The sequence below is a fragment of the Micromonospora sp. NRRL B-16802 genome, from assembly GCF_001279555.1.
Lineage (GTDB): Bacteria > Actinomycetota > Actinomycetes > Mycobacteriales > Micromonosporaceae > Micromonospora > Micromonospora profundi.
In genome coordinates, this window is record NZ_LGEB01000057.1 from 1 (window position 1) to 57,671 (window position 57,671).

General features: G+C 70.6%; 43 protein-coding genes and 2 tRNA genes (1 of these 45 running past the window's edge). 18 read left to right on the plus strand and 27 right to left on the minus strand.

What is annotated here, in order from left to right:
* From ADK66_RS14235 to ADK66_RS14270, 8 genes are all read right to left on the minus strand, one after another.
* The coding region (locus ADK66_RS14235) for a non-ribosomal peptide synthetase (RefSeq protein ID WP_157552471.1) at positions 1-10,440 on the minus strand (10,440 nt) is incomplete at its 3' end.
* Positions 10,437-15,434 carry a non-ribosomal peptide synthetase gene (locus ADK66_RS14240; protein WP_053655526.1) on the minus strand — a complete coding sequence of 1,666 codons (4,998 nt, stop codon included), beginning with the start codon at positions 15,432-15,434 and terminating at the stop codon, positions 10,437-10,439. The genes ADK66_RS14235 and ADK66_RS14240, both read right to left, overlap by 4 nt.
* 47 nt (positions 15,435-15,481) lie before the next feature.
* On the minus strand, positions 15,482-15,688 hold the full coding sequence (locus ADK66_RS14245; RefSeq protein WP_053655527.1) for an MbtH family NRPS accessory protein: 207 nt from the start codon (positions 15,686-15,688) through the stop codon (positions 15,482-15,484).
* A gap of 17 nt (positions 15,689-15,705) precedes the next feature.
* Entirely contained in the window at positions 15,706-16,719 is a 1,014-nt protein-coding gene (sbnB, locus tag ADK66_RS14250; RefSeq protein WP_053655528.1) for a 2,3-diaminopropionate biosynthesis protein SbnB, read from the minus strand.
* Positions 16,713-17,681 carry a 2,3-diaminopropionate biosynthesis protein SbnA gene (gene sbnA / locus ADK66_RS14255; protein WP_369814795.1) on the minus strand — a complete coding sequence of 323 codons (969 nt, stop codon included), beginning with the start codon at positions 17,679-17,681 and terminating at the stop codon, positions 16,713-16,715. Before sbnA ends, sbnB begins: the two co-directional genes overlap by 7 nt.
* A 211-nt stretch (positions 17,682-17,892) precedes the next feature.
* Positions 17,893-19,248 (minus strand): condensation domain-containing protein, encoded by a 1,356-nt coding sequence (locus tag ADK66_RS14260; protein ID WP_053655530.1) that lies wholly within the window; start codon positions 19,246-19,248, stop codon positions 17,893-17,895.
* The gene (locus ADK66_RS14265; RefSeq protein ID WP_053655531.1) at positions 19,245-19,499 is read right to left on the minus strand and encodes an acyl carrier protein; all 255 of its coding nucleotides are present in this window, start codon (positions 19,497-19,499) and stop codon (positions 19,245-19,247) included. Before ADK66_RS14265 ends, ADK66_RS14260 begins: the two co-directional genes overlap by 4 nt.
* A gap of 43 nt (positions 19,500-19,542) precedes the next feature.
* Positions 19,543-20,499: a beta-ketoacyl-ACP synthase III gene (locus ADK66_RS14270; RefSeq protein WP_053655532.1), complete on the minus strand. Its 957-nt coding sequence runs from the start codon at positions 20,497-20,499 to the stop codon at positions 19,543-19,545.
* A gap of 179 nt (positions 20,500-20,678) precedes the next feature.
* Here ADK66_RS14270 and ADK66_RS14275 point away from each other — a divergent pair, with 179 nt between their 5' ends.
* Positions 20,679-21,566 (plus strand): SDR family oxidoreductase, encoded by an 888-nt coding sequence (locus tag ADK66_RS14275; RefSeq protein WP_082377444.1) that lies wholly within the window; start codon positions 20,679-20,681, stop codon positions 21,564-21,566.
* Here the strand turns inward: ADK66_RS14275 and fabG are convergent.
* The 4 genes from fabG to ADK66_RS14295 all read right to left on the minus strand — a co-directional run bounded on the left by fabG (position 21,538) and on the right by ADK66_RS14295 (position 25,014).
* The gene (gene fabG, locus ADK66_RS14280; protein ID WP_053655533.1) at positions 21,538-22,284 is read right to left on the minus strand and encodes a 3-oxoacyl-ACP reductase FabG; all 747 of its coding nucleotides are present in this window, start codon (positions 22,282-22,284) and stop codon (positions 21,538-21,540) included. The two genes, ADK66_RS14275 and fabG, sit on opposite strands and share 29 nt — an antisense overlap.
* Entirely contained in the window at positions 22,281-22,745 is a 465-nt protein-coding gene (locus ADK66_RS14285) for a 3-hydroxyacyl-ACP dehydratase FabZ family protein (RefSeq protein WP_157552474.1), read from the minus strand. The genes fabG and ADK66_RS14285 overlap by 4 nt, the downstream gene beginning before the upstream one ends.
* Positions 22,745-23,113 (minus strand): hypothetical protein, encoded by a 369-nt coding sequence (locus tag ADK66_RS14290; protein WP_053655535.1) that lies wholly within the window; start codon positions 23,111-23,113, stop codon positions 22,745-22,747. Before ADK66_RS14290 ends, ADK66_RS14285 begins: the two co-directional genes overlap by 1 nt.
* 80 nt (positions 23,114-23,193) lie before the next feature.
* Positions 23,194-25,014, minus strand: coding sequence for a BTAD domain-containing putative transcriptional regulator (locus ADK66_RS14295; RefSeq protein ID WP_053655536.1), 1,821 nt, complete (start codon positions 25,012-25,014; stop codon positions 23,194-23,196).
* A 280-nt stretch (positions 25,015-25,294) separates the two neighbouring features.
* Between ADK66_RS14295 and ADK66_RS14300 the strand changes: the two genes are divergently transcribed.
* From ADK66_RS14300 to ADK66_RS14310, 3 genes are all read left to right on the plus strand, one after another.
* Positions 25,295-28,468, plus strand: a complete 3,174-nt coding sequence (locus ADK66_RS14300; protein WP_053655537.1) for a type 2 lanthipeptide synthetase LanM family protein — start codon at positions 25,295-25,297, stop codon at positions 28,466-28,468.
* Positions 28,465-28,707 carry a hypothetical protein gene (locus ADK66_RS14305; RefSeq protein ID WP_053655538.1) on the plus strand — a complete coding sequence of 81 codons (243 nt, stop codon included), beginning with the start codon at positions 28,465-28,467 and terminating at the stop codon, positions 28,705-28,707. The genes ADK66_RS14300 and ADK66_RS14305 overlap by 4 nt, the downstream gene beginning before the upstream one ends.
* A 121-nt stretch (positions 28,708-28,828) precedes the next feature.
* A complete protein-coding gene (locus ADK66_RS14310; protein WP_231640032.1) occupies positions 28,829-31,732 on the plus strand; it encodes a LuxR family transcriptional regulator in 2,904 nt (967 codons plus the stop codon).
* Between the two features lie 56 nt (positions 31,733-31,788).
* On the opposite strand, the gene ADK66_RS14315 is transcribed toward ADK66_RS14310, so the two are convergent.
* From ADK66_RS14315 to ADK66_RS14325, 3 genes are all read right to left on the minus strand, one after another.
* On the minus strand, positions 31,789-34,488 hold the full coding sequence (locus tag ADK66_RS14315; protein ID WP_053655540.1) for a ricin-type beta-trefoil lectin domain protein: 2,700 nt from the start codon (positions 34,486-34,488) through the stop codon (positions 31,789-31,791).
* A 284-nt stretch (positions 34,489-34,772) separates the two neighbouring features.
* The gene (locus tag ADK66_RS14320; RefSeq protein ID WP_053655541.1) at positions 34,773-35,504 is read right to left on the minus strand and encodes a hypothetical protein; all 732 of its coding nucleotides are present in this window, start codon (positions 35,502-35,504) and stop codon (positions 34,773-34,775) included.
* Between the two features lie 227 nt (positions 35,505-35,731).
* Positions 35,732-36,292, minus strand: coding sequence for a kinase (locus tag ADK66_RS14325; RefSeq protein WP_053655542.1), 561 nt, complete (start codon positions 36,290-36,292; stop codon positions 35,732-35,734).
* A gap of 105 nt (positions 36,293-36,397) precedes the next feature.
* On the opposite strand from ADK66_RS14325, the gene ADK66_RS14330 reads away from it, so the two are divergent.
* Together ADK66_RS14330 and ADK66_RS14335 are read left to right on the plus strand one after the other, a co-directional pair.
* Entirely contained in the window at positions 36,398-37,132 is a 735-nt protein-coding gene (locus ADK66_RS14330; protein WP_231640035.1) for a trans-aconitate 2-methyltransferase, read from the plus strand.
* A gap of 10 nt (positions 37,133-37,142) precedes the next feature.
* Positions 37,143-37,631, plus strand: coding sequence for a polyketide cyclase (locus ADK66_RS14335; RefSeq protein WP_231640033.1), 489 nt, complete (start codon positions 37,143-37,145; stop codon positions 37,629-37,631).
* Between the two features lie 30 nt (positions 37,632-37,661).
* On the opposite strand, the gene ADK66_RS14340 is transcribed toward ADK66_RS14335, so the two are convergent.
* Positions 37,662-38,138, minus strand: coding sequence for a DUF2867 domain-containing protein (locus ADK66_RS14340; RefSeq protein ID WP_197281521.1), 477 nt, complete (start codon positions 38,136-38,138; stop codon positions 37,662-37,664).
* 77 nt (positions 38,139-38,215) lie between these two features.
* Here ADK66_RS14340 and ADK66_RS14345 point away from each other — a divergent pair, with 77 nt between their 5' ends.
* Positions 38,216-38,770, plus strand: coding sequence for an HAD domain-containing protein (locus ADK66_RS14345; protein WP_053655546.1), 555 nt, complete (start codon positions 38,216-38,218; stop codon positions 38,768-38,770).
* Between the two features lie 102 nt (positions 38,771-38,872).
* Here the strand turns inward: ADK66_RS14345 and ADK66_RS14350 are convergent, their stop codons facing one another.
* Complete coding sequence (locus ADK66_RS14350; protein ID WP_053655547.1) at positions 38,873-39,706, minus strand: MerR family transcriptional regulator; 834 nt, start codon at positions 39,704-39,706, stop codon at positions 38,873-38,875.
* 631 nt (positions 39,707-40,337) lie between these two features.
* On the opposite strand from ADK66_RS14350, the gene ADK66_RS14355 reads away from it, so the two are divergent.
* Both ADK66_RS14355 and ADK66_RS32565 read left to right on the plus strand, forming a co-directional pair.
* Positions 40,338-41,330, plus strand: a complete 993-nt coding sequence (locus ADK66_RS14355; RefSeq protein ID WP_369814793.1) for a glycoside hydrolase family 11 protein — start codon at positions 40,338-40,340, stop codon at positions 41,328-41,330.
* A 95-nt stretch (positions 41,331-41,425) separates the two neighbouring features.
* The gene (locus ADK66_RS32565; RefSeq protein ID WP_255353031.1) at positions 41,426-41,740 is read left to right on the plus strand and encodes a tyrosine-type recombinase/integrase; all 315 of its coding nucleotides are present in this window, start codon (positions 41,426-41,428) and stop codon (positions 41,738-41,740) included.
* Positions 41,741-41,796: 56 nt separating this feature from the next.
* On the opposite strand, the gene ADK66_RS14365 is transcribed toward ADK66_RS32565, so the two are convergent.
* Positions 41,797-41,872 (minus strand) — tRNA-Lys (locus tag ADK66_RS14365).
* Between the two features lie 188 nt (positions 41,873-42,060).
* On the opposite strand from ADK66_RS14365, the gene ADK66_RS14370 reads away from it, so the two are divergent.
* Complete coding sequence (locus ADK66_RS14370) at positions 42,061-43,335, plus strand: Ig-like domain-containing protein (protein ID WP_053655549.1); 1,275 nt, start codon at positions 42,061-42,063, stop codon at positions 43,333-43,335.
* Between the two features lie 248 nt (positions 43,336-43,583).
* Complete coding sequence (locus ADK66_RS14375) at positions 43,584-44,864, plus strand: Ig-like domain-containing protein (protein WP_053655599.1); 1,281 nt, start codon at positions 43,584-43,586, stop codon at positions 44,862-44,864.
* Between the two features lie 109 nt (positions 44,865-44,973).
* Here the strand turns inward: ADK66_RS14375 and ADK66_RS14380 are convergent.
* Positions 44,974-45,046, minus strand: a tRNA-His gene (locus ADK66_RS14380).
* Positions 45,047-45,230: 184 nt separating this feature from the next.
* A complete protein-coding gene (orn, locus tag ADK66_RS14385; protein WP_082377447.1) occupies positions 45,231-45,827 on the minus strand; it encodes an oligoribonuclease in 597 nt (198 codons plus the stop codon).
* Positions 45,828-45,894: 67 nt separating this feature from the next.
* Here orn and ADK66_RS14390 point away from each other — a divergent pair, with 67 nt between their 5' ends.
* Positions 45,895-47,163, plus strand: a complete 1,269-nt coding sequence (locus ADK66_RS14390; RefSeq protein ID WP_053655551.1) for a glycosyltransferase family 87 protein — start codon at positions 45,895-45,897, stop codon at positions 47,161-47,163.
* Positions 47,164-47,195: 32 nt separating this feature from the next.
* Here ADK66_RS14390 and ADK66_RS32710 read toward each other — a convergent pair whose 3' ends face one another.
* From ADK66_RS32710 to ADK66_RS14405, 3 genes are all read right to left on the minus strand, one after another.
* Complete coding sequence (locus tag ADK66_RS32710; protein WP_369814796.1) at positions 47,196-48,248, minus strand: hypothetical protein; 1,053 nt, start codon at positions 48,246-48,248, stop codon at positions 47,196-47,198.
* A 155-nt stretch (positions 48,249-48,403) separates the two neighbouring features.
* On the minus strand, positions 48,404-49,138 hold the full coding sequence (locus ADK66_RS14400) for a YcnI family protein (protein WP_053655552.1): 735 nt from the start codon (positions 49,136-49,138) through the stop codon (positions 48,404-48,406).
* Positions 49,139-49,155: 17 nt separating this feature from the next.
* Entirely contained in the window at positions 49,156-50,820 is a 1,665-nt protein-coding gene (locus ADK66_RS14405; protein WP_053655553.1) for a copper resistance CopC/CopD family protein, read from the minus strand.
* Between the two features lie 202 nt (positions 50,821-51,022).
* On the opposite strand from ADK66_RS14405, the gene ADK66_RS14410 reads away from it, so the two are divergent.
* The 4 genes from ADK66_RS14410 to ADK66_RS14425 are packed head-to-tail and all read left to right on the plus strand — an operon-like array spanning position 51,023 to position 53,951.
* On the plus strand, positions 51,023-51,601 hold the full coding sequence (locus ADK66_RS14410) for a sigma-70 family RNA polymerase sigma factor (protein WP_053655554.1): 579 nt from the start codon (positions 51,023-51,025) through the stop codon (positions 51,599-51,601).
* A 31-nt stretch (positions 51,602-51,632) separates the two neighbouring features.
* Positions 51,633-52,157 carry a MauE/DoxX family redox-associated membrane protein gene (locus ADK66_RS14415; RefSeq protein WP_053655555.1) on the plus strand — a complete coding sequence of 175 codons (525 nt, stop codon included), beginning with the start codon at positions 51,633-51,635 and terminating at the stop codon, positions 52,155-52,157.
* On the plus strand, positions 52,150-52,866 hold the full coding sequence (locus ADK66_RS14420) for a thioredoxin domain-containing protein (RefSeq protein WP_053655556.1): 717 nt from the start codon (positions 52,150-52,152) through the stop codon (positions 52,864-52,866). The genes ADK66_RS14415 and ADK66_RS14420 overlap by 8 nt, the downstream gene beginning before the upstream one ends.
* Positions 52,863-53,951: a hypothetical protein gene (locus ADK66_RS14425; protein ID WP_053655557.1), complete on the plus strand. Its 1,089-nt coding sequence runs from the start codon at positions 52,863-52,865 to the stop codon at positions 53,949-53,951. Before ADK66_RS14420 ends, ADK66_RS14425 begins: the two co-directional genes overlap by 4 nt.
* 167 nt (positions 53,952-54,118) lie before the next feature.
* Here the strand turns inward: ADK66_RS14425 and ADK66_RS14430 are convergent, their stop codons facing one another.
* The 4 genes from ADK66_RS14430 to ADK66_RS14445 are packed head-to-tail and all read right to left on the minus strand — an operon-like array spanning position 54,119 to position 56,831.
* Complete coding sequence (locus ADK66_RS14430) at positions 54,119-54,883, minus strand: energy-coupling factor ABC transporter ATP-binding protein (RefSeq protein WP_053655558.1); 765 nt, start codon at positions 54,881-54,883, stop codon at positions 54,119-54,121.
* A complete protein-coding gene (gene cbiQ, locus ADK66_RS14435; protein ID WP_053655559.1) occupies positions 54,880-55,650 on the minus strand; it encodes a cobalt ECF transporter T component CbiQ in 771 nt (256 codons plus the stop codon). The genes ADK66_RS14430 and cbiQ overlap by 4 nt, the downstream gene beginning before the upstream one ends.
* A 15-nt stretch (positions 55,651-55,665) precedes the next feature.
* Positions 55,666-56,118, minus strand: coding sequence for a PDGLE domain-containing protein (locus tag ADK66_RS14440; protein WP_053655560.1), 453 nt, complete (start codon positions 56,116-56,118; stop codon positions 55,666-55,668).
* A complete protein-coding gene (locus tag ADK66_RS14445) occupies positions 56,115-56,831 on the minus strand; it encodes an energy-coupling factor ABC transporter permease (protein ID WP_053655561.1) in 717 nt (238 codons plus the stop codon). Before ADK66_RS14445 ends, ADK66_RS14440 begins: the two co-directional genes overlap by 4 nt.
* A 165-nt stretch (positions 56,832-56,996) precedes the next feature.
* Between ADK66_RS14445 and bcp the strand changes: the two genes are divergently transcribed.
* Positions 56,997-57,473 carry a thioredoxin-dependent thiol peroxidase gene (gene bcp / locus ADK66_RS14450; protein ID WP_053655562.1) on the plus strand — a complete coding sequence of 159 codons (477 nt, stop codon included), beginning with the start codon at positions 56,997-56,999 and terminating at the stop codon, positions 57,471-57,473.
* 99 nt (positions 57,474-57,572) lie between these two features.
* Positions 57,573-57,671 carry the start of an HNH endonuclease signature motif containing protein gene (locus tag ADK66_RS31420; protein ID WP_157552480.1) on the plus strand. 750 nt of this gene lie beyond the right edge of the window, so only the first 99 of its 849 coding nucleotides appear in the window; its start codon is at positions 57,573-57,575; the stop codon falls past the right edge of the window.

The following is a 57,671-nucleotide window of genomic DNA, read 5'->3' on the forward strand; positions in this document are numbered from 1 at the left end:
ACCCCGCACCTCCGGCCGCGCATCACACACCAACCCCGTGTAAAAACGCCGCTCCCCCGACAACTGACTCATCACCTTCAAATGAGCCGCGTGCAGAACCGCCTTGGGTGACACCTCGTACGTCGAGGCCAGCCCGCGGATCCGTGGGTCGAGGTCCTGGTAGCTGAGCCGGTGCCGCAGCACGGCCCCGGGCGCCGCGGACTCGTCGCCCCAGCCCGCCGGTGGGGTGAACCGGACGTGGTCGGAGGTGACAGCCCGCCAGTACGCCTCGTCGGCCTCCGAGGCCAGCGCCGCCTGCTCGCCGGCGACGAAATCGGCGTACCGGACCGCGAACGGCTCCGGCGCCTCCGGTGCCATGCCGACACAGCGCCGCTCGTAGCAGCTGAGCAGCTCGGCCAGCAGGGTGTTCAGGTCCCAGCCGCCGGTCACCAGGTGGCTGATCGCCACGGTGAGCCACCATCCGCCGTCGGTGCCGACATGGGCGCTGACCCGCAGCAGCGGGGCGGGGTGCTCCGGGTCGAACGGCCGTGCCCGCTCGGCGTCGACGTAGCCGCGCAGGTGCGCCTCGGCCCGCTCCTCGTCGAGGCGCAGGATCCGTACGTCGACGGGGGCATGGGCGTGCACGAGTTGCAGCGGCACCGAGTAGGTGTGCTGGTCGAACGACGTACGCAGGGTCTCGTGCCGGGCGACGATATCGTGCACGGCCGCAGTGAGCGCCTCGCCCGAGAAGGACTGGCGACTGTGCACCCGGAAGCACCGGACGATGTGGTACAGCGACCGCGCCGGGTCCTTCTGGATCTCCACGAGCATGCCGAGTTGGACCTGGGCGATGGGGTAGGCGTCGGTGAGGCCGGCGGGCAGGGCAGCCCGGTCGGCGTCGTCGAGCAGCGCGAACGGTGCGACCGGCTGGAACTCCGGTGCGACCTCGGCGCTGTCCTTGGCCGCGAGGTGCGCGGCGAGCGCCGTCACGGTGCGGTGCACGAAGACGTCCCGGACGCCGACGGGGAAGCCCGCTCCCCGGAGCGCGCCAACCAGGGCGACTGCTCGCAGTGAGTCGCCGCCGAGGTCGAAGAAGCTGTCCACCACGCTGACGATGTCGAGGTTCAACACGCGTGCCCAGATCTCCGCGAGCTGCCGTTCCAGGTCGGTACGGGGAGCCACGTGCGCCCGGCCGGTCTCCCCGACGGACGCGGCCAGGGCGGCCCTGTCGACCTTGCCGTTGGCGTTCAGCGGAATGGACTCCACCACCACGAGGTCCGCCGGGATCATGTACTCCGGCAGTCGACTGGCACATTCCTGCCGCACCCGGGCGGCCAGGCCGGCGTCCGGTCCTTCCGGCACGTAGAAGGCGAGCAACCGCGCCTCTTCCGGATGGACCAGGGCGACGGTGTCGCGGACGCCGGCGACGGCGCCGATCACGGACTCGATCTCGCCCAGCTCGATCCGGTAACCGCGAACCTTCACCTGATGATCAACCCGGCCCACGAACTCGACAGCGCCATCGGCCAACCGACGAACCAGATCCCCCGTCCGATACAACCGCGACCCCGCCGACCCGAACGGATCAGGCACAAACCGATCCGCCGTCAAACCAGACTGACCCACATAACCCCGAGCAACACCCACACCACCAACGAACAACTCACCAACCACACCCACCGGCACCAGATTCATCCACGAATCAAGCACGAACATCCGCACACCCGGCAACGCCCGACCAATAGGCACCACCGGCAGGGTCTGCTCCACCCGCACCGGGAAAACACACGTCCCCACCGACGCCTCAGTCGGCCCATACTCATTGATCAAATTCCCCGGACCCAGAAGACCCAACCACCGATTAGCCAACGCCGCAGGCAAACCCTCACCCGCAACCACCACCACCGGCGCCAACCCAGCCAGCTGCTCATCCGAGAGCTGCCGACCCAAAATTTCCAAATGACCCGGCGTCAACTTCAAAAAACTAAACGGAGCAGCAGCCGACAACACCGACCCCAACTCCGCCAAATCCACATCCTGATCCACCATCAACACCCGCTGGCCCACCACCAACGGCGCCCACAAATTCGGCACCTGCAAATCAAAAGCAACCGACGAGAAAACAGCACACCCGCCCGAACCACGACCCGCCAAATCCACCGACGCCCAACGAACATGATTCGCCAAACCCCGATGCGTAACCTGCACACCCTTCGGCCGACCCGTCGAACCCGACGTGAAAATCACATACGCCAAATCATCCAAATCCACCACACCCGGCAGGACCACCGGCTGCTGCGACTCCACAGCCCGCTCGGCCACCAGCACCTCGACCCCGGACGGGAACCGATCCGCGTAGCGGGCCGACGTCACCACACGGGACACACCGGCATCCGCCAGGATCGAGCTGATCCGACCGGCCGGATACGACGGGTCTACAGGCACGAACGCCGCGCCCGTCTTCCACACCCCGAGCATCGCGGCCACCAGATCGACACCCCGATCCAGCAACACCGCCACGACCGAGCCACGGGATACGCCGGACGAGGCCAGCCACGACCCCAGCACCACAGCCCGCGCATCCAACTCCGCGAAGGGCACCCCATTGACGGCCTCGCACGACGGCACTGCCGTCACCCGCTGCTCGAACCACCCCAGCACCGATTCCGACAACGGCTCCACCGCGCCGTCGCCGTCGGCCAACAGCACCGACACCTCACCCGCCGGCAGGCACACCATCCGCGCGTCCCCGTGCGGGTCGGCCACCATGGCCTCCAGCACCGCCCGGTACATAGAGCCCAGGCGCAGGACGTTGGAGTAGCTGACGACGTGAGGGTCGCTGAGGATGCTGAGCGTGCCGTCCAGTGTGGAGACGTGCAGGTCGAACTCGCTGGACGCCTCGTAGACGGCGTCGTCGAAGCCGACCCGGTCGGTGTCGACCTGGGCGAAGTCGAGGTAGTTGAAGAGGATCTCGATGGGCCGGGCGCCGTCGGTGAACCGCTGCACCGACGGCAGCGGGTAGTGCCGGTGCGGCCACAGCTCCAACTCGGCGTCGAAGGTCTGTCGGATCAGCTCCGTCCAGGTGGCCGCCGGACCGCGGTGCACGATAGGCAACGTGTTCAGGTGCATGCCGTACACCTGGTCCGCGCCGGTCACCTCGGGCCGCCCGTGGCAGACCAGGCCGCTTGTGAAGACGGGCTCGACGGTGATCTGGCTCATCACCTTCAGGTGCGCGGCCAGCAGCACGCTCTTCAGTGCGGTGCCGGTGCTGCTTGCCAGCTCCCGGAGCCCGTCGAGCAGGTCGTGCAGCGGCACCCGGGTGCCGCACTGGAACTGGGGGTCGGAGTCGGGGGCACCCCAGCCGGCGGGCAGGGCGAACCGCGGGTGCTCGACGACGCCCCGCCAGTACGCCTCGTCCTCGGCGGACGTCAGCGCGGCCAGCTCCGCGGCCACGAAGTCGGCGTAGCGCACGGGCAGCGCGTCGACGGGCACCGGAGCGCCGGTGTCCCGTAGCCGCCGGTAGTTGTCCAGGATCTCCATCAGCAGGGAGTGGTGGCTCCAGCCTTCGAGGATGCCGTGCGACATGGTCAGCACGAACCACCAGGCGGTGCCCTCGCCGATCGCACCGGCGACGCGTATCTGCGGGACCTGGTCCGGCGCGAACGGGTTGGCCCGCTCGGCGGCCATGTAGGCGCTCATCCGGGCCTCGGTGTCCGGGCCGCGCAGGTCGAGTTCGGTCACCTCGATCGGCACCTCGGCGTGCACGAGTTGCAGCGGCACCGAGTAGCCGTTCAGGTCGAACGACGTACGCAGGATCTCGTGCCGGTCGACGACGGTCTGCACGGCACGGCGCAGCGCGTCGGGGACCAGCGGCTGCTCGTCGTGGATCGGGAAGGCCGAGACGTTGTGGTAGGTGTGCCGCTCGGTGTCGGTCATCGTCTTGACGAGCATCCCGAGCTGCACCTGGGCGATGGGGTAGGCGTCGCTGAGGCCGGCGGGCAGGGCGGCCCGGTCGGCGTCGTCGAGAAGCGCGAACGGTGCCACCGGCTGGAACGCGGGCGCGACCTCGGCGGCGTCCCCCGCCGACAGGTGCGCGGCGAGCGCGGCGACGGAGCGGTGCACGAAGACATCACGCACCGAGGCGGAGAAGCCCGCCGTACGCAGGGCGCCGACGAGAGCGATGGCGCTGATCGAGTGCCCGCCCAGGTCGAAGAAGCTGTCCACGACGCTTACCGTGTCGAGGTTCAACACGCGTGCCCAGATCTCCGCGAGCTGCCGTTCCAGGTCGGTACGCGGGTCCACGTGCACCCGGCCGCCACCGGTCACCGACGCCGCGAGAGCGGCCCTGTCGACCTTGCCGTTGGCGTTGAGCGGAATGGACTCCACCGCCACCAGGTCCGCCGGGGTCATGTACTCCGGCAGCCGGCTCGCGCATTCCTGCCGCACCCGGGCAGCCAGCTCGACGTCCGGGCCGTCGGGCACGTAGAACGCCAGCAGTCGCGACTCGTCGCCCTGCACCAGCGCCACCACATCACGCACGCCGGGCACCGCGCCGATGACCGACTCGATCTCACCCAACTCGATGCGGTAACCACGGACCTTCACCTGATGATCAACCCGGCCGACGAACTCCACCGCGCCATCGGCCAAGCGACGAACCAAATCCCCGGTCCGATACAACCGCGACCCCGCCGACCCGAACGGATCAGGCACGAAACGATCGGCCGTCAATCCCGACTGACCCACATAACCCCGCGCAACACCCACACCACCGACGAACAACTCGCCGACCACACCCACCGGCGCCAAATTCATGAACGAATCAAGCACGAACATCCGCATGCCCGGCAACGCCCGACCGATAGGCACCACCGGCAACGTCTGCTCCACCCGCACCGGGAAAACACACGTCCCCACCGACGCCTCAGTCGGCCCATACTCATTAATCAAATTCCCCGGACCCAAAATACCCAACCACCGATTAGCCAACGCCGCAGGCAAACCCTCACCCGCAACCACCACCACCGGCGCCAACCCCGCCAACAACTCATCCGAGAGCTGCCGACCCAAAATCTCCAAATGACCCGGCGTCAACTTCAAAAAACTAAACGGGCCAGCCGCCGCAAGCGTCTCCCCCAACTCCGCCAGGTCCAGGCCCTGATCAACCATGAACACCCGCTGACCCATCACCAACGGCGCCCACAGATTCGGCACCTGCAAATCAAAAGCAACCGACGAGAAAACGGCACACCCGCCAACACCACGACCCGCCAACTCCACCGAAGCCCAACGAACATGATTCGCCAAACCTCGATGCGTAACCTGCACGCCCTTCGGCCGACCCGTCGACCCCGACGTGAAAATCACATACGCCAAATCATCCAAATCCACCACACCGGGCAACACCACCGACTCCACCTGCGGTACAGACTCGACGGTCAGCACCTCAACGCCGTCGGGGCAGCGGTCCACGTGCCCCGAGGACGTCACAAGTACCGACGCGCCCGCATCGGCCAACATGGCCTCGACCCGGCCCACCGGATACGACGGGTCCACCGGCACGAACGCCGCCCCCGCCTTCCAGACACCCAGCAGCGCGGCCACCAGATCGACACTCCGATCCAGCAACACCCCCACCACCGAACCTCGACGGACACCCCGCGAGGCCAACAACGACCCCAACACCACCGCCCGCGCATCCAACTCGGCGAACGACACACCGTTCACCGCCTCGCCCGACGGCACCCGGGAAACCTGCTCCTCGAACCACTGCAGGACCGACCCCGACAGCGGCTCCACCACGCCGTCGCCGTCGACCAACACCACCGACACCTCACCCGCCGGCAGACACATCACCCGCGCGTCCCCGCCCGAGTCGGCCACCATCGCCTCCAGCACCACCCGGTACATCGCGCCGAGGCGGCGCAGGGCGTCGTGGCCGACGTTGCGTTGGCTGGCCTGGAGGGTGAGGAAGCCGAGCCGGCTGAACACGCCGAGCGGGAACTCGGTGGGACTGTCGTCGATGGACTCGGCGTAGTCGATGTCGTCGGTGTCGATCTGGTGGAAGTCGTGGAAGCTGAACCGCACGTCGAGCATGCGGGCGTCCTCGCCGACCTCGCGTTGCAGGGTGGACAGCGGGTAGCGCCGGTGCGGCCACAACGCCAGTTCGGCGGCGAAGGTCCGCTGGATCAGCTCCGACCAGGTGGCGGCCGGGCCGTCGTAGCCGACCGGCACGGTGTTGAGGTGCATGCCGTACACCCGGTCGGCACCGGCCGCCTCGGGGCGGATGTTGCAGACCAGCCCTGTGTAGAACCGATCGGCGCCGGTCAGCTGGCTCATCACCTTGAGGTGCGCGGCAAGCATCACCGACTTGAACGGCACACCGAGGCGCCGGGCCAGGTCCCGCAGCGAGGCTTCGAGGTCCTGCACCGGCACCCAGTGCTCGTGCTTGGCGCCCTCCGGCGCGTCGGGGTCACCCCAGCCGGTGGGCAGGTCGTGACGGACCCGTCCGGCCAGCACGCCACGCCAGAACTCCCGGTCCTCGTCGCCGGTGACCGACAGTCGTTCGGCAGCGACGGCGTCGGCGAACCGCACCGACGGGATCGGCTGCGGTGACGGCGGCTCTCCGGCACGGATCTGGTGGTAGGCGCGGACCAACTCCATGATCAGCGAGTGGTAGCTCCATCCGTCCAGGATCGGGTGGCACTCGGTGATGGTGAGCCACCAACTGCCGTCCGAGCAGGTACGGGCGTGCAGCCGCAGCAGCGACGGGCGATCGAGGTCGAACAGGTGGGCCCGCTCGACAGCGATGTGCTCGCGCAGCTCCCGGTCCAGCTCGGCCCGCTCGGTGGTGAACGTGTGGTCGTGCGTGACGGTCAGCTCGGCGGTGGCGTGCACCAACTGCATCGGCACCGAATAGCTGGTCAGGTCGAAGGAGGTACGCAGCACCTCGTGGCGACGAACCAGCAGCGCCGCGGCGGCGCGCAGCGCCTCAAGGGAGAACTCCCCTTCGCCGCGGACCCGGTAGCTGGTCACGTTGTGGTAGGGGTTCTGCTCGGTGTCGGACAGCAGCTCGACAAGCATGCCGAGCTGTCCCTGGGTGCACGGGTAGGCGTCCACCACACCGGCGGGCAGCACGGCCCGGTCCGCCTCGCCGACCAGCTCGAACGGGGCGACGGTCGGCTCCGGCTCGGTGGCGGGCCGCGCGGTGAGCAGTTCGGCCAGTTCGGCGACGGTACGCCGCTCGAAGATGTCCCGGACCTCCACGTCGAAGTGCGCCGCCCGCAGCGCGCCGGCCAGCGCCACGGCGCGGATGGAGTCACCACCGAGGTCGAAGAAGCCGTCCTGTACGCCCACCCGGTCCAGCCCGAGCGTGGCGGTCCAGACGTCGGCGAGCTGCTGTTCCACTGTGGTACGCGGAGCCACGTACGGCCTGTCGACGGCGACCACCGAACGGCCCGGGGCGGGCAGCGCGGCCTGGTCGAGCTTGCCGTTGACGGTGAGCGGGATCCGGGGCAGCGGCATGAACGCCGCCGGGACCATGTAGTCCGGCAGCGTCCGACCCAGCGCCGCGCGCAGCTGCGAGGGGCGCAGCAGCGTCGAGGTGTCATCGGCCACCAGGTACGCGGTGAGCCGCTGGTCGCCCGGGGTGTCCTCGCGCAGCACCACCACCGCGTCCCGGACGCCGGGCAGGACGGTCAGGGCCGCCTCGATCTCGCCCAACTCCACCCGGTAACCACGGATCTTGACCTGGTGGTCGATGCGTCCGACGAACTCCAGCCCTCCGTCGGCGTGCCGTCGGGCGAGGTCGCCGCTGCGGTAGAGCCGCGAACCGGCAGGCCCCCACGGGTTCGGCACGAACCGCTGCGCGGTCAGGTCGGCACGACCCAGGTAGCCGCGGGCGACACCCGGGCCGCCCACGTGGATCTCGCCGGGCACGCCGATCGGCACCGGCCGACCGTCGGCGTCGAGCAGGTGGACCGTGAGGTCCGACAGGGGTACGCCGATCCGGCTGGCAGCACCGCCCACCTCGGCGGCGACGATCCGGTGGTACGTGGTGTGCACGGTGGTCTCGGTGATCCCGTACATGTTGATCAGTTGTGGCGTGTCCACGCCACGGCTGGCCACCCACGGCGCCAGCTCGGCGAAGTCCAGTTTCTCGCCGCCGAAGGTCACCACCCGCAGGGCGAGCTGGTCCACCCGGGGGTCGCCCTTGGCCGCCAGTCCGACCAGGGCGCGGAACGCCGTGGGCGTCTGGCAGAGCACAGTGACCCGCTGTGCGATCAGCTCGTCGAGCAGCTCCTGCGGGGACCGGGCCAGCGCCCGCGGCACCACAAGCAGGCGACCGCTGTGCAGCAGGCAGCCCCAGATCTCCCAGACCGAGAAGTCGAAGGCGTACGAGTGCAGCAGCGTCCACACGTCGTCGGTGCCGAACCGGTAGTCGCCGGCGGTGACTGTCAGCAGCCGCAGCACCTGCCGGTGGGCCACCGCCACGCCCTTGGGCCGGCCGGTGGAGCCCGAGGTGTAGATGACGTAGCAGAGGTTGTCCACGTCCATCGGCACTGCCGGGTCGGTGGCCGGCTGGGCTGCCAGTTCCGTGGCGAAATCCGGGGCGTCCAACAGCACGACGGTTCCGTCGAAGTCGGCGAAGCGGTCACTGTGGGCGGTGGTGGTCAGCACGATCGCCGCGCCGGCATCGCTGATCATGAAGTCGAGGCGTTCGTCCGGCGAGGCCGGGTCGAGGGGCAGGTACGCCGCACCGGACTTGAGCACGCCGAGCAGGGCCGGAACCAGTTCGGGGCCGTGGTCGAGGTGGACCCCGACCAGCCGCTCCGGGCCGGCGCCGTGGCCGCGCAGCCAGTGGGCGAGCCGGTTGGCGTCGGCGTTCAGCTCGGCGTACCCACTGGTGGTGTCGCCTACCGTCAGCGCCGCCGCGTCGGGGTGGGCGGCAGCGACCGCCTCGAAGACGCCGTGCACGGTGCCGGTGACCGGGTCGGCGGTGACCGGCCCCTGAGTCACCACTGCCAGCTCGGCGGGGCCGAGGATGGCCAGGTCGGAGAGTCGGGCCGTCGGGTCGGCCGCCACCTGTCGCAGGAGCCGCACCAGGTGGTCGGCGGCACGCTCGACGGTGGCCGTGTCGAACAGGGCGGTGGCGTACTCGATGCGACCGCGCAGTCCGCCGTCGGCGCCCTCCATCATGTGCAGGGTCAGGTCCACCTTGGACGACCGCAGGGGCAGCTCGACAGGTTCCACGTTCAGGTCGCCGGGCCAGTCGATGGCGGGCGGCTCGGACTGGAGGGTGAACGCGACCTGGTAGAGCGGCGTGCGGGAGAGATCACGCTCCGGTTCCAGCTCGTCGGCAAGCAGGGCGAACGGGGCGTCGGTGTGGTCGAACGCGCCAAGCACCGTGTTCCGGGTCTGCTCCAGCAGGGCGGCGAACGACGGGTCGCCACTCCAGCGTGCGCGCAGCACCAGGTTGTCGATGCCGTACCCGACGAGGTTGTGCAGCTCGACGCGGCTGCGCGCGGACGACACAGTGCCCACGGCGAGGTCGGTCCTGCCTGTGTAGCGCGACAGCAGCAGCTGGTAGGCGCTGAGCAGCGTCACGAACACCGTGGTGCCGGCGTCGCGGGCGACGCCACGCAGCGCGGCGGAGAGTTCGGCGGTAAGGGTGAACGGCACCGACGAGCCGCGCCAGTCCCGGTTCTTCGGCCGGGTCCGGTCGGCCGGCAGCTCCACAGGCGTCAGCCCCGCGAGTTGGTCGCGCCAGTAGTCCAGCGAGCGGGCCACCGCCTCAGCGCGCAGTCGGCCGCGCTGCCAGGCGGCGAAGTCGGCGAACTGGACGGCGGGCACCGGCAACCAGGGCTCGACGCCGGCCCGGAAGGCGGCGTACAGCTCGGCCAGCTCACCGGTGAGTACAGCGAGGGACGGCGCGTCGCAGGCGATGTGGTGCAGCGCCAGGGCGAGGACGTGCTCGTCGGTGTCCAGCCGGACCAGCACGGCCCGCACGGGCCAGTCCTCGGCCAGGTCGAACCCGGTGAGCGCGGCGTCGGCGAGCACCGCGTCGAGCGCTGCCTCCCGCTCGGTGCCCGGTCGGTCGGTCAGGTCCACCACCGGCAGGTCGAGGCTCGCCGGAGGGTCGATCACCTGGATCGGAGCGGTGCCGGCGAGGGCGTAGCGGGTGCGGAGGATCTCGTGCCGGGCGACCAGGGCGTCGAGGGCACGGCCCAGCACGCCGGCGTCCAGCTGCCCGCGCAGCCGCAGCGCGCAGGAGACCAGGAACTCGGCGCTCGTGGGGTCCATCCGGTTGAGGAACCACATCTGCTGCTGGCCGTACGACAACGGCAGCTCCCCCGACCGGTCGACGGTCGGGATCCGGTCCCGGCGGCCGGTACGGCGGCCCGCCAGCCGACGCTGGACGAGTTCTTCACGCAGGTTCGGCTCGTTGGCGATGCTCGTCATGCCGGGTACTCCTCGGATCGCGAAAGGTCGTGGGTGAGGTCGGCTGCGTCCAGCGCGTCGACCTCCGCTCGGATCAGGTCTTCGATGGCGATCGCCTGGGCGCGCACCGTGGGGTGCTCGAACGCCAGCCGGATCGGCAGGTCGAGGTCGAACTCCTCCTGCAACCCGGCGATCAGCCGGGCGGCGAGCACCGAATGCCCGCCCAGGAGGAAGAAGTCGGTTGTCGCGCCGATCCGCCCGTCGAGCAGTTCCGCCCAGATCGCGGCCACCCGCTTCTCGACAACTGTCTGCGGTGCGACGAACTCGGTGGGGTCGGCGATGCCGTCGGCGAGTGCCGCGTCGAGCCTGCCGCGCAGGGCGTCCCGGTCCACCTTGCCGTTGGCGTTGAGCGGGATCCGCTCCACGGGCACGAACAGGCTCGGCACCATGAAGTCGGGCAACTGCCGGGCGCAGTACGCGGCCAGGTCGGTGGCCTCGCCGATGTAGAAGGCGACCAGGCGGTCCTGGTGGGCGAGGACCACGCAGTCGCGTACCCGGGGATGCTTGGCGACGACGGCGCTGATCTCGCCGGGTTCGATCCGGTAGCCGCGGACCTTGACCTGGTCGTCGACGCGACCGACGAAGGCCATCGTGCCGTCGGGCCGCCAGTGGCCCCGGTCGCCGCTGCGGTAGAGGCGGGTGCCCGGCGGGCCGTAGGGGTCGGGCACGAAGCGTTCGGCGGTCAGCCCTGGCCGCCCGAGATAGCCGGTGGCCAGGCAGGCGCCACCGATGTACAGCTCCCCGACGGCGCCGACCGGCAGCAGCCGCATCTCGTCGTCCAGGATCCGCACCACTGTGTTCGCCATCGGTCGGCCGATCGACACGATCTCGCTGGTCTGCGGCTCCACCACGGGATACGCCGACATGATCACGGTGGTTTCGGTAGGGCCGTAGGAGTTGATCAGGCCGCCGGGACCGAGCATGTCGAGCCACTGGTTCGCCACCGACCGGCGCAGCACCCCACCTGCCACCCAGAGCTGACCGGCGAGCCGCTGCGCCCGCGAGGCGTCGACCTGAGTGGCCAGCAACTCCAGGTGCGGAGGCGTCATGATGAAGCGGTCGTACGGCCCGGCGGCCAGCAGCAGAGCGCCGAGCTGGGTCAGGTCGAACTCCTGCGGCAGCAGGGTCACCGGCTGCCCGGCCACCAGCGGCCCCCAGAGGTTGGAGATCGACAGGTCGAAGGCGATTGTGGAGAAGAGCGGCGCCCCACCGCCGGCCGGGCGGCCTCCCCGGTCGCCGAGCGCCTCGGTCTCGGTGGCGCAGGCCAGGAAGTTCGTGACCGCCGCGTGGGAGAGCAGCACCCCCTTGGGGCGGCCTGTCGATCCGGAGGTGAACAGCACGTACGCCGTGTGCGCCGGGTCGAGGTCGCGAGCCGGCGCCGTGGGCGGTTCGGCGCTGACCATCAGCCGGTGGGTGTCCACCTGGAGGGTGGGCACTGCGAACCGGTCGGCGAACCGCGAGTCGGTGACGGCGAGGCCGACGCCCGCGGTGTCGAGCAGGTAGTCGATGCGCTCGGCCGGATACGAGGGGTCCAGCGGAAGGCAGGCGGCACCCGCCTTCCAGCAGCCGAGGATCGCGGCCACCAGGTCGGGGCCCCGCGCCAGTAGTACGGCCACTGTCGCGCCCGGTGCCACGCTGGACCGGCGCAGGTGGTTGGCGAAGCGGTTGGCCCTGTCGTCCAACTCGGCGTAGCTGGTGCACGCATCGCCGTGGCGCAGGGCCACTGCCTGCGGTGCCGCCGCGCGACGCGCCTCGAACAGGTCGACAACTGTGGTGGCCGGACGGGGCACAGTCGGCCCGTTCCATCCGTGCAGCAACTGGTGCCGTTCCTCGGCCGAGAACGGGTCGAGTTCGTCCAGGCGGGCGTCCGGCTCGTCGGCGGCGGCGCCCAGCAGCCGGACGAAGTGGTCGGCGAACCGTCGCACCGTGGCTTCGTCGAACAGCGCTGTGGCGTACTCCACGGCTCCGGCGAGTGACCCGTCCGGCTGCGGCCACAGGTGCACTGTCAGGTCGGTCTTGGCCACTGTGGACGCCTGCCGTAGCGCGTCGATCGTGAGCGGGTCGTCGGCCATCCGGCCGGTGATCCCGCCCTCCTGGTAGTTCAGCGCCACCTGGTAGAGCGGGGTACGGGAGAGGTCCCGCTCACCGACCAGGTCGTACACCACACGGTCGAAGGGCAGGTCCTGGTGGGCCAGAGCCGCGACGGTCCGGTTGCGGACCTCCCGGACGGCCCGCGTGAAGCCGGACGCCGGGTCCAGGGTGCAGCGCAGCACCACCGGATTGAGGAAGATCCCGGCGATCTGGTCCAGTTCGGCGGGCCGGTGCCCCGAGGTGGGCGTACCGATCGGCACGTCCCACTGCCCTGTGTAGCGGGCGAGAACCGTGGCGAAGCCGGTGAGCAGTGTCATGAACGGGCTTGCCGCGCAGCGCCGACCCACATCGGTCAGAGCGCCGGCGACGTCCGCCGTGATGGTGAAGCCGAGCATGCTGCCCTGCGCGTCCCGCTGGGCCGGGCGCGGACGGTCAAGCGGCAGCTCCAGCTGGGGCACCTCGGCCAGCGCCTCCCGCCAGTACGCCAACTCCCGCCCGACGACCTCGTCGGTGAGGTGCCGCTGCTGCCAGACCGCGTAGTCGGCGTACTGCACCGGCAGGTCCGGCAGGTCCGCCGGCCGTCCCTGCGCCGCGGCGGCGCACAACTCCCGCAGGTCCCGTTCGAGGACGTCGGCGGTGCCGGCGTCGGACGCGATGTGGTGGACGGCCAGCACCAGCAGGTGATCGCGGCCGGTGGCGACGGCGAGTCCGGCCCGCCACAGCGGTCCGGTGTGCAGGTCGAAGCCCCGGCCGAGCTGTTCGGTGATCAGTTCGGCCAACCCGCCGTGGCTGACGTCGCGGACGTCCAGGTCGACGGTCCCCGGCGCCACGACCTGCTGGCGGGCCACGCCGTCGACCACCAGATAGCGGGTACGCAGCGGCTCGTGCCGTACCTCCAGCGCGTGCAGGGCCGCCCGGACGTGGTCGGGGTGTGTGGTGGCGGGCAGCCGTACGTGCACGGGGACGACCCATTCCTTGCTGCCCGGGTCGAGCTGGTCGAGCATCCAGAGCCGGTGCTGGGCGGCGGACAGTGGCAGGGGCCTGTCGCGCCCCACCGGCAGCACCGGCGGGGTCGCCGGGGTGGCCGCCTCCAGCAGCCGGGCCTGCGCGGAGACTGTCGTGTGGGTGAGCAGGTCGCGCAGCGTCACAGTGCCGCCAGCCGCGCTGAGTTGGCTCTCCAGCGTCAGCGTCACAAGTGAGGAGCCGCCGAGCTGGTAGAAGTCGTCGTCGACGCCGACCTGGTCGACGCCGAGCAGATCCCGCCAGATGGCCGCGACAGTGTGTTCGGCTGCCGTCCGCGGCGCCCGGAGCGCCGGTCGGTCGAGAGTGTCGATCGCCGGCAGGGCGGACCTGTCGATCTTGCCGCTGGCGGTGAGCGGGAACTCCGCCACCGGCTGGAACACGGCAGGCACCAGCGCCTCGGGCAGCCGGCCGACGCAGAACGCCCGCAGGGTCGCCGGGTCGAGTGACCGCCGACCGGCGACGTACGCGGCGAGCTGCCGGCGACCGGCCGGGTCGGTGTGCCCCACCACCACCGCCGCCTGGACGTCCGGGTGGGCGGCGAGCACCGCCTCCACCTCGGCCGGCTCGATCCGTACGCCGTTGACCTTGAGTTGGTGATCGACCCGACCGACGAACTCAAGGCTCCGGTCAGCGCGCCACCGGACCTGGTCACCGGTGCGGTAGAGGCGGGCGCCGGGCGGCCCGTACTCGTCGGGCACGAACCGATCGGCGGTCAGGTCCGGGCGGTGCAGATAGCCCCGGCCCAGGTTGGCCCCACCGATGTAGAGCTCGCCCACCACACCCACCGGCACCGGCCGCCGGTCGGCGCCGAGCACCTGGACGCGTACGCCGGGCAGTGGCCGGCCGATCGGCACCGGCCCGGCCGGCTGCGTCGTGTCCACCGGGTGTGCTGTCACGTCGATGGCGCACTCGGTGGGGCCGTACGTGTTCCACACCCGCACGTCGGGTGTGACGGTCAGCCGCCGGCACAGGTCGGCGTGCAACGGCTCCCCGGCCGAGAAGACTAGCCGCAGACTTGTGCAGTCCGCCCAGCCCGGCTGGTCAACGAGCCGGGCGAACACCGAGGGCACTCCCTGCAGGACGGTGATCCGGTGCCGGACGACCGCCGCGACCAGGGCGGCCGGGTCCCGGTGCGCCCCGTCCGGTGCGAGCACCACTGTGCCGCCGCTGGCCAGCGGGGCGAAGAATTCCCAGCCCGCCGCGTCGAAACTGACCGACGTCTTCTGCAACACCCGGTCGCCGGGGCCCAGGTCGTGCTCCCGGATCGTCCACGTCACCCGGTTGCCGATGCCACGGTGGGTGATCAACACTCCCTTGGGGTGGCCTGTCGACCCGGAGGTGTAGATGGCGTACGCCACCGAGTCCGGGTCAGGTGACGGCATCGCGGCGGTGTCCGGGCAGGCCGCGATCCGCGCCCGGTCGGTGTCCAGGCACACCACCCGGTCCGGCGTCGCCTCGTCGCGCAGCGCGTCGCGGGTGAGCAGCACCCCGGCCCCGCTGTCGGCGAGGAGACGCCGCCGCCGCTCGGCGGGGTGGGTCGGGTCCAGCGGCAGGTACGCGGCACCGGCACGCCACACTCCCAGCAGCGCGACCACGAGGTCGACGCCGCGGTCCAGGTTGACAGCGACAAGCGATTCCGGGTCGACGCCCTGCTCGGCCAGGTACCGACCGAGTTGGTTGGCCCGCCGGTCCAGGCCGGCGTAGTCCAGTCGCTCGGTGTCGCCGCTCACCGCGATGGCGGTGGGGGTCAGCGCGGCCTGCCGGGCGATCAGCTCGGACAGGGTGCCCGCCCCCTGGATGGTGGCTGCGGCTGCTGGCGCCGCAGGCGGAACGATACTCATGGTGCTCCTCCGGGGGACCGGGCGCGGACGTGGGATCGGATCAGTTGTCAGGCCGTGGCCTGGGACTCCATGCGCTGACGCAGGCTCAGCGGCCGCATGTCGGTCCAGATCTCGCCGATCCGGGCCAGGCATTCGTCGCGGGTGCCCTCGGTGCCCTCGGCACGCCACCCGGCGGGCAGGTCCCGGTCGGTCCACCAGACCGAGTACTGCTCCTCGTCGTTGAGCACCACGCGGTAGCTGCGGTTGTCGGTCATTGCCACTCCTTCGGGGATCAGGCGGACGCCACGGCGGCGTCCACCACGGGTAGGAAGTCGTCGACGCGTACGCCCAGGCCCCGCCGTTCGGCGGTGGCGCGGACGTGCTCGGCGAGCGCGAGGTCCAGCACGCCGAGGCCGAACGGGGACACCACTACCGGTACGTCGTCCACGGGCAGCCGCGTCTGGCCGCCGGCCAGCGCGCCGATGGTGGCGTGGATGAAGTCCCGGCCGCCGGTGAGCTGCTCGGCCAACTGCAACGAGGTGCCCTCGCGGCAGGCGTGGTCGGCGTCGTCGACCACGTTGCGTGCGGCCAGCAGACCCTCGGGGAGCAGGTCACGCAGGGACAGGTGCAGCACGACCGCGCCGGGCTGGCAGGCGGCCAGGTCGATGTGGGGTTCGGTGGCGGTGGTGGCGATCGAGGTGAGCCGGTGCGCGGCCAACGCCTCCTCGGCGGTCCCGGCCAGTGTCGTCGGCGTACCCGGCAGCAGGGTTCGGGCGGTCTCGGCGAAGGCTCCGGCCCGGCGCCTGTCGGTGTCGAACAACGTCAGCGCCGGCGGCGGGGCGACGGTGGCCGCCACGAACCGCAGCACCTGCTGGTTGATCAGACCGCAGCCGATCAGGGCCAGGCCGTCCGGGCGGCAGTGCGCGGTGAGCAGGCCGGCAGCGAGCGCAGCGCTCGCCGCGGTACGCCGGGCCGAGATGACCGACCCCTCGATCAGGGCCACCGGGTGGCCGGTGCGCATCGAGTTCAGCAGGATGGCCGCGCTGGCCCGCTCCAGCCCGGAGGCCAGGTTGCCGGGGAACGAGGAGATCCATTTGATGCCGCTCACCGGTGGGTCGGCGCCGAGGTAGGCGGGCAGGCCGATGATGCGGTCGCGGTGCCGCTGGGGGAAGCGCAGGAAGACCGAGTGCGGCAGGCTCGTGCGGCCCTGCTCGTGCAGCAGGTACGCGTTCCGGACCAGATCCACCGCCCGGGCGTCGTCGCCGTCGAGGATGTCCCGCACCACAGCCCTACCGATGATCAGCACGTAGCGTCCTTCCACAGGTGGGTGATCTCCCCGAAGTGCCCGGACACCCATTGATCGGAATAGATCGTGTCGAGGTAGCGGTCGCCGTTGTCGGGCAGGATCAGCACGGCGGTGGCACCGGCAGGGATGTCGGCCATCCGTCGGCGCAACGCGGACACGGTGGCGCCGGAGGACCCGCCGGCCAGGATGGCCTCCCGGTGCAGCAGCAACCGGCAGCCGACCACGCAGTCCAGGTCGGAGACGTGCATGATCTCGTCAGGGGTGGCGTCGACGGCCAGGGGCGGCACGACCGAGGCGCCGTGCCCGGGGATCAACCGGGTCGCCGGTTCGTCGCCGAAGATGGCGCTGCCCACCGCGTCCACCGCCACCACACGTGTGGACAGGCCGTGGTCGCGCAGGTAGCCGACGCAGCCGACGAGCGTGCCGCAGGTGCCGGTGGAACAGAACAGATAGTCGATCCGCCCGTCGAGCGCCGTCACGATCTCGGCCATCGTCTGCCGCTGTGCGGCGGCGTTGAGCGGATTGGCGTACTGGTCCGGGCGGTAGGCGTGCGGGACCTGCTCGCACAGCTCGCGGACACGGCGCTGCCGCGCCGGCAGGTACTCGCCGCTGACCGGGTCGGGGTGTTCGACCATCTCGATCTCCGCGTGGTACGCGGTCAGGATCGCGAGGTTCTGCCGGGTGGTCTTCGGGTCGACCACGCAGATGAACCGGATCGCGTAGTACGCGCAGAACTGGGCCAGGCCGATGGCCAGGTTGCCCGAGCTGGACTCGACGACCACCGATCGGCCGGGCACCAGCTCCCCGGATTCGACCTTGGCGCGCAGCATGCTCAGCGCGGTGCGGTCCTTGATGCTGCCGCCGGGATTGAAGCGTTCGAGCTTGACGAACAACCGGGAGGGGAACTCCGGAAACAACCGGACCAGCTGTACCAGCGGTGTGTTCCCGACCGTCGAGAGGATGCCCTCGCGCACCGTTCCTCCCTCCACAAGTGACCTATCAATGCCAGGGACGTTGTCAATCAGCGCTATACCGCCCCTATACCTGTGCGTCGGGCGGCCATTTCGAGCCTGGATCCGGCCGGCGACGGGGGTCGCGCCGGCCGGATCCGGCCCGTGCGGCGGGCGTGTCGGCCCTGCGGCACGGGGGAACCGCAGGCCGCGCCGCACGGGTCTATCGGGTGCCGAGCGCCAGCAGTTCGCGCAGTTCCGCCTGGTCGACCATCGGTGCCAGGGACGCCACCGTCTCCGGCGCCGTGCAGGCCACCCGCAGCATCTGGAGGAAGTGCCCGGACAGCCGCCGCACGGTCGCCTCGTCGAACAGGTCGGTGTCGTAGCCGAACTCCGCCTGGAGCCGGCCGTCCTGGTACTGGGTGAGGGTCGCCGACAGGTCGAACTGCCCCTCGTCGTACGGGATGTCCAGCAGCCGGATCTGGTGCCCGGCGAACGCGTGCCGCTGGTTGGTGTAGTTGTCGCCGTGCTGGTGGGCCAGCAGGGTGACTGTCACCCGCACCGGCGGTTCCTGGTTCCGCCGGCCCGATCGGAGCAGCGGGAACGGGTAGGCGGCATGGGTCACGGCGTCGGTCAACTGTCGGCTCGCCGCGCTGATCGCCGTCGCGAACGTGGTGTCCGCGTCGAACGACCCGCGCAGCGCGATCGTGTTGATCAACATGCCGACCACCCCGCGCAGCGCCCGTCCCCGACGCAGCGTGGCCGGACAGCCGACGGTGAGCTCCCCCAGCCCTGTGTAGCGGTACATCGTCGCCTGGAACGCGGCGAGCACGACGGCGTACGGCGTCACACCGGCCGCCGCTGCGGTGTCCCGCAGCCGGCCGGCGAGGTCGTCCGGGAGTTCCTGACTGAACGCGCCGCCACGGAACGAGCGCACCGGCGGACGGGGCCGATCGGTCGGCAGGGTTGCCGCCGTGGCACCGTCGCAGACCTGCTCCCAGTAGGCGCGCAACCGCTCACCCCGCTCGCCGGTCAGCGCCGCCCGTTCCCGGGCCAGGAAGTCGTCGTAGCTGCCGGAGACCGGCGGCAACTCCACCGGTCGCCCGGCCTGCAACGCCCCGTACGCGGCGTCCAACTCCTGCCAGACGATCCGCTGCGAGTGGAAGTCGGTGGCGATGTGATGGATCACCACCACCAGCACGCAGTCGGTGCGTCGCCGCAGCAACACGACCCGCATCGGACCGTCCTGCGCCAGCCGTAGCGGCTGGTCGCCGAACTCCTGGCAGCGGCGCAACAGCCCGTCGTCGTCCAGATCGGGAACGTCGTGGACCTCGACTTCGCACCCGAGGTCGGGATCGACGACCCGCACCGGCCCCTGCTCCGTCTGCACGAAGCGGGACCGGAGCATGTCGTGCCGTGCTCGCACCGCCGCCAACGACCGGCGTACCAGGTCGGGGTCGAGCGCCGGTTCGACGTGCAGCCCGTGGACCACGTTGCTGGCCGGGCTGTCCGGGGCCAGCCGGTGGACAAGCCACAGCGCTCGCTGTCCAACCGACAGTTCCCGGACGTCCTCGGTCACCCCGCGGACCTGGCGGAGAGCACGAAGTCACTGAGGTCCTGGACCTTGGTGAAGCTGCCGACCAGCTCGTCCGGCACCTCGATGTCGAAGTGGGTCTCCACGGCGGCGAGCAGGTCGACGAGCTTGAGGCTGTCCAGCCCGAGGTCGACGAACGTGTCGCTGGCGTTGATCTCCCGGTCGGCGTCCTCGGTCATCAGCTTGCGGGTGAGCGACACGACGTCGATGGACACCTGGTTCACGGTCACCGTCATGGTGCTTGTCCTTTCGTAGGAAGGGGATCTTGATCGAAGTGGGTCAGGGCATCCGGATGATCTGACCGGCGTAGGCGAGTCCCGCACCGAAGCCCAGGAGCATCACGCGGTCGCCGGGGCTGGTCCGGCCGCTCTCGTGCAGCCGGCTGAGCGCCAGCGGCACCGACGCGGCAGAGGTGTTTCCGGTGTCGATGATGTCCTTGGCGACCTTCTCGTCCGGGATCTGGAGGATCTCGGCCAACTGGTCGACGATGCGGAGGTTCGCCTGGTGCGGCACGAACCAGTCGATGTCCGACAGCTCGATGCCGGCGAAGGCGCACACCTTGCGGGCCACCCTCGGCACGTTCTTCGTCGACCAGCGGTAGACCAGCGGGCCGTCCATCTTGGCGAACTCGCGGCCGGTGGCGTCCCACTTGGTGCCGAGGATGTCGGCCCGCGAGCCGTCGCTGCCCCACACTGTCGGGCTGATCCCGTCGATCTCCGACGGGGAGACCACAGCGGCACCCGCACCGTCGCCGAAGATGACGTACGTTGCCGGGTCCTCCGGGTCGATGAAGCGGCTCAGTTGTTCGGCCCCGACGACGAGCACGTTGCGGGCGCTGCCCATCCGGATCTCGTTGGACGCGAGCCCGATCGAGTAGGCGAAGCCGGCGCAGGCGGCGTTCAGGTCGAACGCCCCGGTGGCGGTGATACCGATGCGGCTGGCCACCTCGGGCGCCCCGCCCGGGATGCGGTCCTTCTTCGTCGCCGAGGCGAGGATGACAAGGTCCACCTCGGACGGGTCGATGTTGGCCATTGCCAACGCCTTGCCGCCGGCCTCGGCGGCCATCATCGTCACGGATTCCTCCGGCCCAGACCGGTAGCGCGACCGGATGCCGGTCCGCTCCTCGATCCACTCCGGAGTCACGCCGGCCTCCCCGGCGATCTCCTCGTTGGTGATCAGTCTGCTCGGCCGGTACGCCCCGAGCCCGGTGATTGCCGCACCTGTCATCTGTGCCATCGCCTCCTCCGCACCACGCCTGCTCGGCGTCCTGGTGACACCGTCCGGAGGCAGTGTTCGGCGGGGCTCTCATAACTTCTCTACATCGCGCCCGGTATGGAAAAGAGATAGCCCGGCCCCGGACCGTACGGCGAATGTGTGTCGCCGCAGGCTGGCACGCCGATTCCGAGGGAGCACGCATGGAGGAGTTCCGAGGCAGGGTCGCGGTCGTCACCGGTGCCGGTTCGGGCATCGGCCGGGCGCTGGCGGTCGAGCTGGCCGTGCAGGGCGCCCGGCTGGCCCTCTCCGACGCGGCGGAGGAAGGTCTCGCGCAGACCGCGGCGCTCTGCGCCGCGCGGGGGGCCGAGGTCCGTACCTACCGGCTTGACGTCACCGACAGGCTGGCGATGCAGAACCACGCCAAGGAGGTACGCGCCGACTTCGGCGGCGCCGACCTGGTGATCAACAACGCCGGGGTGACCCTGCTCGCCTCGATCACCGAGGCCAGCTGGGACGACATGCGGTGGGTGCTGGACGTCGACTTCTGGGGCGTCGTCAACGGCACCCAGGCGTTCCTGCCACTGCTCGTCACCGCCCGGGGCCACCTGGTCAACATCTCCAGCATGTACGGGTTGACAGCGGCGCCGGCGCAGAGCGCGTACAACGCGGCCAAGTTCGCCGTCCGGGGCTTCACCGAGGCTGTGTTGCAGGAGATGCGGGTCGGCGACGTGCCGGTGCGCATCAGCTGCGTCTACCCGGGCAAGGTGCGGACCGACATCTTCAGCAACGCCCGGGCGGCGAAAGGGCTCGGCTACGGCGGGGTTCGGGAGCGCTACGCCCGGGAGGCGACGACCTCGGCCGAGCAGGCCGCGCGGCTCATCCTGCGCGGCGTCCGACGCAACCGGGTGAAGATCGTCGTCGGTTCGGATGCCCGCCGGGCCGACCTGCTCACCCGGCTGCTCGGCACTGTCTACTCCCGCTTCACCGCGCGCGCGGTCCGGACGCAGGCGAGCCAGGTCCGCCTGGAGGCCATGCGGACCCGGCTCGCGGCGCAGCGGGTCAGAACGTCAGACCACCGTCAACTGTGACGACCTGGCCGGTCAGGTAGGAGGCCCGCTCCGAGAGCAGGAACGTCACCACCGGGGCGATCTCCTCCGCCTGGCCGAGCCGGCCGAGAGCGGTCCGCTGCTGGACGCCCACGGCCAGCCCGGCCGGCAGGTCGTTCAGCATGTCGGTCTCGATGAACCCCGGCGCCAGGGTGTTGACCCGGATCCCGTACGGGCCGACCTCCTTCGCCAGCGCCTTGGTGAAGCCGATGATGCCGGCCTTCGAGGCCGAGTAGTTGGTCTGACCCGGGCTGCCGGTGATGCCGGCCACCGAGGAGACCGTGACGATGGCGCCGCCACGACGCCGCATCATCTTGCGGATCGACGCCCGGCACACGTTGTAGACACCGCCGAGGTTGACGTCGATCACCGCTTGCCAGTCCTCGTCGGCCATCATCGCCACCGGACGGTCGCGGATGATCCCGGCCACGGTCACCAAAGCGGCGATCTCGCCCAGGTCCCGCTCCACGCCGTTGACGAACTCGCGCACCTGCGCGGCATCGGCGACGTTCACCTGCCGGGCCAGCACCCGGGCACCGGTCTCCAGCACCTCCGCGGCCACCTTCTCGGCGGCCTCCCTGTTGCTCTGGTAGCAGAAGGCCACGTCGTACCCGTCTGCGGCGAGCTGCCGGACCACGGCCCGGCCGATCCCTCGGGATCCGCCACTGACCAGGGCGACCGGTCGTCGGTTCTCACTCATGTCGACTCCTTGACGTCGGAGACCCCGGCCAGGACGGCGGGGCGAAGCGCAGCCGCCGGGCGCACCGCGCCGACCAGGCGACCGACCTGCATGACCACCTCGGTGCCGACCACGCTCTCGCCCCGGACGAAACCGGTGTCGGCGATCAGCCGGATCAGCTCGACCCGGTGCTCGACCGTCTCGCCCGGCAGCACCGGCCGGCCGAAGCGGATCCCCTCGAAGGCGCCCGCGATGGGCACCCCGTCGGTCAGCACGTCGGGCATCGGCCGGTCGTGCCTGATCAGCACCAGCGCGGCCTGGCCCCAGGACTCCAACAGCAGCACGGCTGGCAGCGGACGGGGCCCGGTCACCGTGTAGCTGCCGACCAGCCGGCGCCGGGGCACGATGTCGCTGACCCGGTCGACAAGGAGCATCGGCGGTCGGTGCGGGATGAGCCGTCGAATGTCGTCGCGGTCGAGCATCACGGGGTTCCTTCCTGGTAACGCAACACCACCTCGGCGGCCGGTACGCCGGACACGGCGACCGTGCCCCGGCGTATCGGGCCGTCGCACCGGATGGTGATGACAAGCTCGTCGTCGAGGTCGATCGTTCGGAGGAACCGGCAGGACACCAGCTCGGCGAGGATCTCCGCCGGCATCGCCGCGAGGACGGCGCGGTGCACGTACTCGACGATGTAGACACCGGGCAGCAGGGGGAATCCGGGATAGTGCCCGGCGAAGACCGGGTCGTCCCGGTCGGGCCGGACTCGACCGACGATCTCGTCCCCGCTCGCGTGGTCGAGGTCGATCCGCGCAGTGGTCGCGCACTCGGGCGGAATCAGGATGGTCACCCACCGACCGTGCCCGTACCGGCTATATCTTCTCCATACGCCGTGAGCACGACGGACCCGCCGGGGATCCGCAGGCGCGGCTATGCCGACGGCGCCGACCCGGCGGTCACCATGCGGTGGTCCGACGGGTCGGCCTTCTCCCGCGCGAAGACCCGCACCAGGTCGTGGAAGCGGTGTCGTTGCCGCCGGCCGCCGTCCGAGCCCGCGATCTCCAGCAGCCGGGCGTCGACAAGGCTCTCGGCCACCTCGTCCCCCACCCGGGGCGTCACGCCGAGCACCCGGGCGGCGGCTCCGATCGGGAAGTCGGCAGTGTCCAGCAGGGCGAGCCGGCGCAGCGCGACCTGACTTTCGGCCTCCAGCTCCTGGTAGCTGCCCTCGATGCGGGCCCGCACGTCAAGCGTCCCCAACCGCAGCTCGTTGAGGCGGAACCGCTCGTCGGCCAGCCGCTGCGCGAGATAGCGCAGGGACCAGTGCGGTCGGGCGATGAGCCGCGCCGCGGCCACCCGGATGCCTATCGACAGCCTCCCGCACAGTTGCACGATCCGGTGTGCGGCGCCGGGCTCGGCGGCCACCCGTGACGAGCCGACGATCGTGGCGAACAGCTCCAGCGCCTGCGCCGGGTCGAGGATGCCCACCTCGACGCGGGTGACGCCGGGCAGCTCGGAGAGGCGTCCACGACAGGTCAGGATCACCCGGCAGGACGGATCGCCGGGCAGCAGCGGGCGCACCTGCTGATAGTTGGCGGAGTTGTCGAGCACCACCAAAACCCGACGGCCCGCCAACTGGCTGCGGTACAGGCACTCGCGTTCGTCGAGGCGCCTCGGTATGGCCTCCTCGGCGTTGCCGAGGCTCCGGAGGAACCAGCCCAGCACGTCGCCCGGTTCGGTGGCGTTGCCCCGGGTGCCGCCGAGGTCGGCGTAGAGCTGCCCGTCCGGGAAGTCGTCGCGGCACAGGTGCGCGGCCCGCAGCGCCAGCGACGACTTTCCGACGCCTGCCATCCCGGTCAGCAGCGTCCGCTGTGGAGCGGGCGGCGACGTCTCGGCGAGCAGCCCGGCAAGCTGGCGCAGCTCCTGTTCCCGGCCACAGAAGTCGTGCGCCCCGGGCGGCAGCATCCCCGGGCGGACGTCGCGCCAGCCCGGCCCGGCTCGCGGTGCGACAGCGACGTCGGGCGTCCCGGGGCGGGCCAGCACCATCTGGTACGCCTCGGCCAGCGCCGGCCCCGGATCGGCGCCCAACTCGTCGGCGAGCACCCGCCGGCCCTCGTGGTAGACGGCCAACGCGTCGGCCTGGCGGTCACAGCGCAGCAGTGCGGTGATCAAGTGGCTGCGCAGCTGCTCGTGCAGTGGCTGCGCGGCGACCAGGTCGCTCAGCTCCACCACCAGGCCGGCCTGCCGGCCCAGCATGAGGTCGGCCGCGATGCGGTCCTCCAGGACCGCCATCCGCACCTCGGTCATCCGGGGCGACTCCGCCTCGACGAGGTGGTCGGTGACGTTGGCGAGCGTCGTTCCGCCCCACAGCGCCAGCGCCTCGTGGAGGTTCTGCGCGGCCTCCTCGTGCCGGCCGGAGCGCACTGCGTCCCGGCCCAGCCCGGCCAGCCGCTCGAACTCGTCGATGTCGAGGCGGCTGTCCCCCGTCCGCAGCAGGTAACCGGACCACTGCCGGACGATCTCCACCTCGTCCCCGAGATACTTCCGCAGCCGGGAGACGTAGTTGTAGAGCTGGGCGGCGAACGTCGTCGGCGGGTTTTCGTCCCACAGCAGCTGGCAGAGCCGGGTGTCGGAGACGATCCGCCCTCGGGCGAGCAGCAGGACGGCAAGCACGGTGCGCTGCTTGGCGCCGTCCAGCGGGACCTCGACGCCGTTACGCCAGGCACTCACCGGCCCCAGTACGCGAAACTCCACAGTTGCTCCGATCGGGTCAGCCCATCGAATAGTCGGAGAGTCGACCACCGCCGCACGTCGACGCATCTGTGCCGACCACCCAAGTTCCGCCGTCCGCGCCCCGCGTCATGTCGCCACACCACCGACACCGGGGCCCGCTCCGACGCTCCGCGCGGCCGTCACCGACCGTCGCGTGGTCAGCGCCGGAGAGTGCGCGAGCTGCGCCGACCAGCCGTGCCGACAAGAATTTGGGTGGATCCCACGCATGAGTTGTCGGCCGTCGCTTGGCACCCTCAATTCGATGAACACCACGGATGCCGACGGCCCACCCGGCCTCGCTCCGGCCGAGTCGCCCCGACTCCGCCGGAGCTGGTGGGCACGCGGCCTGGCGCTGCACGAGCGGGTGACCGTCGGCGGCGGCACCGATCCGGTGGACGCCGGGCGGCTCGGGCACGCGCGGCAGCGGCTGGATCTGTGGCGGGCCGACCGCGGCCCGGAGCTGGACGTCCGGCTGGGCGAGCTGGGCGTCGACGAGGACCTGTTGCTCACGTACCTCGCCGAGGAGGACGGGCACCTCGCCGCGCGGGTCGACCCGCCGCCCTGGGCGGTCCTTATCGAAGCCGCGGTACGCGCCGCCGCGCAGCCTCCGTCGGTGCCGGTCGCCGCGAACTGGAGGTCGGCATTCGCCCTACCGCTGCGCCCGCTGGTCGACCAGGCGCGGACCCGCTTCCGCCGGGACGCCGTCCCGGTGACCGACGCCCACGTCGACCTGGGTGCGCTGGATGCCGCGTTGACGGCCACCCTGGAACGGCAGCTGGCCGCGTTGGCAGCCCGCGCCTTCATCGAGGAGTTGCACCGCCGCAGGAGCGCCGACCTCCTCCAGGGCGACGACAGTCGCGCCCGATTCGTCGACTTCATCCGCCAGATCGGTACGTCTGCCGGACTGGCTGCACTGTTCACCGATCTTCCGGTCCTGGCCCGGCTGCTCGGGCAGGCCACCGCGCACGCCACCGACGCGATGCTGGAGCTGCTCGCCCGGTACACCGCCGACCGGGAGCATCTGGTCGACGACCTCCTGGGCGGCGCCGACCCCGGCCCGCTGGTGGCCGTCGACGACAGTCGAGGTGACCCGCACCAGTCCGGCCGGACCACCACCGTGATCCAGTTCGCCGACGGCCGGCGGTTGGTCTACAAGCCCCGGGACCTCACCCACGACGACCGGCTGGCGGCCTTCGTCGGCTGGATGAACCGGATGGTGCCCACAGTCGGCATGCGCACGGCCGCCTGCCTGGCCCGCCCCGAGTACGGCTGGACCGAGTTCGTGGTCGCTGCGCCGCTCGCCGACCCGGACGGCGCGGACCGCTTCTATCGACGGCAGGGCGCGCTGCTGGCGCTCGCCCACGCGCTCAACACCACCGATCTGCACTACGAGAACGTGATCGCCAGCGGCGAGGACCCCGTGGCCATCGACGTCGAGACGTTGTTCAGCCCCAGCTGGCGGCCCGCGACCCAGAGCGGCGATCCGGCCGCCGACCTGCTCGCCGCCTCGGTGCACCGGACCGCGTTGCTGCCTCTGATGGTCGTCGGCGAGCAGGGCATCATGGACCTGTCCGCAGCCGGCGGAGACCACGGCCGGCAGAGCCCGGTCAGTCAGATCGACTGGGCGGACCCAGGCACCGACCGGATGCGCCTCGTACGCCGCGCGGGCACCTTCGACGGCGCCTCGAACCGGCCCCGCCTCGGCGACCGGGTGATCGATCCGGAGGACCACGAGGCGGCGATGCTCGAAGGTTTCCGGCTCGGCTACGAGGCGATCGAGGCACACCGGGAGGACTTCACCCAGCTGGTCGAGTCGTCGTCGGCCATGACGGTGCGACTCGTCGTACGGCCCACCTGGGCCTACCGGACGCTGCTCGACGAGGCCACCCACCCGAGCCTGCTGCGCGACGGTCTGGACCGGGACCGTTTCCTCGGGCAGCTCTGCGGCCGGACCACACTGCCCGGCGACCCGTTGTTCGCGCGCCACGAGATCGTCGCGCTGTGGCGCGGCGACGTGCCGTACTTCCACGCCCGGGCCGACAGTTCCGTCCTGGCCGCCGACGGCGAACCGACGGCGGTGCCGCTGCACCGCAGCGGCGTCGGCGCGGCACTGGACCGGATCGCGGGGTTCGGCGAGGCCGACAGGCAGGACCAGGAGTGGGTCATCATGGCCAGCCTGGCCACCCGCCGGCCGGTCGGCACCCATGACGACGCGGCGCCGATGCCCGGGCCGCCGCACGGCACGGCCGCCCCGCCCGAACGGCTGGTCTCGGCAGCCTGTGCGATCGCCGACCAGCTCGTCGCCCGTGGCGCACCTGGTCGGGACCGGGTGAACTGGCTGGGTCTGGAACTGGTCGACGACCGGCAGTGGCTGCTGCTCCCGATGGGTGCCGGCCTGGCCAACGGGTACCTCGGCGTGGCGCTCTTCCTCGGTCAACTCGCTCACGTCACCGGCGTGGCCCGCTACGGCGAGGTGGCCCGTCGGGCGGTCGCCGCGACGCCGGGGCTGCTGCGCCTGCTGTCCGATCGGCCGGAGCTGGTCACGGCCATCGGCTGTGGTGGGCTGCACGGCCTCGGCGGGCTGGCGTACGCGCTGGCTCGGCTGGCCGTGCTGCTCGACGACCCGGAGATCGGCCGGTGGGTCGACACGACCGTCGAACTCGCCGAGGTCGCGGTTGCCGGGTCCACAAGCGACGACTGGGCAACCGGCCAGGCCGGCTGCCTGGCCGCCATGACGTCGATCCACGCCGAACTGGGGCTCGACCGCGCGGCGGCGCTGGCCCGGACCTGCGCCGACAACCTGGCCGACACGACCGCGTCCGATCAGCCCGCCAGTCCAGCCGGCTTCGCCGATGGCACGGCCGGCATCGCGTACGCCCTGCACAGGTTCGTCGACATCGGCGGCGGTTCCCCGCGGCACGCGGACGCGGCGCGGAAAGCTCTGCGGCACGCCCGGCAGACCCCGAACGACTCGTCCGGGTGGTGTGCCGGCACCTCCGGCCTGGCCATCGCCCTCGCCGGCCAGCACGACGAGGGCACCTCCGTCACCTCTGCCCCGGACGCGCCTGCTGACCTCGTCCGGCGGTTGGCCGACCGGCCGCTGTCCCGCGACCTGAGTCTCTGCCACGGCGAGTCCGGCGTCGGCGAGGCGCTGACGGTGCTGGCCGCGGGGCCGGCCGGGCCTGCGGCAGCCGCCGCGCTACGACAGCACACCACACTGGTCCTCAACGCCCTGCAATGGCAGACGCGCTACTGCGGCACACCCGACGGCGTCCTCACACCGGGGCTGCTGACCGGGCTCGCCGGCATCGGCTACGGACTGCTGCGCTCCGCACTCGCCGCACGGATACCGTCCGCGCTGCTCCTGGAACCCACCCCGCCGCCAACCGGATCCGGCTGGCTGTCCAACCCCTTCACACCGAGGAGAAAATCATGACGTCTCAGCAGCTCACCACCGACCTCGCCGGCACCGACCACGTCGAGGACCAGCACCCGGCCGGGGAGCCGAGGGTCAGCCCGGTGGTGGCCTTCGGCCTGCGTACGGCAGCCCTTGCCGGCCTGGCCGTCCCGGTGGGTCTCCTTGTTGGACACCTGGTCTCCGGTGATGTCGGCGCCGCCCAGGACTCCGCCATCACACTCCCGCTCACGACCTGCTGCCCCACAGTCGCTTTGTGACCCAGGCGCAGACCACCCGGTCAGCGCGGTGATCAGCCGGTCGGACGATAATATTGACGGGGTCGGTGGGCCTACCGGCTGAGCCTGGTTATCGATCGTTAGCCTCGCTATCGTTTCCGCCGTGCAACGATCCCGCGACCTGGTAGGCCGAGGTGCGGAGTTCGGTGCGTTGACGGGCATGATCCAGGCTGCCCGTGCCGGACGTGGGGGCGCGGTCTTCATCGTCGGCGAGGCCGGTGTCGGCAAGTCGCGGCTCGCCGGGGCGGCTGCCGAATTCGCCTACACCGCCGAGATGAGTCTGCTTCGGGGGCGGGCCAGCGCACTCGGCACCGGGGTGCCGCTGCGACCGCTCACCGAGGCGGTGCTCTCCCTGCTCCGGTCCGCCACTGTGGACGTCGCGGCGCTCGGCCCGTACGGGCCGATCCTCGGTCGGCTGGTGCCCGACTGGGGCACTCCGCTCGCCAGCCCGGAGACCGGGTCGATGGTGATCCTGGCCGAGGCGGTGCTCCGGCTGACCGCGCTCGCCGGCCAGGACCGTGGGTGCCTCATGGTCCTGGACGACCTCCAGGACGCCGACGCGGAGACGCTCATGGTGGTCGAGTACCTGATCGACAACCTCGACCAGCAGCCCACCCTGCTGGTCGGCGTCCTCCGGGCCGACGACTCCCCCGCGCTGGAGGTCGTCCGAGCGGCGGCCCGCCGCGGTCGGTGCACAGTGCTCGAGGTGGGCGGTCTCAGCCCCGAGGACCTGCGGGCCATGGCCGCAGCCTGCCTCGGCGTGGCGGCGGACGAGTTGCCAACGGCCGCGACCGAGCTGCTCTGGGGAGGCAGCGGTGGCAACCCGTTCCTCATCGAGGAGATCCTCGCGGCGATGGTGGAGAACGGTTTGCTGCGGCACGGTCCACAGGGGTGGCTCGTCGCCCCGCAGGCACCGGCCACCCTGCCCGCCGCGTTCGCCAGGAGCATGGCGCACCGGATCGAGAAGCTGAGCCCCCAGGCCCGGGAGCTGCTGTCCTGTGGCGCCCTGATCGGGCAACGCTTCTCGGTGGCCGTGGTGCAGTCGGCGACAGGGCTCAGCGACCGCGACCTGTTCAACCATCTGCACGGCAGCATCGTCGCCCAGTTGGTGGCACCGGACGACCAGCTGGCCGACTGGTACACCTTCCGGCACCGGGTCACCCGCGAATCACTTCTCGCCCTTGTCGAGCCGGCCGACCGGCGGGGGTTGGCCCACACCGTCGCCGAGGCCGTCGCGAAGGTCCACCCGGAGTTGCCGGGTGAGTGGTGCCAGATCTCCGCCACGCTGCGCGTCGAGACCGGCGATTCCCTGTTGGCCGGTCGACTCTTTGCCGAGGCTGGCCGGCGGGCCCTGGCGCAGGGTGCCGCCACCTCCGCCGTCGCCCTGCTCGACCGGGCCTGGGAGCTTCAGGCCGACGGGCCGGCCGAGGCCCGCGCCGACACCCTGGAGACGCTCCTACAGGCCCTCGGCGAGGCCGGTCTGGTCCGCCGCGCACTGGAGCTGGTCAACAGCCCGGACCAGGTGGCCGGGCTCCCCGCTCGACGGCAGGCCAGGTTGCACACCCGGCTGGCCTGGACGGCTGTGGTGGCCGGGGAGCTCACCGACGCGCTGGCCCAGGTGGAGATCGCCCGTGAGCTGCTCGGTCCGGATCCAGCGGCCGAGGACGAAGCCCCCATCGACATCGTCGCGGCACACCTGGCTCTGGACACGCCGGGGCGTGACCAGCTGGAGGTGGCCGAGACCCTGGCCCGCCGGGCCGCCACTGTCGCCGCCGCGGTGCCGCTGCCGGTGGTGGCCTGTCAGGCATGGCAGTTGCTCGGTGCGCTCGTCCGGCATCGCGACCCGGCCGAGGCCACCCGCTGCCTGGAGCAGGCCCGGTCCATCGCCGCCGAGCACGGCCTGCCGATCTGGGAGGTCCACGCGCTGATCCGGCTCGGCAACGACGACGCGTTGCGGCACGGCGCACTGGACCGGCTGGAGCAGGCTCGGGAGCGGGCGCTGCGGGTCGGGGCGGTGACCGCCCGCCAGCAGGCCGAGGCGAGCATCGCCCTGCACCTGATCATGCGCGGCGACTATCCGGCCGCACAGGACCTCATCGACCAGGTCCTCACCGCGACGACCCGCCTGAAACTGATGGAGACCACCCAGTACGTGCTGCTGCTCAGCGCGGTGCTCGCCGCCCACCAGGGCCGGCGGGCCCAGATGCAGGACGCGCTCGCCGAGTTCCGGCGCTGGGGCGGTGACGAGAGCCTGCACGCGCAGCGGGTCCACGGGCTGGCCGGCACGTTCTGCGCGCTGCTGGAGGAGGACCGCCCGCGCGCCCTGTACGAGCTGTCCCTGGCGGTACGGGCGGAGGAGACGAACCCGACCGTCTTCCACCTGGGCGGGCGGCTCGGTCTCCAACTGCTGTTGCGGGCGATCGCCGACGAGATCAGCTTTCCGGAGTACGAGGCGATCGTCGGCACACCGGCGAGCCAGCTGCGGTGGGACCGGCAGTTCGCGCTCTTCGCCCGGGCAGTCCTGCTCGGCCGTGCGGGTGAGCACGACGCCGCGACCGCCACCATGGCCGAGGCGATGGAGGTCGGCGCTCTGTACGCGATGGGGCGACATCTCGCCCTGCGGCTGGTCGCCGAGGCGGCGCTCGCCGATGGGTGGGGCACTCCCGTGGAGTGGCTGCGGGCCGCCGAGGACTACTTCCACCAGGCGAACGTCCCGCCGGTCGCCGGGGCGTGCCGCACGCTGCTGCGCCAGTCGGGCGCGCGGGTCGCCCAACGGCGGCGCGGCGCCGCGGAGATCCCGGTCGAGCTGCGGGCAGCGGGCGTGACGGTACGCGAGTGGGAGGTCCTGCGGCTGCTCACCGGCCGGCTGAGCAACCGCGAGATCGCCGAACGGCTGCACCTGTCACCGCGCACCGTGGAGCGGCACGTCTCCAGCCTCATCACCAAGACCGGACAGCCGAACCGGATCGCGCTGAGCGACATCGCCACCGATTTCGACGCTGGCTGAGGTCGTGGCGGGTGCCCGGGGGCCGGGCCTGGTCGGACCGACCCCCGGGGTACGGATCAGCTACGCAAGCTCCACTGCTGGTTGGCGCCGCCGTTGCACGACCAGAGAATGATCTTCGTGCCGTTGGCCGTGGCGGCACCGTTGGCGTCCACGCAGAGCCCCGACTGGGCGTTCGTGATGGTGCCATTGGTGTTGACGTTCCACTGCTGGTTGAGCCCGCCGTGACAGTCCCAGATGATGACAGTGGTGCCGTTGGCAGTGCCCGCACCGGAGGCGTCCAGGCACTTGTTTCCGTACACGGTCAACTGCTTGCCGGAGGTGTAGGTCCACCGCTGGTTCGTGGCGCCCGAGCAGTCCCAGATCTGCACCTGCGTGCCGTTGGCGGTGGTGGAGTTGGGTACGTCCACACAGCGACCGGACTGGCCGCCGACGAGCTGCCCGGCCCGCTGGCCACCGCCGGAGCCCGGCTGCCTGACGATCGACGTCGACTCGGCCGACCGGTTTCCCTGGGCGTCGAGCACAAAGAGCCGGTACTCACCCTGGGCGGTCGGCACGGCGATGGAGGTGGCGGTGCCGGCTGCGCTTGTCATCGTGGGGCCGGCGGCGAACGTGGTGGTACCGGAGGGAGCGAGCCAGACCGTCCTGGTGGCGTCGCCGGTGCTGCGGATCGGGATCGTCGACGTCGCGCCGCTGACGACTGTGCTGGCCGGCAGGACGTAGTTCGGCACCGAGAGATTGCTGGCCGGGACGATGTCGCGGAACGAATCCTCAAGTCCGGAGTTCACGGCGATGCCGTAGGCAGCGGCCGGCCAGACGTAGTCGGAAGAGACGATGATGTCCTGGACCGTGCTGTTCGGCAGGTTCTTGTTCGAGACCTTGTTGATGGGGCCGTAGGTCTGCGTGATGCTCAGGTCGTGCTTACGCCCGAAGTCGTCGGAGTTGATGAGCCACGTGACGTTCTTGTCCACACTCAGGACGTTGTCCCGGAACGTGATGAACGCCGACCCCTCGTCCGGGTGAAGTCCGTACTTGTGGCCCGCCGGAACGCCCTGGAGATAGTTGTTGGTGATCATCGTTCCGGGCTGACTGCCGAGCGTGTAGATCGGGGCCGTGTCGCTGAGCCGCTGCACAGTGTCGATGATGTGGTTGTAACTGATTGTGTTGTTGCGCGCCGTCGTCGTCGGCCGGTTGGGCGCGATCGAGCCCGACGAGCCGTCGAAGTTCCACCAGCCCCAGCCGAGCGTGATGCCTGACCAGGGGGCCTTCTCGATCCGGTTGCGCTGGATCGTGAGGGTGTCGACGAAGTACGCCGAGATGGGGCTGTGCCCGTTGAACAGCACGGCGCTGTCGTACAGGTAGTTGTTCTTGATGTCGATGTTCTTGGGCAGCCCTTCGACCTGGGCGGAATACTTCTCGCGGTTTGTCGACGTACCGTCACCGATGTAGACGTGCTGGGGATGGCCGACGGTGATGGCCGAGCCGGCGATGTCGTTTGTGTAGTTGCCGATCAACTGCGTGCCCTGCACGTCGTTGACCATGTTGATCCCGTCGGCGCCGGTGTGCTGGATCCGGTTGCGTTGCAGCAGGATCCCGTCGGCGTTCTGCACCTGGACGATGCCGGGGGTCACGTCGACGTTGCGGTAGTAGTAGACGTGGAAGTTGCCCTTGGCGTACGCCTGGGCGCCAAGGTTGCCCTGCTGCGCCTGCTTGAACGACGAGCCGGCGACGCTGAACAGGTTCCAGTCGGAGTGCTGCACAGTCAGCCCGGAGAACGTGATGTTGCGGGCGTGGTTGCTCGTCGAGGTGCCGGCGACCCGCAGCAGGGTGGTCACGTTGTTCGGCGCGTACACCGTCGCTGTCGACATGTTCTCGGAGCTGGCCTTGTAGTAGTAGACCGTCTTGCTGCTCTTGTCGTAGTAGAACTCGCCGGGCGCGTCGAGGAACTCGTAGGCGTTCATGACCTTGTGGGTGCCGCCCACCTGGGCATTGCCGTTGAACGCGCCCTGGGCGATCGCCGCACCGGGCTGCTGGAACAGGGCGACCCGGTTGGCGCCGTCGGAACTGGTCGTCACCTGGCGAACGCCCACCAGGGCAGTGGTCCAGGTGGTGCCCGTCTCGATCTCGATGTCGTCCTGGTTGCGGGCGATGGCAGGAAAGTCGTTCAGGCTGTATTTGGCGCCATCGCACTGCGACCCCGACTCCCAGGCCCAGTCGGCCTGGCCAGCGGTGATGGTGTACGTCCCGTAACACCCCGCCGAGTTGATCGTCTTCGACGCCATGAAGGCACGCTTGTCGTTGACGTAGAGCGTCCGCAGCTTGTTGGCGCGGTCCAGCGGCGCCTTCCAGATGTTGCCGCTGTGCTGGGTCCACCCCGTCACCTGGACGCCGCCGTCGAGGACCGGCCGCTCGCTGCCGTACGCCGCGTAGGCGACCCGGAACCCGTTGGTGCCCGAGTCGGCGGCGCCGAACTCGACGGTGCTGCCGATCGGGTAGGTCCCGCCGCGCAGGTACACGTTGATGTCGCCGGTCATGCTCGCGTTCACAGTACGGACGACATCGCGAGCGCGTTGCACGGTGCGGAACGGGGACTGGAGGGTGCCCGGGTTGGCGTCGTTGCCGTCGGGGGCCACATAGTAGGTCTGTTGGACTGCCGCCGAGGCCGGCGCCTGGCTCACCAGCACGGCCGGGAAGGCGGCGGCGACGAGCACCGCAAGCGCCAACACTGACGTACGAGCGGTGGATGCGATCGACTTCACGAACTGTTCCCCTCACTTGCCGTCGACAGTGGACCCCGTTCTTATCGAGCGACGAGCAGGAACAGCGACGCCATCAAGGGTCGGCGGGCGACTGCTGTCCCCCGACCACAACTTTGCCAATCGCTACGAAAGTCTTCCCCGGAAGCGTAGGTCACACGTGTGACGTCTGCAACCATAGATTCGAGGTCGTCAATGCGCAAATAGCAGCAGAGGCGGGCAGAACACCCAGCCTGCCCACCGGTCCGTTTAGGATCATCTGATGATTGCCGGGCCGGCGCTCGGCCTCACGTCAGGTGCCGGACGAAGAACCGGTTTCCTGCGTCGCCCTCGAACTGCGGGACGCCGGTGTGCCCGCCCATGTTGGCGTGCAACGTCTTCTCCTTGGAGCCGAAGGCGTCGAACAGGTCCAGGGCCATCTGCCTGTCGTTCCCATCGTCGTCCCACTGCAGCAGGACCTGCAGCGGAATAGTTACCTGCCGGGCCTCCTCGAACATCGCGCGGGGCACGAAACTCCCGGCGAACAGAAGGGCCGCCGAGATGCGCGGCTCGACCACCGCCAGCCGGAGCCCGATGGCGATCACCCCTCCCGAATACCCGACCGGACCGCCGATCTCCCGCAGCGCAAGGAGGGCGTCCAAGGCGGACCGCCATTCCGGGACGGCCTTGTCGACAAGTGGAAGGACAAGCCTGTCGACGATCTCGTCATCGACCGGCTCGCCCGCCTCCAGCGCCCGGCGCAGGTCGGCGCGGGCCTGCTCAGCGGCGGCGGAACGAGGCCGGTCGCCGGCTCCGGGGAGTTCGATGGTGGCGGAGGCGAAGCCCTCCGCCGCAGAGTGCCGCGCCCGGGCCACGAGTCGGGGGTACATCCTGCGCAGCCCGCCGGGGTGGCCGACCAGGATCAACGGCGCCGGCGCAGGTACGGATGCGGGCGTCCACAGGATGCCGGGGATCTCACCGAGGGTGAACTCGCGCTCGAGGACATCGTCGTCGAGGTGCCGCTCAGAAGTGAACTGCATCGTCGTGCCTTTCGGGAGTGCTCGTGAACGGCGCTCCCGGACGACCTATCGCCCGACCGTGACCCCGGAGGGAAGCACCCATGTCGATACGTTCACGGATACCACCTCCTCGTTCTCTCGCACGGCCTCAGGGAAAGTAGCAGTGGTCGTCGTGCTCCGCCAAGCGGGTTTGCGGAGGCTCCGTGGCCGGATGGACCGACACTGGCGGACGGTGCTGGACGGCCGCACTACGGGGGCGCGAGCAGGTCGTCGTCGCGTCCGTTCTGGGGCAGCCCGGAAGCAGCGGCGATGACCTCGACGGCCTCGTCCAGGCCCGTGGTCTCGGGTAGGACGAGTTCGTCCGGCCAGCCCAGGACGTCATACGCGGCGTACCAGCCGCTCATCTGCTCGGCGGTGAACTCATCGGCCTGGGGGCGGGTGAGGTGCCGGCGCAGGGTCTCGGCCAGGGACACGTCGAGGTAGCAGAACAGCGACCGCCCTCGGTGGCCATCCCGCAGGGAGGTGAGCATGGTCCGGTAATGCCTGCTGTACAGGATGCCCTCCAGCACCACGTGGTAGCCGTGGTCGAGGGCGAACCGGGCGGTCTGCTCGATCAGGGCGGGTGCGGCGCCGCCGGGCTTGTCCCGTTCGCGGAGGACGATGCGGCGCAGGTAGTCCTGCTCGACAAGGGCGCACCCCCGGCCGTGCCGGCGTCGTAGCTCCCGGGCGATGCTGCTCTTGCCCGAGCCGGAGTTGCCCCGGACGCAGACGAGGATCGTGTCAGGGCTACCAGTGGGTTCAGCGACCACGATGCCTCCTGGTACGTCGCGCGAGGGCCAATTCTCGCGGTCTGTCGGGGACTGGTCGAAGCTCTATCCTGCTTCCAGCGGGCAGCAGAAGGTGAGCATGTGGCGATGGACGTCTTCGGCGGAGTGGCCGACCTCTACGAGCACGCCCGGCCCGACTATCCGCCGGAGATCGCCGAGGCAGTCCTCGCCTACCACGGAGGCAGACCGGCGTCCGTGGTCGACATCGGCGCGGGCACCGGAAAGGGCACCGACGTACTGGTAAGCATCGGCGCGCCGCTGACCTGCGTCGAGCCCGACGAGCTGATGGCCGCCCGACTCGCCGAGCGCTTCCCGGACGCCCGCGTCGAGGTGACCACCTTCGAACTGTGGACCCCGCCGGCAGGTGGGGCGCACGTGCTGGCCTGCGCCACAGCCTGGCACTGGCTGGACCCGGCCACCCGCAACGCACACGCCCGCCGCGCCTTGGCGCCCGGCGGCACCCTCGCCGTCTTCGCGCACCGGTACGGCTACGCCGACGCCGACCAGCAGGCCGCGGTACGGTCCGCGCTGCGCGCGGTCGCCCCGGAGATGCGGGACCGTCCGGTCGACTGGTTCCACAGGGACATCGTCGAGAGCGGACAGTTCGACGACGTACGCCGGGAGGTGTTTCGGCGGGAGCTACGGCTGGACAAGGCTCGGTACCTGGCGCTGGTGAGCACGTTCGGGCCGTACCTGTCCCGGACCCCGGAGCAGCAGCGGCGCGGGATCGACGCCCTCGACCGGCTGGTGGACGACTTCGGCGGCAACGTCGTGCTGGACCTGCGCACGACGCTGGTGTTGGGCCGGGCCGATGCTCGGTGACCGGTGGGGCGTGTCCGACGACGAGACGCTTCGCCGCTACCCGTGTGACGACTTCGTCCCCGTACCCACCTTGCGAGCCTGGCGCGGGGTGAGCGTGGACGCCCCACCGGCCGCGGTGTGGCAGTGGGTCTCCCAGATCCGGCTCGCGCCGTACGCGTACGACTGGATCGACAATCTCGGCCGGCGCTCACCGCAACGGTTGGCGGCGCTTCCCGAGCCGGTGGTGGGCGAGGCGTTCACCACCGCCGGTGGACGCAGGCGGGGCCGGATCCTCGCCGTCGCGCCGGGACACCACCTGACCGGCGAGATCATGGGCGCGGTCCTGTCGTACGTCGTGGTGCCGGACGCGGCGAACACCACGCGCCTGCTGCTCAAGGTCGTCATGCGGACGAACCGGGTGCTCGCCCTCGGGCTGTGTCTCGGGGATCTGGTGATGGCCCGCCGGCAGTTGCTGACCCTCAAGCGGCTCGCCGAGCAGGGCGCACACCCGGACCACTGACCGGGTACGCCGTCCGGCGGCACTGTCGCCTCAGGCGCGGCCGGTAGACCGCCAAGGGGCGACGGCGGTGCGGCCGGCGTGGCGCAGCATCGCCCTGACCACCAGCGGGTGTACGAGGCGTACGGCGGCAAGGTAGGCACGGCCGGCCCGGGAACGGGCCGCCGCCAGGGTGGCCACGGTGATCGTCGTGCCGCCGAGGTCCGGCTGGACCAGAACGCTGGCTCGGAAGGTCAGGTGGCCGGCGTCGGTGCCGAGCAGCACTTCATTGTCGGTGCGGGCGATGGTGTCGAAGTCCGAAGCGTCGCTTCGCTCGACGCCGATCGTGGTGACCAGCCGGTTCCGCAGACGCAGCAGCGCGACCACAACGCGGGGAGGATTGCGGAAGACCGCAGCCGCCCAGTCATTCGGATCGGTGGTGGTGCCGGGTGGCACCCGCAGCGAGTAGGCGTCGGCCAGGTCGACCAGACCGTCCGACTGCTCACCGCCTGAGTCACCACGACGGGCCACGGCGCCGTGCAGGGTGTTGCACCTGGGCAAGCGCGCGGATGTGGTCGGCGGCGGTGCGAGGTCTAGCCTCTTGGGTCATGTCCGACCCCGCGCCGCGTCCGTTGCTGTTCCTTGACGTGGACGGCACCCTCATCCCGTTCGGAACACCCACAGCGGCTCAGCCGGGCATTCCGCGTGTCAGCGATGCACCGGTCCCACCGGCCGATGCCCATCCCCTGCTGCACAAGGTCAACCCGGAACACGGGCGACGACTGGAGGCCCTGCCATGTGACCTGGTGTGGGCGACGACCTGGATGAACGATGCGAACGACGTGCTCGCGCCGCTGCTCGGGCTACCACCTCTGCCGGTCGTGGACTGGCCCGACTCCGACGAGGTGAGGCACCTGCACTGGAAGACCCCTGGGCTGGTCGAGTGGGCGCAGGGACGCGCCTTCGTCTGGGTTGACGACGAGATCACCCACGCCGATCAGGACTGGGTGTCGGCTCATCACCTCGGTGCGGCCCTACTGCATCGAGTCGATCCACGTCGCGGGCTGACCGAGCGGGACTTCACCGTCATCGAGAACTGGCTCATGCAGATCCTGGGCGGGGTCAAGGATCGCCGCGACGTGCGGCCGGCCTCGTCAGGGTGAGGAGGTATTGCTGCGGACCCTCGGGCGGCGCCTTCCCCGTACCTCGGAACAGCAGCGACGCGGCATCGCGCCTGCGCGGTTGACCGAGGCGGGCCCGGTGGGTCACGCTGGCCGTCGTTCGACCGGCGCGCTGCTCAGTACGCCATCGGGCCGGACTTCCTGACGCAGGCGGGCAAGGTTGACGAACCGGTCGCCGTCAAGCGGAGGAGCGTCGAGCAGGCGCAGCACCACCGTGCAGTACTTGGCCATTGTGTTACGGCCGGGCATGAGGATCGACAACTCCTCGTGGGCGTCGCACGTCTGCACTATCAGGTCGGCGGGCAGGCTCGGCAGCGTCTCCGAGGTGCCCGCCACCGCGACCTTGACGATCCAGAAGGGTCCGACGCCGTCGAGCACCTTCCGGTCCTGTTCCTGCGTCTCCAGCGCCAGGGTCCGCCAGGGCCCGCCCAGGCAGGTGACGCCGGCCTGCGTCACAGTGGTGACCAGTTCGGTCGCCGCCGCCAGGAGGATGTCCTCCGCCCGATCCCATTCCTGCGCGTCCCGGCCCAGGGGCGTGCCGGAAACGAGCCGCCCCACCACGGTCGTGGCCGGTACGTGCCGTAGCTGCGGCTCGGGCTGTGCCTCGAAGACGGCGCGGGCGGCCGTGATCGCCTCGGCCTGGGCCCGGCGTTGCCGGTCGACCTCGTCGCTGTGCCGGTCGAGCAGGGCGACCGCCTGGTCCGGTTCGTCGAGGGCCCGCCGGACGAGCTTCACGCTCATTCCGGTGTCCCGCAGCAACGTGATCAGCATGGCGCGTTCCACCTGGTCGAAGGCGTACGAGCGATGGCCGGTCCGTTCGTCGATTCCGGCGGGCACGAGCAGCCCTTCGGCGTGGTAGAAGCGCAACGCCTGAGGTGACAGGTGGCACATCTGGCTGAACTCGCTGATCGACAACATGACCCCAGACTGCCCTCTCCAGTAACCACAAGGGCAAGCGCGCTCGTCTTCGACCACGAATGCAAATGTCCTGACCAGGCAGGAACGCCTGGTCAGGACATTTATCGCTGTCACGTCAGAGGTACCTGCCGGACTTGCCGATCTCCAACTGATTGGCGGCGGGCTGAGCGACAGGTCCGGTGCAGAGAGCGCCGCCCCTCGCTGGCACGGCCAAGGCCCGGCCCGGACTGGAAGTTTCGGTGGCTTGACTGCGGGCCACCGCTCCCACCCGGGACAACGGCTGGCCATGCCTGGCACGATGAGCAAGGCTAGCAGCCAGTTGGAGCTACCTGAGACACCTCGTCACCAAGAAAATGTTCCGGTAATATTTCGGAAATTGTTGACGGGCTCAGAATCGGGGCCATACGATTGCCATCGACGCCCCTCAATGATCTCTCGATTCACCGCGACCCGTCTCGGTCGCACAGGAGGGGCCGTCCACCTACCACGGGGTGATACGCCGAAGACCGGCTGCCGCACCTGGCCACCGACAGCCCGCGGGGTCACATCGCGGCGCTGGCCACCACCAGCTGTCACGAGGAGGAACACGTACATGAAGGACACCTCGACCAGGCCGCGAAAGAGCAGTCGCATGCGGCTGCTCCTCAGCGCCGCGTGCGCTGCGGCGCTCGCTGTCACCGGCACGTTCATCGCCAGCCCCAACGCGCACGCCGAGGCTGACCGGACCCTCACCTCGAACCTCACCGGCACACACAACGGCTACTACTTCTCGTTCTGGAAGGACAGCGGCAACGCCAGCATGACGTTGCGCGCCGACGGCCGGTACAGCAGCAGTTGGGACAGGAGCACCAACAACTGGGTCGGCGGCAAGGGCTGGGCCACCGGCAGCCGACGGACGGTCAGTTACTCGGGCAACTACAACCCGGGCAACAACAACACCTACCTCGCCCTGTACGGATGGACGCGGAACCCGCTCATCGAGTACTACGTGGTGGAGAACTTCGGCAGCTACAACCCGAGCAGCGGCGCCCAGCGGCTGGGTACGGTCACCACTGACGGCGGCACCTACGACATCCTCCGCAGCCAGCGGGTCAACGCCCCGTCGATCGACGGCAACCAGACGTTCTACCAGTACTGGAGCGTCCGTCAGCAGAAGCGTTCGAGTGGCACCATCACCACCGCCAACCACTTCGACGCCTGGGCCCGCGCCGGCCTGAACCTGGGCAGCAACCACGCCTACCAGGTCATGGCGACCGAGGGATACCAGAGCCAGGGCAGCTCGGACATCAACGTCTGGGAAGGCGGCGGGGGCAACCCCACCACCGGGCCGACCACCGGTCCGACCACCCCGCCCGCGAACGGCAACTGCACCGCAGTGCTGTCGGCTGCCGAGCGGTGGGGTGACCGGTTCAACCTGAACGTGGCGGTCAGCGGCACCAACAACTGGGTGGTCAGCCTCGGGCTCAACGGCGGCCAGAGCATCCAGAACAGCTGGAACGCCTCGGTCAGCGGTACCACGGGCACCGTCACCGCCAGGCCGAACGGCAACGGCAACAACTTCGGCATCACGATCATGGCCAACAACAACTGGACCTGGCCGACGGTCTCCTGCCGGACCAGCTGACCCCGACCCAACCGACCCTTGCGGGTGGCGTGCCGGCCGGTGCCGGCGCGCCACCCGTCGTCGCGTTCAGGACACGACCCCCGGCCGGGTTTCGCGTGAGGCTGAACGGAAGGTCACGGGCGACCGGTGCAGGACTTCGACCTGGTCTTCACTACTGGCATCGATACCTCAGCGAGCCGCGGAGCCTGAACCGGCACCTCGTCCGGCTCTTGGCGCTGGCCGGGCTTCGTCGGGTCCACTTCCATGACCTGCGCCACTCGTGCGCGACGCTCCTCTACGAACAGGGCGTGCCGATCGAGCGGATTCAGGACGTGCTCGGGCACAGCTCCCCGGCCATCACCAAGCTGATCTACGTGGAGGTGACCCGCCAGGCGCAGCGCTCGACCACGGACAAGCTTGGCTATGCGTAGGGCTCAGAAAAGGGGTCAGGCCCAGTCCAACCGGACCGGGCCTGATCTCTTCTCGCTGGTGCGCCGCCAGGGACTCGAACCCCGAACCCGCGGATTAAGAGTCCGCTGCTCTGCCAGTTGAGCTAGCGGCGCTCGTTCGGCAACGGAGAGAAGATTAGCACCCCGCTGAGCCGGGCTCCAATCCGGTTACCCGGGTCCCCCCTTCGGTCGAGCTTACTGGACAAAGGCCCATAAATGCTCCAGCGCTACTGAGACAGGTGCGTGGGCGGAGGCGCTGATACGGCACGATGTCCGCCAGGTACGCGAGAACAGAGGTGGGGATGGCACGGTTCACGCGAGCCGGGGCGGTGGTGGGCGCTCTGACCCTGGCGGCGTCGCTGGCACTGACCGGGTGCGGCGACGAGCAGAAGAAGCCGGAATTCGTTGGCGGGGCCCAGGCGAGCACGGAGCCGAGCGCCAGCGCCGCTCCGGGCACGGCCGAGCCGTCGAAGCCGGCGACGCCGAGCGGGCCGGCGCTGACGTTGAGCCCGGCCAACGGCACGAAGAACAGGCCCGTGAGCACGGAGATCAGCGCCAAGGTCCCGGACGGCGGCAAGGTGTCCTCGGTGACCTTGGCCGCCGCCGACGGCAAGGCGGTGGAGGGCAAGCTGCGTACTGACGGTTCGGCGTGGGTGCCGAACGCTCCGTTGAAGTACGGCACCAGCTACACCGCCACGGTGACGGCGAGCGGGTCGGACGGCACGACCAGCCAGGGCACCAGCACGTTCACCACGATGGCCAAGCCGAAGTCGACGATCGGGTCGGGCCTGTACCTCTTCGACGACAAGAGCTACGGGGTGGCCATGCCGGTGGTCACCGAGTTCCACCCGGGCATCCCGAAGAAGGACCGGGCGGCGGTGCAGAAGCGGATGTTCGTCCACACCGACCCGCCGCAGCCGGGGGCGTGGCACTGGGTCGCCAACGGCACGCAGGCGTACTACCGCGCGCCTGAGTACTGGAAGCCGGGCACCACCATCACCGTGCGGATCGCGCTTGCCGGCATGCCGCTCAGCAACGGCAGGTACGGCGACATCGACCGCAAGGCCACGGCGAAGATCGGCCGGTCGTTCGTGATGAAGGTCGACAACGCCACCAAGAAGATGACCGTGTACGAGAACGGCACTGTCGTACGCACCATCCCGGTGAGCCTGGGCAAGAAGAGCACCCCGTCGTCGAGCGGCACGATGGTCGTGATGGAGAAGAAGGCGGCCACTGTCTTCGACACCCGCGACGACCCGAACCCGGCGAACCGTTATGTCACCGACATCGAGTTCGCCCAGCGGCTCACCTGGGGCGGCGAGTACATCCACGCCGCGCCCTGGTCGGAGCACGTGCAGGGGCGGCAGAACGTCTCGCACGGCTGCGTGAACGTGTCGACGGCGAACGCCCGCTGGTTGTTCGAGAGGACGCGGGTCGGTGATCCGATCACGGTGAAGGGCACTGAGCGCAAGCTCGCCGCCGGCAACGGCTGGACGGCGTGGAGCCTGAGCTGGTCGGACTTCGTCAAGGGCAGCGCGCTGCCGGTACCCGAGGGTGGTTCGGGTCCGGCTCTCTGAGCGACCGATGTTCCGCGCCGGCCCCCGCCCGAGGCGGGGGTCGGCGCGTACCCTTGCATCTGCCCGTGGCGCGACGGCGCCGGCGGCGGCCCTCGTCCCGACGCGGAGACGAGCCAGGCTCACGAATCGCCGATAATAGCAAGAATCCGACATTCATCGGCGTGTTCGGGTTCACCCTCGGCAACCGGGGCCTGCGCTGGCGCGTCAGTAAGAGACGATGGGGCAGGGACCACGACTGTGAGGACATCATGCGAGCTAGCCAGCACCAGCTGAACCGGCCCGGTGGGCGACGCCGCGTGTTCGCGGCGGGGCTTCTCGCCGCGGCGCTGGCCTTGACCTCCGCGTGCACCGACGGCGGCGGCAAGCCGTCCTCGTGGCAGGGCGGCGGCGAGAGCGCAGCACCGAAGGCGGCGGCGACGATCAGCGAACCGGCGGCCGACGCGAAGGACGTGCCCGCGTCGACAGGCATCACCTTCACCACGAAGGACGCCGTGGAGACCGCCGTCGAGCTGAAGGACGCGGCCGGCAAGGCCGTCGAGGGCGCGCTGTCCGCCGACGGCAAGACCTGGCTTCCGACGGGCGCCCTGGCGTACGGCACGAGCTACACCGCCACTGTCACCGCCACCGGCGACGACGGCCGCCCGGCCACCGCGACCAGCACGTTCACCACGATGGCCAAGCCCACCAATCAGGTACGCGTGAGCAGCTTCCTCGGCGACAACCAGGTGGTCGGTGTCGGGATGCCGCTGATCGTGAAGTTCAGCCGGGGCATCCCGGAGGACTACCGCGACGACGTGCAGCGCCGCATGACGGTGACCTCCACGCCGGCCCAGGAGGGCATCTGGCACTGGGTCAGCCCCACCGAGATCCGCTACCGGCCGAAGGAGTTCTGGAAGGCCGACAGCAAGGTCTCCTACCGGATCCAGGCCGGCGGCCTGCCGCTGGGTGAGGGCTGGTACGGCCGCGCCGACCTCAACGTGGACATCAAGATCGGCCCGTCGGTGATCATGACGGTCGACAACAAGACGAAGCGCATGACGGTGACCCGCAACGGCTCCGTGATCAAGACAATTCCGGTGAGCCTCGGCAAGAAGAGCACCCCTTCGTCCAGCGGGACGATGGTGGTGATCGAGAAGCTGCGCAAGACGGTCTTCGACACGTTCGAGGAGCTCGGACCCGAGGAGGGCTACCGCACCAAGATTGACTTCGCGCAGCGGCTCACCTGGGGTGGCGAGTTCATCCACGCGGCGCCCTGGTCCGAGGGCCAGCAAGGCAGTGTCAACGTGTCGCACGGCTGCGTGAACGTGTCGATGGCCAACGGCGAGTGGCTGTTCAAGAACACCCAGGTCGGTGACCCCATCACGGTCAAGGGCACCGAGCGCAAGCTCCAGAACGGCAACGGCTGGACGGACTGGAACATGAGCTGGGAGCAGTACGTCAAGGGCAGTGCCCTACCGTACGAGCCGCCGGCCGACCCGGACACCTCACCGACCCCGGACGGCGCCACCGCCCCGACGCCCACGCCCTGATCGACAGCGACGGGAGCCTTCTCTCCACGGAGAGGGCTCCCGTGTGCGCCGTCCCCTGGAACGACTCAGGCCCCCTCGTGGGAGGGGGCCTGAGCAGTGAAGCTAGCTGGGTGACTGATGGGAATTGAACCCACGACAACCGGGACCACAACCCGGTGCTCTGCCAACTGAGCTACAGCCACCATGCTGCCGTCGCCCGGTCGATCGCCCCGGGCGGGGTGCGGACCAATAATAGCCACACTCCAACCACCCACGTCCACCGGGTTGCCCGCTCCCCCGTGTGGCAGTCACAGACACCCCCGGTGTTAGGAAGGGCCCCTTCCTATACACCAGGCGTTAACAAGGTGCCCTTCCTTCGCCCGTCGGTTAGAGCTCGGCGGCGATCGCCTTCGCCGTGTCGACGTCGGGGCCGGGCAGCGGGACGAAGATCGTGCGCCGGTAGTACTCCAACTCCCGGATGCTCTCCCGGATGTCCGCGAGCGCCCGGTGCGCCAGGCCCTTCTGCGGCTGGCCGAAGTAGACCCGTGGGTACCAGCGGCGGCACAGCTCCTTGATCGACGAGACGTCGATCATGCGGTAGTGCAGGTGCGCGTCGAGGCGGGGCATGTCCCGGGCGATGAAGCCACGGTCGGTGGCGATCGAGTTGCCACACAGCGGCGCGGTACGCGGGTCCTTGACGAAGCTCCTGACGTACTCCAGCACCAGGTCCTCGGCCTCGGCGAGGGTGACAGCCGAGCGGCGGACCTCCTCGGTGAGGCCGGATTTGGCGTGCATCGTCTGGACGATCTCCGGCATCGCCTCCAACGCGGCCTCGTCGGCGTGGATCACCACGTCGACACCGTCACCCAGCACGTTGAGGTCGGGATCGGTGACCAGTGCCGCAACCTCGATCAGTTTGTCCCTGCCGAGGTCCAACCCGGTCATCTCACAGTCGATCCAGACGAGGAGATCAGCCACCGGCACAGCCTACGCGCAGCCCACACCCCGCGGCTGCGGGCTCTCGGCCGGGCGGACCGCTAGGGTTTCTCAAGTGCCAGCCGATCCGATAGCGCCACCCGCCGTCACCGACGACGATCCCGGCGGTCGTGCGGTGCGCCGGCTGGTCGCGGTTGTGGCGCTGCTGGCCGTGCTGCCGGCGCTCTACCTGCCCGGCCTGGTGCACAACTTCTTCGACCTGAAGATCTACATGTCGGCGATGGACTGGTGGACGACGGGCCATCCGCTCTACGACTACGTCCAGCCGGACCGGGTGCAGGGCGCGCTGTACTTCACCTATCCGCCGTTCAGCGCATTGTTGCTGTGGCCGTTCGGTCTGCTGCGGCTCGGCGTCACCGTGACGATCTTCACGGTGTTCACAGTTCTGGCGGTGGTGCTGACCACCCGGTGGCTGGTGCTGCCGGTGATCGCCCGGCACGGCCTGCCACGGACGTTCACACTGGTCGTGGCTGTGCTGCTGGTGCTGGCCGTGGAGAGCACCCGCGAGACGATCACCTTCGGGCAGATCAACATGTTGCTCGTCGTGCTGATCCTGGGCGACCTGCTGTTCGCCGTTCCGCAGGCGCGGCGCTGGGCCGGGGTCGGGGTGGGGCTGGCGACGGCGCTCAAGCTCTTCCCGGGAATCTTCATCGTGTACCTGCTGGCCACCCGGAGGTGGCGGGCCGCAGTGGTGGCGAGCGCGACCGCGGCGGCGGCGACGCTGCTCGCGGCGGCCATCGCCCCGAGCGACTCGTGGCGGTTCTGGACCCAGGAGTTGTGGGACACCGAGCGCGTGGGCCGCACCGACTACGTCGGCAACCAGTCGCTGTTCGGCCTGCTCAGTCGGTTCACCGCGCCGGAGAAACCCGACCGGGTGCTGTGGCTGCTGCTGGTGGCCGTGGTGGTCGGCTACGGGCTGTGGCGGGCAGCCCGCGCCGCGCGCGCCGGTGACCTGCTGACGGGTCTGACCCTTACCGGGTTGGTGGGCGCCCTGGTCAGCCCGATCACCTGGACCCACCACATCTACTGGTTCGTGCCGGCGATGGTGCTGCTCGTCGACGTGGCGCTCAGCGCCGACCGGCCGGACGAGTCACGTCGGCGCTGGTGGTCGGCCGCGCTCGCGCTGGGCACCACCGCTGTGATCACCTACGGGGTGGTGACCTTCCAGAAATGGGGCACGGACCCGGTCCGCACCCATGATCCGGTGGATTTCGTCACGCAGAACAGCTACGTGCTGCTCTGCCTGCTCCTGCTGGCAGCCCTGCCGATCCGATCGAGCCGGATCACCGAAAAATCGCATCAAATGGACAGAGTTCCCCGGTAGCCACGATCACGGCTAATCTGGTCTCATCTACCTCAAGCGTCGCTCGGGTAGCACCGATCCCCCGGTGAGAGCGGCCCTCCGCGTCGGCAGCGCGGAGGGCCGCTCGCCGTCTCGTCCACCACCACCGGCTGGGCCGTCGGCTCCGCCGCCGCGGGTGGCCAGGCCAGGCTCAACGTCACCTCGGGCGGGCGGGGCTGCCCGGACGCCTCGTCCAGGTCGCCGAGCGTGGCCGGTCGGCGGGCGGGCTCGGCGCCGATGGCCGAGCGGGGTCGCTCCCCCGAGCCGACCGGAGCGAGCTGCCGCACCGCAGGCATCGGCGCCGCGGCCCCGGGATCCCGGACGCCGAGGCCACTCAGCGAAGTGACCCCGAGCCGGCCGGCCAGCACCGGCACCTGGTCCGGTTCGACGACGAAGACCACCTCGCGGGGGCGCTGCGGTCGCAGCAGGAGCAGCACCGCGCCCACCACCAGCAGCACCCCGAGGGCGAGCAGACCCCACGTCGCCGGGCCGGTCCAGGTCGCCCGCAACTCCGCCCGCAGGTCCAGGGCGAGGTCGGCACCGCCGTCCGGGCGCATCACCACAAGACTCATCGGCTCACCGGCCAGGTCGCCGGCGGCCCACTCCAGCGAGCCGATCCCCTCGCGTACCCAGAAGGGGCGGCCCAACGGGCTGGCCGTCTCGGCGGCCGCCGGTGCGACGGACGGACCGGCCGGGTCCAGTCGGACCGGCAGCGGACCCCGGGCCAGCGCGACGCGGCGGACCGTGGCGTGCGGCACCGGCTCCAGCCAGCGACGCACCTCCGCCGTGGGTGCCAGGCCGATGAACGCCGGGCCGCCGGGGGTACGCGCGTCCACCCGCAGTCGGGTCTGGGCGGTACGCGCGAACGGCACCTCCTGCCGCAGCAGCCGGTCGAGGTCGCCGACGACGACGGCGTGCCCGGGTGTGCGGACCGTCTCGAACCGGGCCGTGAAGGCTCCGCCGGGATCGGCGTGCCGGGTCACCAGCCAGAGCCCACCACCGACGAGGAGCGCCGGAATCCCGATGACCAACAGCAGCACTCCGGCGATCCCCCGCACGAAACGCATTCGCACCGTCCCCCTCCGTAGCCAGATACCCGGCCGACCTTACCGACGTAGGCCGCCTGATCAGCGGATATCCACGGCACGGCCGGTTCCGGTCCGCCAGGAACGCGCTGGCCCGCCGGAAGGGAACTCCGGCGGGCCAGCGGGTGAGCGACGGGTCAGGACCGGGCAGCAGGCTCCCGGCGGGTCCGGACGAACGCCAGGCCGCCGAGCACCAGGCCGGCGAGGCCTGCGACGAGACCGGCGACGCCGATGCCGATCGCGGCGCCCTCGCCCTCGTCGTCATCGTCGGATGCGACGGCCGCCGCGGCGGGCGCGGCCGAAGCAGAGGCCGACGCTGACGCCGCCGGGGTGAGGGTGAGCACCGGCGCCGGGCTGTCCGGCTCCTCGCCGCCCGGCTGCGGCTCGTCGATCCACCGCGACACGTTGCCGTCCGAGTAGGTCTGGAGCGTCTTGAAGACCATCGACTCGACCTTGGGCAGCGGGCCCATCGAGACCGGGAACTCCTGGAACTGGCCGGGCTTCACCCCCGCGTCACCGGTCGCCGTCCAAGTGATCTTGGAAACGGCCTCGGTGAGCTGGCTGCCGTGCACCTCGATCGGCGGGTCCACCTTGCGCTTCTCGGTCGCCACCGTCCAGCCGGGCACCGGCATCGTCGACACCGACCCGACCGGCGCGTTCTCCGGCAGCACGACCTCCAGCTTGGTGGTCGACGCGGTGTCGCTCTCGTTCGGCACCCGGAACGCCACCCGGGCGTAGCCGCCCTGGGTCGCGTCCTTCGGGTTCACAGTGACGTGGGCGGACGCCGACCCGGCGAAGCCGAACACGGCGGTGGCGGCGGCGGTGAGCGCCAGGGCGGCAGCGGCGGTTGCGGTACGCCGGAGACGGGTCATGGGCTTGGTGGACCTCTCTAACGGATGGGCACGGTGGCGGTCACCGTGGCCTGGTCGATGTCGGACGTACGGACGGTGATCTTCAGTTGCCAGTCGCCTGCGGCCGGCATGTTGATGTCGCCGTAGGCGTGGTTGTCCGTCAGCGGCAGCAGCGGGACCTCGATCGGCTCGACGCCCGCCGAAGGCAGCGCCGCGGTCGCCCGCCACTCCACAACCGGCTGCGGACGGTTGTCCTTGGTGTACGCGTACAGGTGCATCGAGTTGTTGCCCCGCTCGGCCGGGTCCAGCTCGACCTGGAGGGTGAACAGCGAGCTGGACAGCGTGGCCGTGAAGAACCCGGCCTGGGTGCCGGACGGCTCGGCGACGGCAGTGCGGGCGGGCGTGGTCTGCACAAGGGTCGCCGACAGGCCCAGCACCACGACCGTCACTACCAGCTCCACCAGGACGGCCCGACGCACCGGCACCGGTCGCTGCGCCGCCGTGCGTCGGCGCACCAACTGCCGGGAGTACGCGGCCACGGCGATCACCACAGCGAACAGCCCGACCTTGGCCAGCAGCAGGCGCCCGTACGTGGTGGCGAACAGGGCCTCCAGGTTGCCGACCTCGATCAGCGCCTGGACGATGCCGCCCAGCAGCAGCGCCGAAACGGCGAGCGCCGCCCAGCGCGACCAGATCGGCAGGATTGCGCCCAACTCCCGCTCGTCGGCCTGCCGCAGCAGGAAGACGACGAGCATCAGCAGGCCGCCCAGCCAGACCGCCATGCTGCCCAGGTGCACAGCGTCGACCACCACGGAGACCGCCGGCGCCGGTGAGGCCGCCGCGTGCCCGGCCAGCGGCCAGGTCAACAGGGCTGCCCCGCCCAGCACCGCCAGGATGATCGCATCGGCCCGGCCGACCGGTCGGGCCAGCAGCGGCCGCAGCAGGAACGCCGACGCCGCGAGCAGACCGAGCCGCACCAGGTGAGCGGCACCGAATGTGCTGCCCAACACACTGGAGAACCCCTCACCGGTCACCTCGAACAGCCCACCTCCAGCGGTGTAGGGCACCTGCAACCACAGGTCGGCGACGGTGGCCACGGCGACCAGACCGAGACCGGTCCACGCCAGCCGCGACGGCCCCCGCCGGGACAGCCGGCTCGGCCACAGCGCGGCGAGCACCAGCACCGGCCCGACCAGCAGCACCAGACCGGCGTAGCCGAGGAACCGGGCCACCTTCACGGCGGTGCTCACCACCGGGTCGGCGCGGCTGTCGTCCCCGGCGTCGACAGGCGCCGCCGACGGCGCGCCCACCGAGTAGGTGAAGGCGCCGGAGACCGGGTGGCTGTCGGCGGAGATCACCCGGAAACTCACCAGGTAGGTGCCGCGCTCACCGCTCGGGTCCACCGGGATCGTCACCACACCGCCGTCGAAGGACGGCTCACCCCTGTCGGCCCGGGAGCCGTCGGGCGCGACGACCCGGATCTTGCCGGGAACCTTGCGGACCGCCTCGCTGAACGTGAGCACCACCTCGGCCGGCCCGCTGGGCACCACCGACGAGGCGGCCGGGCTGGTGCGGGACAGCACCGCGTGGGCGCTGGCCGGACTGGCGGGCACGATCAACAGGGCGACGACGGTGACCAGGAGGCCGGCGGCGGCAGTCAGCCGGGCGATCCAGCGGCGGGGGGCGACAGTCATGACGGTCATGGTCGCCGACGGACCGGGTGATCGGCGACCCGAGGCAGGCAGGTGGCTCAACTGTGCTCAGCCACCAGCGCCGCGCGTACGGAATCGCGTGTCATGCGCAGGTAGTCGGCGTCCGGAGGGAAAAAGTTCCCGACGTGTCGCAGACCATCCATGGGTCGAAGGACCCTGGCACTACGCCGGGTGCCGCGTAACCTGGTTTGTCGTGAGCCCCGTCGCGCGTGACTTCGGTGTCGGTCCGGCCGGTGACGTCGTCCGGGACGAGGCCACCGAGTGGGCGCTGACCGCCCGCCACGGCGACCCGGCGGCCCAGGCCGCGTTCGTCCGGCTGACCCAGGCCGAGGTCTGGCGCTTCGCCGCCGCCCTGGTGAGCCCGGACAGCGCCGACGACCTCACCCAGGAGACGTACCTGCGGGCATTCCGGGCCCTGCCGGCGTTCGAGGGTCGCTCCACCGCCCGCACCTGGCTGCTCGGCATCGCCCGGCGGGCCTGCGCCGACCACCTCCGCACAGTCGTCCGCCGCCGCCGGCTCGACGAACGCCTGGCCGGCAACGCGCACACCGACCACCCGCATCCGGACCCGGCCGGGCAACTCGGGGCCACCGACCTCGTGCGCCGGTTGAGCCCCGAGCGACGCGCGGCGTTCGTGCTCACCCAACTGCACGGCCTGTCGTACGCCGAGGCCGCCGCGGTCGAAGGTGTGCCAGTGGGCACCATCCGCTCCCGGGTCGCCCGGGCCCGAGACGAACTCGTCCAGGCGGTCGGCGACGCCCTCGCCGGCTGAGCCGGAACTTCCGGCGGAGACGGAACGACAAATGACCGTGACAGCACCCACCACCCCGGCCAGCCGCTGGTCACTCGTGCGGCAGTGGCTCGGCCTCGCGGTCCGGCTCGGCCTCGCCGCAGTCTGGTTGGTGGCCGGCGCGTCGAAGGTCGGCGACCTGGCCGCCTCCGGCCGGGCCGTGAACGCCTACCAGGTGATGCCGTACGACGTGGCGACAGTGATCGGCGCCGCACTGCCCTTCGTCGAGCTGGCCCTGGGCGTGCTGCTGCTGCTCGGGCTGGCCACCCGGCTCAGCGCGACGATCTCCGCCGTGCTGCTGCTGGTCTTCATCGCGGGCATCGCGTCGGCGTGGTCGCGGGGTCTGGCCATCGACTGCGGCTGCTTCGGCAGCGGTGGGCAGCTCGCCGAGGGACAGGCACCCAGTTACCTCCCGGAGATCCTGCGGGACCTGGGATTCTTGGTACTGGCCGGATTTCTGCTGATCTGGCCGCGTACGCCCGTCTCGGTGGACGGGTGGCTGTCCGCCGAACCGGCCGTGGAGGACGAGGATGAGTAGTCGCAAGGGGCAGCGGGACGCGGCCCGTGTGGTCCGCCAGCAACTGGCCCGTGAGCGTCGACGTCGCCGCACCATCTGGGTCTCCGCCGCCGCCGTCGCGGTGCTGATCATCGCCGGCCTGATCGGCTGGGCAGCCTGGTCCAGCCAACGGTCCGACGACTTCACCACCCCGCCCGGCGCCAACGCCGACGGCACCGGCATCGTCACCGGCGGCGGCCCGGTGACCATCGACGTCTACGAGGACTTCCTCTGCCCGGCCTGCAACCAGTTCGAGCAGACCAGCGGGCCCACCCTGGAACAGTTGGCAGCCGAGAACAAGGCGAAGGTGGTCTACCACCCCGTCGCCTACCTCAACCGCTTCTCCACCACCGCGTACTCCACCCGCTCGTCGGCCGCCTCCGGCTGCGCCGCCGCCGGCGGCAAGTTCCACGAGTACGCCAAGGCGCTCTACGCCAAGCAGCCAGCGGAGGGCGGCGCCGGGCTCAGCGACGACGAACTGATCGACATCGGCACCTCCGTGGGCCTCGACCGGGCCTCGTTCGGCGACTGCGTCAAGGAGGGCACGTACAAGACGTGGACCGAGCACGTCACCGAGGAGGCCAGCCGCGACAACATCACCAGTACACCGACCATCCTGATCAACGGCCAGCCGCTCGCCGACCGCAGCCCGCAGGGCCTCACCGCAGCCGTGGCGGCGGCCGGCAAGTGATCCGTACCCTGCTGGCCCGCGCCGGCCTGGTCGCCACCGCCGCCTGCGCGGTGACCCTGCTGACGGCGGCGCCCGCCGCCGCGCACGGCGCGGACGCCCCGGACGGCAGCGACTACCGCACCCGCGTCACAGACGTCACGCCCGCCCGGCCCGGCCTGGAGGTACGGGTCATCGAGGCGGGCGCCCGACTGGAGCTGACAAACCGCACCGGCCGCCCGATCGAGGTGATCGGCTACTCCGGTGAGCCGTACCTGCGGATCGGCCCCGACGGCGTCTACGAGAACACCCGCTCCCCCGCCACGTACCTCAACCGCACCCTCGCCGGGGACACCACCCTTCCCGCAGACGCGGACCCGGCCGCCCCGCCGTCCTGGCGCCGCGTCGACGACGGCAGCACAGTGCGCTGGCACGACCAGCGGGCGCTCTGGCAGGAGTCGGCACCACCGGCCGCCGTACGCGCCGCGCCCGACCGCGAACACCGCGTCCGGGACTGGACGATCCCGCTACGCGACGGTGCCGAGCCAGCGCGGATCAGCGGCACGCTGGACTGGGTGCCGCCGCCGGACGCGTACACCTGGTGGACGGTGACAATCGTGGGGGCGCTCGCGGTGGGGGCGCTCGGCCTGCTCGCCGCCGCCGCGCCGGCCGGCACGCGGGCTCTTGCCGCGCTGGGCGTGCTGCTGATCGTCGGCGGCACCGTCGCCGTGGTCTACCCGGTGGGGCGAGAACTGGACGCCGGCGCCCAGGGCGTGGGTGGCGTGCTCCTCGGGCTGCTGGGCGGGCAGTTGTGGTCGCTGCTCACCGGCCTCGGCGCGCTCGCCGCAGGCGCGTACGCGCTGGCCCGCCGCCCGGCCGCCGACTTCACGGTGGCGCTTGCCGGAGCCTGCCTGGCCCTCTTTGCCGGGGTGGGCAACGCAGCGGTGTTCGCCCGGTCCGTCGCCCCGGTGCCCTGGCCACCCGAGATCGCTCGCGTGCTGGTGGCAGTCGTGCTGGTCACGGGAGCCGGCGCGACCGCCGCCGGCGTCCTCCGCCTACACGCAGCCTCCCGAACCCCAACCCCAACCCCAACCGAAACCCGCACCTAGCGCCACGCCCGGCACCGCCCCGCCCGTGCCGCCCCCGCACCTCACCGCCCCGCGATCTTGCAGTTGCTGCCGCCGTATTCGCCGCGAAAGCCTCATACCGGCGACACAGAGTGCAAGATCGCGGGAGCGGGGTGGGGCGCGGGAGTGAGGGGTGGGAGTGAGGGGCGCTAGGGGCGCGGGGTGGGGGTGAAGCCGTGGGGGAGTTCCAGGCGGTGGCGGGCCAGCAGGGCCGGGTCGGTCAGCAGGTCCACGGTTGGGGCGTCGGCGACTATCCGGCCACCGTCCAGGATCACCGAGCGTTCGCACAGTTCCGCCGCGTAGGGCAGGTCGTGGGTGACCATCAGCAGGGTCACCGGGAGGCCCCGCAGGATCTCGGCCAGTTCCCGCCGGGCGGCCGGATCCAGGTTCGACGACGGCTCATCCAGCACCAGGATCTCCGGGTGCATGGCGAGCACTGTCGCCACCGCCACCCGGCGGCGCTGCCCGAACGACAGGTGCTGCGGCGTCCGGTCCCGGTGCTCGCTCATCCCGACGGCCGCGAGCGCATCGTCCACCCGGGCTGTCAGCTCAGCCCCGCGCAGGCCCAGATTGGCCGGCCCGAACGCCACATCCTCCGCCACCGTCGGCAGGAAGAGCTGGTCGTCCGGGTCCTGGAAGACGATGCCCACCCGGCGGCGCACCTCGGACAGGGTGGCCCGGTCCGGAGTGACGGTCAGCCCGCCGACGCTCACGCTGCCCTGCGTCGGGGTGAGGATGCCGTTGAGGTGCAGCACCAACGTCGTCTTGCCGGCGCCGTTGGGTCCCAACAGCGCCACCCGGTCGCCGCGCGGCACAGTCAGGTCCACGCCGTGCAGGGCCACATGCCCATCCGGGTACGCGTACCGGACGCCACGAACGTCCAGCGAGACAGCGGTCTGCACGACTCCGATCATGTCAGCACGACGGCGGCGGCGGCGATGGAGGCCGCCACCACCGGCACCGTCGCCGCGACAAGCCACTGGCCGGCGGTCGCCGCACCCTCGCCCTGCCACACGGCGGGCATCCGCCCCGTGTACCCCCGGGACAGCATCGCCAGGTAGACCCGCTCACCACGTTCGAACGCGCGCAGGAACAACGCCCCGATCCCGGCGGCGAACCCGCGCAACTGCCACAGGAAACGTGGGTCGTCACCCCGCGAGATGCGGGCCACCCGCATCCGCCGCGCCTCACCGACGAGCACGTCCAGGTAGCGCAGCATGAACGTGGCGATCTGCGTGAGCACCTGCGGACAGTGCAGCCGGTCCAACCCGACGATCAGGTCCCGGGTGGTGGTGGTCGCGGCCAGCAACAGCGAGACGAGGACACCCAAGGTGCCCTTGGCCAGGATGTTCCACGCCCCGTACAGCCCGTCCTCGGACAACCGCAGCCCCAGCACCTCGACCCGCTCGCCGGCACCGAGGAACGGCAGCGCCACGGCGAACAGCACGAACGGCAACTCGATCAACGCCCGGCTGAGCAGCCAGCCCGGACCCACCCGGGCCAGCGCCGCCACCACCACTACCAGCAGGGCGTACGCGCCGAACGCCCAGAACGCCTCGCGTGGGGTGGCCACCACGGCGATCGTGAACACCACCATCGCCGCGATCTTGACCTCGGGCGGGAGCCGGTGCACAGGCGAGTCCGACTCGCGGTACAGCACGTGCCCGTGACCGGCGCCCATCCGCGTACCCCCTGATCAGCCGGCGGTGCCGGCGCGGTGCCGACCGTCGTCGGCTGCCGCGTCGTCTGTAGCCGGCGCCTCGCCGGTGGCCGGCGTGGTGCCCGCAGCCGACGTGTGGCCCGCGGGCTGCGCGGTGCCCCGGCGGCGCAGCAGCCAGAAGCCACCAGCGCCGATCGCGAACGTCACAAGCACCCCGAGCACCCCGGACAGGCCCGTCGAGACGAAGCTGTTCTCCACGCCCCGCACGCCGTAGTCGGCGAACGGGCTGTCGCCAAGCTCGTGGTCCCGGGCCTGCTGCGCCGGGCAGCTGCCGCCGACGATGTTGTCGTCGGCGTCGACGGTGCAGCCCTTGAGCAGGGAGGAGTCCAACCCGTCCGGATGCGACGAGGCGTAGTTGCTCACGACCCCGGCCAACAGCAGGGCGACCAGCAGGCCGCCGGCCAGAAACGCCCAGGTTCGGTTCTTCATCGAACACCTCCGACGACCGGGACGGTGGGGGCGACGGGGGTGCGCAACGAGCGCAGCGCGTAGACCAGGTCGGGTCGCACCTTCGCCACTGTCAGCACGGTGGTCGCGGTGATCAGGCCCTCGCCGATGCCGATCAGCAGGTGGACGCCGGCCATCGTGCCGGCCAGGCCGGCGAGGTTGCCGCCCAGATCGGTGGTGCCGCCCAGCCAGTACTGGAGGACGAAGCCCTGCGACGCCACCACCACGCTGACGAGCGCCGCGACGAACGCCGTCACGGCAAGGCCGGCGCGCGTCCTCGGCAGCACCCGCAGCAGCACCGAGATCAGCAGGTACGCCGCGGCGGTGCCGAGCAGCGCCATGTTCGTGATGTTGAGACCGAGCATCGCCACGCCGCCGTCACCGAAGATCAATGCCTGTACGACGAGTACCACCGCCACACAGAGCGCACCGACCCACGGCCCGACAAGCATCGCGGCGAGCGCGCCACCGAGCAGGTGACCACTCACCCCGGCCGTGAAGATCGGAAAGTTGAGCATCTGCACGGCGAAGATGAACGCCGCCACCAGGCCCGCCATCGGGGCGAGCCGGTCGTCCAGATCCCGCCGACCGCGCAGGACGCAGACGGTGAGCGCGCCGAGCGCCAGCGCCGCGAAGATCGCTGCCACCGGACCGTCGATGATCCCGTTCGAGATGTGCATCGCCAGTGTTTCCACGCGACCTCCCACGCGTCAGCGGGCCCGATCCGGGCCGGCGTAGGTCAGCCTATTTCCCGGGACTTGCTGTTGCCATAGTTTGGCAACAATGGATGGCCCTCATCACCATCAGCGCCCGCGAGGCGGTGCTGACGACGACGCATCTCCCGGCGGTAGGGTCAGGCCATGACCGCGCCCGACCGCCTCTCCCCCGGTGACCCCGCGCCCGAGTTCACCCTCCCCACCGACACCGGCGCCCAGCTCTCCCTTGCCGAGCTGCGCGGCCGCAATGTGGTCCTGTACGCCTACCCGGCCGCCATGACCCCCGGCTGCACCAAGCAGGCCTGCGACTTCCGCGACTCACTCGCCTCCCTCCAGGCCGCCGGCTACGAGGTGGTCGGCATCTCCCCCGACAAGCCGGCGAAGCTCGCGAAGTTCCGCGAGCGCGACGCCATCACCTTCCCGCTCGTGTCGGACGAGGACAAGGCAGTGCTCACCGCGTACGGGGCGTACGGCGAGAAGCAGCTGTACGGCAAGACCGTGACCGGGGTGATCCGCTCGACATTCGTCATCGACGCCGACGGCAAGATCGAACGCGCGCTCTACAACGTCAAGGCCACCGGGCACGTCGCCAAGCTGCGCCGCGACCTCGGCCTGGACTGACCTGTCACACCGGGCCGCTACCGTGCGTCAGTGGTCCGATACAAGTACACGCCCGAGGCGCTCGCCGAGGCAGCCGCCGCCGCGCGCAACATCACGGAGGTGATGCGGCTGCTCGGCGTACGCGTCAGCGGCGGCTCGCACGCGCACATCAGCCGCCAGCTCAAGCGCTTCGGCATCGACACGTCGCACTTCACCGGC

Excerpts from the sequence above, each read along its gene's own strand:
- ADK66_RS14400 (WP_053655552.1), bottom strand. The coding sequence starts at position 49,138 with ATGACCCGTCTCCGGCGTACCGCAACCGCCGCTGCCGCCCTGGCGCTC.
- ADK66_RS14285 (WP_157552474.1), bottom strand. The coding sequence starts at position 22,745 with ATGCTCGACCGCGACGACATTCGACGGCTCATCCCGCACCGACCGCCG.
- bcp (WP_053655562.1), top strand. The coding sequence starts at position 56,997 with ATGACCGCGCCCGACCGCCTCTCCCCCGGTGACCCCGCGCCCGAGTTC.
- ADK66_RS14370 (WP_053655549.1), top strand. The coding sequence starts at position 42,061 with ATGGCACGGTTCACGCGAGCCGGGGCGGTGGTGGGCGCTCTGACCCTG.
- ADK66_RS14275 (WP_082377444.1), top strand. The coding sequence starts at position 20,679 with ATGGAGGAGTTCCGAGGCAGGGTCGCGGTCGTCACCGGTGCCGGTTCG.
- cbiQ (WP_053655559.1), bottom strand. The coding sequence starts at position 55,650 with ATGGGCGCCGGTCACGGGCACGTGCTGTACCGCGAGTCGGACTCGCCT.
- ADK66_RS14415 (WP_053655555.1), top strand. The coding sequence starts at position 51,633 with ATGACCGTGACAGCACCCACCACCCCGGCCAGCCGCTGGTCACTCGTG.
- ADK66_RS14300 (WP_053655537.1), top strand. The coding sequence starts at position 25,295 with ATGAACACCACGGATGCCGACGGCCCACCCGGCCTCGCTCCGGCCGAG.
- ADK66_RS32710 (WP_369814796.1), bottom strand. The coding sequence starts at position 48,248 with ATGCGTTTCGTGCGGGGGATCGCCGGAGTGCTGCTGTTGGTCATCGGG.
- ADK66_RS14330 (WP_231640035.1), top strand. The coding sequence starts at position 36,398 with ATGGACGTCTTCGGCGGAGTGGCCGACCTCTACGAGCACGCCCGGCCC.
- ADK66_RS14440 (WP_053655560.1), bottom strand. The coding sequence starts at position 56,118 with ATGAAGAACCGAACCTGGGCGTTTCTGGCCGGCGGCCTGCTGGTCGCC.
- fabG (WP_053655533.1), bottom strand. The coding sequence starts at position 22,284 with ATGAGTGAGAACCGACGACCGGTCGCCCTGGTCAGTGGCGGATCCCGA.
- ADK66_RS14305 (WP_053655538.1), top strand. The coding sequence starts at position 28,465 with ATGACGTCTCAGCAGCTCACCACCGACCTCGCCGGCACCGACCACGTC.
- ADK66_RS14345 (WP_053655546.1), top strand. The coding sequence starts at position 38,216 with ATGTCCGACCCCGCGCCGCGTCCGTTGCTGTTCCTTGACGTGGACGGC.
- ADK66_RS14350 (WP_053655547.1), bottom strand. The coding sequence starts at position 39,706 with ATGTTGTCGATCAGCGAGTTCAGCCAGATGTGCCACCTGTCACCTCAG.
- ADK66_RS14430 (WP_053655558.1), bottom strand. The coding sequence starts at position 54,883 with ATGATCGGAGTCGTGCAGACCGCTGTCTCGCTGGACGTTCGTGGCGTC.
- ADK66_RS14405 (WP_053655553.1), bottom strand. The coding sequence starts at position 50,820 with ATGACCGTCATGACTGTCGCCCCCCGCCGCTGGATCGCCCGGCTGACT.
- ADK66_RS14270 (WP_053655532.1), bottom strand. The coding sequence starts at position 20,499 with ATGGCACAGATGACAGGTGCGGCAATCACCGGGCTCGGGGCGTACCGG.
- ADK66_RS14420 (WP_053655556.1), top strand. The coding sequence starts at position 52,150 with ATGAGTAGTCGCAAGGGGCAGCGGGACGCGGCCCGTGTGGTCCGCCAG.
- ADK66_RS14240 (WP_053655526.1), bottom strand. The coding sequence starts at position 15,434 with ATGAGTATCGTTCCGCCTGCGGCGCCAGCAGCCGCAGCCACCATCCAG.
- ADK66_RS14375 (WP_053655599.1), top strand. The coding sequence starts at position 43,584 with ATGCGAGCTAGCCAGCACCAGCTGAACCGGCCCGGTGGGCGACGCCGC.
- ADK66_RS14265 (WP_053655531.1), bottom strand. The coding sequence starts at position 19,499 with ATGACGGTGACCGTGAACCAGGTGTCCATCGACGTCGTGTCGCTCACC.
- ADK66_RS14320 (WP_053655541.1), bottom strand. The coding sequence starts at position 35,504 with ATGCAGTTCACTTCTGAGCGGCACCTCGACGACGATGTCCTCGAGCGC.
- ADK66_RS14245 (WP_053655527.1), bottom strand. The coding sequence starts at position 15,688 with ATGACCGACAACCGCAGCTACCGCGTGGTGCTCAACGACGAGGAGCAG.
- ADK66_RS14355 (WP_369814793.1), top strand. The coding sequence starts at position 40,338 with ATGCGGCTGCTCCTCAGCGCCGCGTGCGCTGCGGCGCTCGCTGTCACC.